At 64.0% G+C, this 55,342-nt stretch carries 53 protein-coding genes, 3 tRNA genes and 1 pseudogene (1 of these 57 cut by a window edge); 32 read left to right on the forward strand and 25 right to left on the reverse strand.

From position 1 onward, the window contains the following. Positions 1-214 precede the first annotated feature (214 nt). The 3 genes from ABD002_RS03450 to ABD002_RS03460 all read left to right on the forward strand — a co-directional run bounded on the left by ABD002_RS03450 (position 215) and on the right by ABD002_RS03460 (position 1,433). Positions 215-553, forward strand: a complete 339-nt coding sequence (locus tag ABD002_RS03450; RefSeq protein ID WP_343787193.1) for a DUF1801 domain-containing protein — start codon at positions 215-217, stop codon at positions 551-553. A gap of 30 nt (positions 554-583) precedes the next feature. Continuing rightward, complete coding sequence (locus ABD002_RS03455) at positions 584-940, forward strand: DUF1428 domain-containing protein (RefSeq protein WP_343787196.1); 357 nt, start codon at positions 584-586, stop codon at positions 938-940. 100 nt (positions 941-1,040) lie between these two features. Further along, complete coding sequence (locus ABD002_RS03460; RefSeq protein WP_343787198.1) at positions 1,041-1,433, forward strand: VOC family protein; 393 nt, start codon at positions 1,041-1,043, stop codon at positions 1,431-1,433. A gap of 70 nt (positions 1,434-1,503) precedes the next feature. Here the strand turns inward: ABD002_RS03460 and ABD002_RS03465 are convergent, their stop codons facing one another. The 3 genes from ABD002_RS03465 to xseA form a co-directional block, all read right to left on the reverse strand. Further along, positions 1,504-2,934 carry an aldehyde dehydrogenase family protein gene (locus tag ABD002_RS03465; RefSeq protein ID WP_343787200.1) on the reverse strand — a complete coding sequence of 477 codons (1,431 nt, stop codon included), beginning with the start codon at positions 2,932-2,934 and terminating at the stop codon, positions 1,504-1,506. 169 nt (positions 2,935-3,103) lie between these two features. Continuing rightward, positions 3,104-3,385: a GIY-YIG nuclease family protein gene (locus ABD002_RS03470; RefSeq protein WP_343787202.1), complete on the reverse strand. Its 282-nt coding sequence runs from the start codon at positions 3,383-3,385 to the stop codon at positions 3,104-3,106. Next, complete coding sequence (gene xseA / locus ABD002_RS03475; RefSeq protein ID WP_343787204.1) at positions 3,382-4,737, reverse strand: exodeoxyribonuclease VII large subunit; 1,356 nt, start codon at positions 4,735-4,737, stop codon at positions 3,382-3,384. The genes ABD002_RS03470 and xseA overlap by 4 nt, the downstream gene beginning before the upstream one ends. 246 nt (positions 4,738-4,983) lie before the next feature. Between xseA and ABD002_RS03480 the strand changes: the two genes are divergently transcribed. Then, positions 4,984-5,994 (forward strand): TolB family protein, encoded by a 1,011-nt coding sequence (locus ABD002_RS03480; protein WP_343787207.1) that lies wholly within the window; start codon positions 4,984-4,986, stop codon positions 5,992-5,994. Between the two features lie 66 nt (positions 5,995-6,060). On the opposite strand, the gene ABD002_RS03485 is transcribed toward ABD002_RS03480, so the two are convergent. Continuing rightward, a complete protein-coding gene (locus ABD002_RS03485) occupies positions 6,061-7,500 on the reverse strand; it encodes a phospholipase D-like domain-containing protein (protein WP_343787209.1) in 1,440 nt (479 codons plus the stop codon). Positions 7,501-7,652: 152 nt separating this feature from the next. Here ABD002_RS03485 and ABD002_RS03490 point away from each other — a divergent pair, with 152 nt between their 5' ends. Next, entirely contained in the window at positions 7,653-9,377 is a 1,725-nt protein-coding gene (locus tag ABD002_RS03490) for a hypothetical protein (protein ID WP_343787211.1), read from the forward strand. Positions 9,378-9,400: 23 nt separating this feature from the next. After that, positions 9,401-10,657, forward strand: coding sequence for a flavodoxin-dependent (E)-4-hydroxy-3-methylbut-2-enyl-diphosphate synthase (gene ispG / locus ABD002_RS03495; RefSeq protein WP_379988972.1), 1,257 nt, complete (start codon positions 9,401-9,403; stop codon positions 10,655-10,657). A gap of 140 nt (positions 10,658-10,797) precedes the next feature. On the opposite strand, the gene ABD002_RS03500 is transcribed toward ispG, so the two are convergent. Further along, on the reverse strand, positions 10,798-11,391 hold the full coding sequence (locus ABD002_RS03500; RefSeq protein ID WP_343787214.1) for a hypothetical protein: 594 nt from the start codon (positions 11,389-11,391) through the stop codon (positions 10,798-10,800). 7 nt (positions 11,392-11,398) lie between these two features. Continuing rightward, positions 11,399-12,286, reverse strand: a complete 888-nt coding sequence (locus ABD002_RS03505) for a DMT family transporter (protein WP_379988979.1) — start codon at positions 12,284-12,286, stop codon at positions 11,399-11,401. A gap of 215 nt (positions 12,287-12,501) precedes the next feature. Between ABD002_RS03505 and kdsB the strand changes: the two genes are divergently transcribed. From kdsB to ABD002_RS03545, 8 genes are all read left to right on the forward strand, one after another. Next, a complete protein-coding gene (kdsB, locus tag ABD002_RS03510; protein ID WP_343787216.1) occupies positions 12,502-13,281 on the forward strand; it encodes a 3-deoxy-manno-octulosonate cytidylyltransferase in 780 nt (259 codons plus the stop codon). Further along, positions 13,278-13,733: a low molecular weight protein-tyrosine-phosphatase gene (locus ABD002_RS03515; protein WP_343787218.1), complete on the forward strand. Its 456-nt coding sequence runs from the start codon at positions 13,278-13,280 to the stop codon at positions 13,731-13,733. Before kdsB ends, ABD002_RS03515 begins: the two co-directional genes overlap by 4 nt. Continuing rightward, on the forward strand, positions 13,733-15,169 hold the full coding sequence (locus tag ABD002_RS03520) for a thioredoxin-like domain-containing protein (RefSeq protein WP_343787220.1): 1,437 nt from the start codon (positions 13,733-13,735) through the stop codon (positions 15,167-15,169). Before ABD002_RS03515 ends, ABD002_RS03520 begins: the two co-directional genes overlap by 1 nt. A 79-nt stretch (positions 15,170-15,248) precedes the next feature. Further along, on the forward strand, positions 15,249-17,078 hold the full coding sequence (gene uvrC / locus ABD002_RS03525) for an excinuclease ABC subunit UvrC (protein WP_343787222.1): 1,830 nt from the start codon (positions 15,249-15,251) through the stop codon (positions 17,076-17,078). A gap of 25 nt (positions 17,079-17,103) precedes the next feature. After that, entirely contained in the window at positions 17,104-17,664 is a 561-nt protein-coding gene (gene pgsA, locus ABD002_RS03530) for a CDP-diacylglycerol--glycerol-3-phosphate 3-phosphatidyltransferase (RefSeq protein WP_343787808.1), read from the forward strand. A 129-nt stretch (positions 17,665-17,793) separates the two neighbouring features. Next, positions 17,794-17,869: transfer RNA gene (locus ABD002_RS03535), tRNA-Gly, on the forward strand. Positions 17,870-17,990: 121 nt separating this feature from the next. Continuing rightward, positions 17,991-18,064 (forward strand) — tRNA-Cys (locus ABD002_RS03540). Positions 18,065-18,140: 76 nt separating this feature from the next. Further along, positions 18,141-19,496, forward strand: coding sequence for a tyrosine-type recombinase/integrase (locus tag ABD002_RS03545; protein WP_343787224.1), 1,356 nt, complete (start codon positions 18,141-18,143; stop codon positions 19,494-19,496). A gap of 343 nt (positions 19,497-19,839) precedes the next feature. Here ABD002_RS03545 and ABD002_RS03550 read toward each other — a convergent pair whose 3' ends face one another. The 5 genes from ABD002_RS03550 to ABD002_RS03570 form a co-directional block, all read right to left on the reverse strand. After that, on the reverse strand, positions 19,840-20,247 hold the full coding sequence (locus tag ABD002_RS03550) for a hypothetical protein (RefSeq protein ID WP_343787226.1): 408 nt from the start codon (positions 20,245-20,247) through the stop codon (positions 19,840-19,842). A 129-nt stretch (positions 20,248-20,376) separates the two neighbouring features. Further along, positions 20,377-20,583 (reverse strand): hypothetical protein, encoded by a 207-nt coding sequence (locus ABD002_RS03555; protein WP_343787228.1) that lies wholly within the window; start codon positions 20,581-20,583, stop codon positions 20,377-20,379. Continuing rightward, positions 20,580-20,792, reverse strand: coding sequence for a helix-turn-helix transcriptional regulator (locus ABD002_RS03560; protein WP_343787230.1), 213 nt, complete (start codon positions 20,790-20,792; stop codon positions 20,580-20,582). Before ABD002_RS03560 ends, ABD002_RS03555 begins: the two co-directional genes overlap by 4 nt. A gap of 103 nt (positions 20,793-20,895) precedes the next feature. Next, on the reverse strand, positions 20,896-21,693 hold the full coding sequence (locus ABD002_RS03565; protein ID WP_343787232.1) for a hypothetical protein: 798 nt from the start codon (positions 21,691-21,693) through the stop codon (positions 20,896-20,898). Between the two features lie 154 nt (positions 21,694-21,847). Continuing rightward, complete coding sequence (locus ABD002_RS03570) at positions 21,848-22,102, reverse strand: hypothetical protein (protein WP_343787234.1); 255 nt, start codon at positions 22,100-22,102, stop codon at positions 21,848-21,850. Between ABD002_RS03570 and ABD002_RS19630 the strand changes: the two genes are divergently transcribed. Then, the gene (locus tag ABD002_RS19630; protein ID WP_379988970.1) at positions 22,101-22,598 is read left to right on the forward strand and encodes a hypothetical protein; all 498 of its coding nucleotides are present in this window, start codon (positions 22,101-22,103) and stop codon (positions 22,596-22,598) included. The genes ABD002_RS03570 and ABD002_RS19630 overlap by 2 nt on opposite strands. Before the next feature lie 206 nt (positions 22,599-22,804). Here ABD002_RS19630 and ABD002_RS03580 read toward each other — a convergent pair whose 3' ends face one another. From ABD002_RS03580 to ABD002_RS03590, 3 genes are all read right to left on the reverse strand, one after another. Then, on the reverse strand, positions 22,805-24,910 hold the full coding sequence (locus tag ABD002_RS03580; RefSeq protein WP_343787236.1) for an ATP-dependent nuclease: 2,106 nt from the start codon (positions 24,908-24,910) through the stop codon (positions 22,805-22,807). Then, entirely contained in the window at positions 24,900-26,675 is a 1,776-nt protein-coding gene (locus tag ABD002_RS03585; protein ID WP_343787238.1) for a reverse transcriptase family protein, read from the reverse strand. The genes ABD002_RS03580 and ABD002_RS03585 overlap by 11 nt, the downstream gene beginning before the upstream one ends. A gap of 548 nt (positions 26,676-27,223) precedes the next feature. Beyond that, positions 27,224-28,195 (reverse strand): tetratricopeptide repeat protein, encoded by a 972-nt coding sequence (locus ABD002_RS03590; RefSeq protein WP_343787240.1) that lies wholly within the window; start codon positions 28,193-28,195, stop codon positions 27,224-27,226. Between the two features lie 188 nt (positions 28,196-28,383). Here ABD002_RS03590 and ABD002_RS03595 point away from each other — a divergent pair, with 188 nt between their 5' ends. The 3 genes from ABD002_RS03595 to ABD002_RS03605 all read left to right on the forward strand — a co-directional run bounded on the left by ABD002_RS03595 (position 28,384) and on the right by ABD002_RS03605 (position 30,570). Continuing rightward, positions 28,384-28,674 (forward strand): helix-turn-helix domain-containing protein, encoded by a 291-nt coding sequence (locus tag ABD002_RS03595; protein WP_343787242.1) that lies wholly within the window; start codon positions 28,384-28,386, stop codon positions 28,672-28,674. A 623-nt stretch (positions 28,675-29,297) separates the two neighbouring features. Next, entirely contained in the window at positions 29,298-29,603 is a 306-nt protein-coding gene (locus tag ABD002_RS03600; protein WP_343787244.1) for a hypothetical protein, read from the forward strand. Positions 29,604-29,697: 94 nt separating this feature from the next. After that, a complete protein-coding gene (locus ABD002_RS03605; protein WP_343787246.1) occupies positions 29,698-30,570 on the forward strand; it encodes a hypothetical protein in 873 nt (290 codons plus the stop codon). Here ABD002_RS03605 and ABD002_RS03610 read toward each other — a convergent pair. From ABD002_RS03610 to ABD002_RS03625, 4 genes are all read right to left on the reverse strand, one after another. Continuing rightward, positions 30,546-30,995, reverse strand: a complete 450-nt coding sequence (locus ABD002_RS03610) for a hypothetical protein (protein ID WP_343787248.1) — start codon at positions 30,993-30,995, stop codon at positions 30,546-30,548. The two genes, ABD002_RS03605 and ABD002_RS03610, sit on opposite strands and share 25 nt — an antisense overlap. 47 nt (positions 30,996-31,042) lie before the next feature. Continuing rightward, positions 31,043-31,264 carry a hypothetical protein gene (locus ABD002_RS03615; protein ID WP_343787250.1) on the reverse strand — a complete coding sequence of 74 codons (222 nt, stop codon included), beginning with the start codon at positions 31,262-31,264 and terminating at the stop codon, positions 31,043-31,045. 140 nt (positions 31,265-31,404) lie between these two features. Then, the gene (locus ABD002_RS03620) at positions 31,405-33,258 is read right to left on the reverse strand and encodes a S8 family serine peptidase (RefSeq protein WP_343787252.1); all 1,854 of its coding nucleotides are present in this window, start codon (positions 33,256-33,258) and stop codon (positions 31,405-31,407) included. After that, positions 33,173-34,330 (reverse strand): hypothetical protein, encoded by a 1,158-nt coding sequence (locus ABD002_RS03625; protein ID WP_343787254.1) that lies wholly within the window; start codon positions 34,328-34,330, stop codon positions 33,173-33,175. The genes ABD002_RS03620 and ABD002_RS03625 overlap by 86 nt, the downstream gene beginning before the upstream one ends. A gap of 545 nt (positions 34,331-34,875) precedes the next feature. Between ABD002_RS03625 and ABD002_RS03630 the strand changes: the two are divergent. Then, positions 34,876-35,122, forward strand: a pseudogene (locus ABD002_RS03630) (IS1 family transposase); the annotation flags it as partial. 56 nt (positions 35,123-35,178) lie between these two features. Continuing rightward, positions 35,179-35,337, forward strand: coding sequence for a hypothetical protein (locus tag ABD002_RS03635; protein ID WP_343787256.1), 159 nt, complete (start codon positions 35,179-35,181; stop codon positions 35,335-35,337). Positions 35,338-35,738: 401 nt separating this feature from the next. Here ABD002_RS03635 and ABD002_RS03640 read toward each other — a convergent pair whose 3' ends face one another. Then, on the reverse strand, positions 35,739-36,356 hold the full coding sequence (locus ABD002_RS03640) for a phosphatase PAP2 family protein (protein WP_343787259.1): 618 nt from the start codon (positions 36,354-36,356) through the stop codon (positions 35,739-35,741). Between the two features lie 193 nt (positions 36,357-36,549). On the opposite strand from ABD002_RS03640, the gene ABD002_RS03645 reads away from it, so the two are divergent. Then, a tRNA-Leu gene (locus ABD002_RS03645) sits at positions 36,550-36,636 on the forward strand. A 65-nt stretch (positions 36,637-36,701) separates the two neighbouring features. Here ABD002_RS03645 and ABD002_RS03650 read toward each other — a convergent pair. Continuing rightward, positions 36,702-37,670, reverse strand: a complete 969-nt coding sequence (locus ABD002_RS03650) for a DUF2268 domain-containing putative Zn-dependent protease (RefSeq protein WP_343787261.1) — start codon at positions 37,668-37,670, stop codon at positions 36,702-36,704. A gap of 577 nt (positions 37,671-38,247) precedes the next feature. Between ABD002_RS03650 and ABD002_RS03655 the strand changes: the two genes are divergently transcribed. Together ABD002_RS03655 and ABD002_RS03660 are read left to right on the forward strand one after the other, a co-directional pair. After that, positions 38,248-39,339, forward strand: a complete 1,092-nt coding sequence (locus ABD002_RS03655; RefSeq protein WP_343787263.1) for a glycosyltransferase family 9 protein — start codon at positions 38,248-38,250, stop codon at positions 39,337-39,339. Between the two features lie 240 nt (positions 39,340-39,579). Next, entirely contained in the window at positions 39,580-39,861 is a 282-nt protein-coding gene (locus tag ABD002_RS03660) for a hypothetical protein (protein ID WP_343787265.1), read from the forward strand. 293 nt (positions 39,862-40,154) lie between these two features. On the opposite strand, the gene cysN is transcribed toward ABD002_RS03660, so the two are convergent. Together cysN and cysD are read right to left on the reverse strand one after the other, a co-directional pair. After that, positions 40,155-42,065 carry a sulfate adenylyltransferase subunit CysN gene (gene cysN, locus ABD002_RS03665; RefSeq protein ID WP_343787267.1) on the reverse strand — a complete coding sequence of 637 codons (1,911 nt, stop codon included), beginning with the start codon at positions 42,063-42,065 and terminating at the stop codon, positions 40,155-40,157. Continuing rightward, positions 42,065-42,967 carry a sulfate adenylyltransferase subunit CysD gene (gene cysD, locus ABD002_RS03670; RefSeq protein WP_379988964.1) on the reverse strand — a complete coding sequence of 301 codons (903 nt, stop codon included), beginning with the start codon at positions 42,965-42,967 and terminating at the stop codon, positions 42,065-42,067. Before cysD ends, cysN begins: the two co-directional genes overlap by 1 nt. A 158-nt stretch (positions 42,968-43,125) precedes the next feature. Here cysD and ABD002_RS03675 point away from each other — a divergent pair, with 158 nt between their 5' ends. Further along, complete coding sequence (locus ABD002_RS03675; protein ID WP_343787271.1) at positions 43,126-43,644, forward strand: YkvA family protein; 519 nt, start codon at positions 43,126-43,128, stop codon at positions 43,642-43,644. Positions 43,645-43,828: 184 nt separating this feature from the next. Here the strand turns inward: ABD002_RS03675 and ABD002_RS03680 are convergent, their stop codons facing one another. Beyond that, complete coding sequence (locus ABD002_RS03680) at positions 43,829-44,491, reverse strand: class I SAM-dependent methyltransferase (RefSeq protein ID WP_343787273.1); 663 nt, start codon at positions 44,489-44,491, stop codon at positions 43,829-43,831. Between the two features lie 176 nt (positions 44,492-44,667). Between ABD002_RS03680 and ABD002_RS03685 the strand changes: the two genes are divergently transcribed. Further along, positions 44,668-45,915 carry an MFS transporter gene (locus ABD002_RS03685; protein ID WP_343787275.1) on the forward strand — a complete coding sequence of 416 codons (1,248 nt, stop codon included), beginning with the start codon at positions 44,668-44,670 and terminating at the stop codon, positions 45,913-45,915. 54 nt (positions 45,916-45,969) lie between these two features. Next, positions 45,970-46,461, forward strand: a complete 492-nt coding sequence (locus ABD002_RS03690; protein ID WP_343787277.1) for an FKBP-type peptidyl-prolyl cis-trans isomerase — start codon at positions 45,970-45,972, stop codon at positions 46,459-46,461. Positions 46,462-46,488: 27 nt separating this feature from the next. Here ABD002_RS03690 and ABD002_RS03695 read toward each other — a convergent pair whose 3' ends face one another. Then, the gene (locus ABD002_RS03695; protein ID WP_343787279.1) at positions 46,489-46,980 is read right to left on the reverse strand and encodes a C40 family peptidase; all 492 of its coding nucleotides are present in this window, start codon (positions 46,978-46,980) and stop codon (positions 46,489-46,491) included. A 69-nt stretch (positions 46,981-47,049) separates the two neighbouring features. Beyond that, positions 47,050-47,361 (reverse strand): hypothetical protein, encoded by a 312-nt coding sequence (locus tag ABD002_RS03700; protein WP_343787281.1) that lies wholly within the window; start codon positions 47,359-47,361, stop codon positions 47,050-47,052. 111 nt (positions 47,362-47,472) lie between these two features. Between ABD002_RS03700 and ABD002_RS03705 the strand changes: the two genes are divergently transcribed. The 6 genes from ABD002_RS03705 to gorA all read left to right on the forward strand — a co-directional run. Further along, on the forward strand, positions 47,473-49,182 hold the full coding sequence (locus ABD002_RS03705; protein WP_343787283.1) for an N-acyl-D-amino-acid deacylase family protein: 1,710 nt from the start codon (positions 47,473-47,475) through the stop codon (positions 49,180-49,182). A 51-nt stretch (positions 49,183-49,233) separates the two neighbouring features. Continuing rightward, positions 49,234-51,231: a serine hydrolase domain-containing protein gene (locus ABD002_RS03710; protein WP_343787285.1), complete on the forward strand. Its 1,998-nt coding sequence runs from the start codon at positions 49,234-49,236 to the stop codon at positions 51,229-51,231. Positions 51,232-51,296: 65 nt separating this feature from the next. After that, entirely contained in the window at positions 51,297-51,641 is a 345-nt protein-coding gene (locus ABD002_RS03715; protein ID WP_343787810.1) for a carboxymuconolactone decarboxylase family protein, read from the forward strand. A 34-nt stretch (positions 51,642-51,675) separates the two neighbouring features. Continuing rightward, positions 51,676-52,929: an NAD(P)/FAD-dependent oxidoreductase gene (locus tag ABD002_RS03720; RefSeq protein ID WP_343787287.1), complete on the forward strand. Its 1,254-nt coding sequence runs from the start codon at positions 51,676-51,678 to the stop codon at positions 52,927-52,929. Between the two features lie 35 nt (positions 52,930-52,964). Beyond that, positions 52,965-54,761 (forward strand): CocE/NonD family hydrolase, encoded by a 1,797-nt coding sequence (locus ABD002_RS03725; protein WP_343787289.1) that lies wholly within the window; start codon positions 52,965-52,967, stop codon positions 54,759-54,761. Between the two features lie 4 nt (positions 54,762-54,765). Further along, a protein-coding gene (gorA, locus tag ABD002_RS03730) for a glutathione-disulfide reductase (RefSeq protein ID WP_343787291.1) crosses the window boundary here: on the forward strand, positions 54,766-55,342 show its 5' portion. 770 nt of this gene lie beyond the right edge of the window; 577 of the gene's 1,347 nt are visible here — the first part of the coding sequence; the start codon lies at positions 54,766-54,768; its stop codon lies off the right edge, out of view.

Consider the following 55,342-nt stretch of genomic DNA (forward strand, 5'->3'; position numbering starts at 1 on the left):
GCCGAGTTTGAAGCCCAGTGCGCCTAACCAACGAGTGTCCACTTTTTCGTAGGAACTCTCCCTGCACGAAAAGCCGCGCGGGCCGGTGAATTCAAACGTTATGAACGGACGTAGACATCGTCGCATTCCGCTGGACCTCCGCGGGTTGAGCGGTCGGGAGGACATCTTCCGGATCTCCGGAGCGGTGAAGCGAGATCCGGCTGTCGACACCTGGATGAGCGATGGCTCCGTCGAGCTGCGGTCTATTGCACAGAATTGGTTTGCGCGGATGCGGCAGTGCGGTGACGACGTGCGAGAGCTATTGCATGACGGCCATCCGACGGCGTGTGTCGCGGATGCGGCATTCGGTTACGTCGATGCGTTCAAGGATCATGTGAACGTTGGGTTCTTTCGTGGCGCCGAACTCCCCGATGCAAACGGCTTGCTGGAAGGCACGGGCAAGACCATGCGGCACGTGAAACTCAGGCCCGGCCAGAAGATTGACGATGCGGCTTTGAACAAGCTCATCCATGCCGCCTACACTGACATGCAACGGCGCCTCAAGGCCAACTAATCTGTGGGGACCGCACAAGGAGTCCCGGTCATGTATATCGCAGTTCTCGTGATTCCCGTGCCCGAGGAAAATAGGGATGCCTATCGCGAGTGGTCGGAGAAAAGTGCGGCAATCTTCAAGAAATATGGGTGCATGGAGATCGTCGACTGTTGGGACGACTATGTCCCTGCTGGAAAGCAGACCGACTTCTACCGTGCCGTCGCTGCGAAGGATGGTGAGAAGATCGTCGTCTCCTGGCAGATCTGGCCCGACAAGGAGAGTTTCTATTCTTCCGAAGCCAGGATGCATGAGGACAAAGTCTTGGAGGTTTCCGGGGAAATTCCGTTCGATCCCAAGCGCCTTATCTACGGCTGTTTTCAACCGATCCACACCATGGGCCGAAAATAGGTTTTTTGAAGGTTACTGGCGCGGCGTAAGAATTCATTCAAACCGACGCCGCTTCGCCGCGCGGCTTAATTCAGGTGTTAGGCGGAAGGAGAATCCCCAAATGAAGCGCACATGGACGATCATTGGGGTAGGCGATGTGCCGGGCAGCTTCAAGTGGTACCAGTCGCTCTTTGGCCAGCCGGAGGCGCCTCCTGCCCATGACTACTTCGGGCAAATCCTCGACTCGGATGGCACAGTCTTGCTCTGCCTTCACGAGTGGGGTGCCCACGAGCATCCCACCTTGATGAGTCCCGATCACGGGAAGCCTGGCAACGGCCTCCTCCTGTTTTTCCGCGTTGACGATTTCGACATTGCCCTACCCAGGGCACGGGCTCTTGTCACTCGGCTCGAAGAGGAGCCCCACGTGAACCCGAACACAGGAACTTTGGAGTTCTCGCTCCGAGATCCGGACGGGTATTACGTCACGATCAGTGCGCTCTCTGCGGCCGAATAGATAGTTGAGCGGCGCGCTCAGCAGACTATGAACATCGAACGCATCTTCGTCTCCCCGACCTGCGAGTGCTTCATGCGCCGCACAGCACCATCAGCCGCCGTTCGGTCATGTCCTCGATCGCATAGCGGATGCCCTCGCGGCCCAGACCCGAAAGCTTCACGCCACCATAGGGCATGTTGTCGACGCGGAAGCTCGGGATGTCGTTGACGATGACGCCGCCGACGTCGAGTTCATTCCAGGCGCTCATTGCATGGCCCAGGTCATTCGTGAATACGCCGGCCTGCAGGCCATAGTCGGATGCGTTGACCTGTGCGAGCGCGTCATCGAAATCGTCGAACTTCGCGAGCAAGGTCACTGGGCCGAATGCTTCGAGTGCGTTGACCTTCGCATTGCGCGGCACGTCTTCGAGCACCGTCGCTTCGAGCATGTTGCCTTCGCGTCCACCGCCGCAGAGCACCTTTGCGCCGGCCTGCGCGACCTCGGCGATCCAGCTTTCAAGGCGTTTCGCCGATGCTTCGTCGATCAGCGGGCCGAGAAAGGTGTCGCGCGCCTTCGGGTCGCCCGCCTTCAGCGCTTTCGTTGCACCGACGAAGCGCTCGCGTAACTCGGCGTAGAGTGATGCATGCGCGAACACGCGCTGCACCTTGATGCAGCTCTGACCGGACTGGTAATACGCGCCGAAGATCAGTCGGTCGATCACGCGGTCGAGATGATCCTTCTGGTCCGCATCGACAATGCAGGCCGCGTTGCCGCCGAGTTCCAGCACGACTTTCTTGCGTCCGGCCTTGGCTTTCAGTTGCCAGCCGATCTGGCCGCCGGTGAACGACAGCAGCTTCAGGCGCTCGTCGCTGACGAACGGATCGGCGTCCTCGATGCGGCAGGGCAGGACCGAGAACGCGCCCTTCGGCAGGTCGGTCTCGGCGAGAATCTCGCCGATGATCAGCGCGCCGACCGGCGTCTTCTCCGACGGCTTCAGCACGAACGGGCAGCCGGCCGCGATCGCCGGCGCGACTTTGTGCGCGACCAGGTTCAACGGGAAATTGAAGGGCGTGATGAACGAGCACGCACCGATCGGAACGCGCTGCACGAAGCCGCGATAGCCTTCGGTGCGTTTTGAGATTTCGAGGTTCAGCACTTCGCCGTTGGCGCGCATGGCTTCCTCGGCGGCGACCTTGAACGTATCGATCAGCCGCGTGACTTCGCCTTCGGCGTCCTTGATCGGCTTGCCAGCCTCGATGCACAGCGCCATGGCCAGTTCATCGTGGCGTCCGCGAAAGCGTGCCACGCAGTGTTCGAGCACGGCTTGGCGCGCGTACGGCGGAAGTTTGCGCATCGGCGCTTCGGCTTTCACCGCAGCGGCGATCGCCTTGTCGATCGCCGCTGCGTCCGCCAGCGCGACGCGCGTCGCGACCTTGCCGGAATACTTGTCGAGGACGTCCAGCGAGGTGTTTGGCTGCAGCGCTTCGTTTGCCAGATAGTACGGATAGGTTTTGGCGAGCATGGAAGGTCTCCGGCTGTGTCTAGCAGTTCGCCCTTCGATACCTCAGGGCGAACGGTGGAGCGTTTGCTCGTCTCCGAGGAGCAGGTGGCTTGGTGACCACCTGCTGCTGTCTCTTCGTGCGCGTCCACGAAAGCCCGTTCGCCCTGAGGTATCGAAGGGTGAACGCAATCTAGCGTAGGCGCTCCGGAAGCGGGTTCTTCTTGCCCCACGCTTCGCGTTGGATCTGCTTCCAGTCGCCCAGGATCAACGCCTCCTTTTTCGCACGACTCCAACCCTTGATCTGTTGCTCAGCCGCCAGCGCTTCCTCGCATGTCGTGAACTCTTGCGACCATACCAACGCGACCGGCCGACGAGTCGACGTATAGCCGCCGAGCGTACCTGCATGGTGGGTGCCGATTCGATGTTCTAGATTGTCCGTAGCATGTACGCCCAGAACGCCATTGCCGCTCAATCGGGCTCGATCCGCACTGCGATCTCACCGTCTGACAGCCGCGCACGCAACGCCGAGCCCGGTGATGCTTGCGCCACCGAACGCACGACGCGCCCCGACTCGCGCTCGAACAGGATCGCGTAGCCGCGGTCGAGCGTGGCCAGCGGACTGACCGCGTGCAGCGTGCGGGCGAGTTCCGCCAGACGCGATGCGCGGCGTTCGAAGCTGCGCTGCGTGGTTGCGCGCAGGCGTTCACCGAGGCTTCCCGCGCGTTCAGCGCCGCGCGCGAGCAAGGCGGTCGGATGTTGCGCGAGCAAGCGTGTGCGCATTTGCGCAACGCGCGCTTCACGACGCTCGATACCGCCCTGCACGCGGTCGCCGAGACGTCGTTGCAGCATGTGCAGGCGCTCGTCGGCACGCGCGAGCCGCGCCTGTGGGCGCTGTGCGTTGATGCGTGCGAGCAGATGGTCGAGACGTTGCGCCCGCGAGTCGAGGCCGCGCTGCAGCAGCTGTTCGATACGCTGCCGCTGTCGCGCCATGCCGCGTGCGATCTCGCCGGCGTCCGGCGCCAGCAATTCCGCGGCGGCGGACGGCGTCGGCGCGCGCAGGTCGGCGGCGAAGTCGGCGATCGTGAAGTCGATCTCGTGGCCGATCGCCGACACGATCGGAATCGTGCTGGCGCGGATCGCCCGCGCGACCGCTTCGTCGTTGAACGCCCACAGATCCTCGAGCGAGCCGCCGCCGCGGGTCAGCAGCAGCACATCGTGGCGGCGCGCACTCGATGCGGCGTTCAGCATCGCAACGATCGCCGGCGGCGCTTCCTTGCCTTGCACCGGCACCGGCAGGATCTCGACCTCGGCGAGCGGGAAGCGTCGTGCAAGCACGCTGAGCACATCGCGAATCGCCGCCCCGGTCGGCGAGGTGATCACGCCAATCCGGCGCGGCAACGGTGGAATCGGTCGCTTCCGATCCGCGTCGAACAGTCCTTCCGCGGCAAGCTTCGCCTTGAGTTGCTCGAACGCGCGCTGCAGGGCGCCTTCCCCCGCTTCCTCGAGCGATTCGATGATCAGCTGGAACTCGCCGCGCGCCTCGTACAGGCTGACCCGCGCCCGCGCGAGCACGCGCATGCCGTCGCCCGGCTTGAAGCGCAGCCAGGTACTGCGCGGCTTGAACATCGCGCAGCGCACCTGCGCGCCGGCGTCCTTCAGCGTGAAATACAGATGGCCGGATGCCGGGCGCGAGAAATTCGAGATCTCTCCCTCGATCCAGATCAGCGGCAGCACATCCTCGAGCAGGTCGCGCACGAAGCGCGTCAGCGCGGATGGCGTGTAGACCTCGCGCGTGGCGATCGGGTTGTCGGTCGAATCGTGCATCGGGGATGGCGGAGACGTGCTCGGCGAGGTCGCAGCGGCGTTCGGCAGACGACGCAGCAGCGCCCGGAGTCTGCGCCATCGATGCAGGGCGCGGCAACTTCGCGATCGCATCGGTGCCGGACAGCGCGTGACTCATGGCACGTCTCGCCGTGTCGAGGAGTCGACTACAAAGCACGCTGACACTCGCCTCGAACGTTGCGTCGGAGTCCATCGGCGCGGCAAGGCGACCACACGGAGTACGCAGGAATGACACGACAGGCGGCTGCACACATCGTCGTTGCGATCACGCTGGCCTTGCACGGCCCTCTGGCCGTGGCGGCGGCCAGTCCCGAGCCCGAGATCTTCGCGCCCGGCGTCATTTCCGGACCGGCCAAGGAGGATTCGGCCGCGTTCACGCCGGATGGCAACGCCGTGTACTTCGACCGCAGCCAGTGGCCGAACGCGTTCATCATGGTGTCGCACCGCGAGCACGGCACCTGGTCCACGCCGCGGATCGCTCCTTTCTCCGGCCAATGGCTCGACCACGATCCGGCGATGGCGCCGGACGGTTCGTTCCTGGTATTTGCTTCGAGTCGACCTTCCACCGAAGGCGGCGCACCGGTGAAGGGGGCCGGCAATCTCTGGCGCGTGAACCGGCAAGGCGATGGCTGGAGCGCACCCGTGCGGCTGCCGGACACGATCAACAGCAGCCCGAAGACCTACGCGCCGAGTGTGGCGGGCGACGGCAGCCTGTATTTCCAGCAAACAGACGAGGCCACCGGCGAGTTCCACATCTTCCGTTCGCAATACCGCGAAGGTGGCTACGCGCCGCCGGTGCGCGTGGCGCTCGGCGATGCGGGAACACACGAACTCGATCCCGCGATCGCGCCGGACGAATCATTCATCGTGTTCGACTCCAACGACCCCGCCAAGCCGGGTCGCGATCGCCTGTTCATCGCGTTCCGGGAAGGTGATCACTGGGGCAAGCCAACCGACCTCGGCAACGCGGTGAATGCCGCAGGCAGCGGTCCGTGGGGCGCGCATCTGGGGGCGGATCACCGCACACTGTACTTCAGCAGCGACCGCACGCTGCCGATCGCGTTTCCGCGCAGTCGCGAACAGGCCGAGAAGGACCTTGCGCGCATGCAGGCCTGGGACAATGGCAACGAGAACCTCTGGTCCGTGTCGCTGGCGCCGTGGCTGGATGCGCATCACGGCGCTTGGGAACCTCTGAACAAATCAAGTCTCGTCGTTCCGGCGAAGGCCGGAACCCAGTGACTTCAACACGCTGCGAAGGCGCTGGGTCCCGGCGTCCGCCGGGACGACGAATAGTTGAACAGCTGATCAGCGGCGACGCTTGCGGGAAGCGAGATAACCTGCGACCAGGCCCGCGCCGATCCAGATAGCGAGCACAGCAAGTGGCCACGCGATCACGCGTGGCCAGACCAGCGCGAGCACCGCGGCGACGAGCAGCACGACGCCGGCGACCAGCAGCGGTCCTGATTCCGCCGGGCCGAGCACTCTTCGATTGGTGATCGCGGCACCGATCGAATTGGCAAGGCGCAGCGCGCCGGCCGCGGCGCGGCTCGAGCTGCCGCCTTGCGCGCGTGGCAACTTGCCCGTTTCCGCAGTCACCGCACCGCGCCTGCGCGGCGACATCTTCAGCACGATCTCGGTCGCGTTGTCGAGGTCCGTGCGGTACTGCGCCTCCATGCACCGCGCGAACGCTTCGTCCTCGATGGCGACGTCGATCTCGCAGTTGCCGATCCAGCTCGCGAGATTCAGGTTGGTCGAACCCACGCGCGCCCAGCGGCTGTCGGCGACCGCGGTCTTCGCATGCAGCATCGAGCCGTTCCATTCGAACACGCGCACACCGGCTTCGAGCAGCGGTCGGTAGCCGGCGCGCGACAGCGAGCCGATAGCGGGAATATCGCTGGTGCCGGGTACCAGCAGGCGTACGTCGACGCCGTCGCGCGCAGCCGCGGCCAATGCCTGCACATAGGGCGCGACGCCGACGAAGTACGCGTCGGTCAGCCACAAATTGGTGCGCGCCATGCCGGCGATCAACTGGTCGAGGCGATACAGGCCGGCGGTGTTCGGTACGGTCGCCACGACGCGCAGATCGGTGCGTCCACCGGGCATACAGTGTGTGCAGGTTTCGAGCAGGTCCGGCGGCAACGCCTCGCCGAGCTGCGCCCAGCTGTCCGCGAACGCGCGCACGAGGTCCGCCATCGCCGGGCCGCGCACCGCGACCGCGGTATCGCGCCACGGCGCGATACCGCGGGCCGGATCGCCGAGCCACTTGCCGCTGACGCAGAGGCCGCCGATGAAGCCGACCGCGTTGTCGACAACGAGCAGCTTGCGGTGATCGCGCGACAGCCAGCCGAACGGACTCGCGAAGCGTGGCGGGTTGTAGACGCGCACCTCGCCGCCGGCATCGAGCAGCGGAACCCAGAAGGCGGTGGAGGACTGGCCGAGGCAGCCGAGCCAGTCGCGCAGCACGCAGACGCGCACGCCGGCGCGTGCGCGCTTGGCCAGCGCGTCGCGGAATTCGCGACCCAGTGCGTCGTCGCGGAAGATGTAGTTCTCGAACAGGATCGCGCGCTGCGCGCCGCGGATCGAGGCCAGCCACGCATCGAAATTCGCGCGGGCATCGATCAGCAGGTCGACCGCATTGTCTTCGACCAACGGCGCGCCTGCTGCGCGGCTGAACGCCTGTTCGGCGAGCAGGCGCAAGGGCGCGGTATTGCCGGTGGGCGAGCGCAGCGGGGCGATGGCGGCCATCGGGCCAGTGTAGCGGCGGCGTGGAAGCTGTCGATGAGGGGCGCGGTCGCATGGCGCGTTTGGCTGTTCGCGCCTGTATCGGCATGGCAAGGCCTATAATTTGCGCCGAGAACCGTGCGACGGAATCGCACCGACCCCTTGGCTTCTTCCCGATGAGCGACGCCTACCGCCGATTGAACGAAACCTTGCTGGAGCGCCGCGCTCCGGCAGCGGGCGCGTTCGCCAGCGATGCGCGCGCCTTGCGCAGCTGGATCGACGCGCTGCCGATGGCCAACTATGCGGTCGCCGCGAAGCGCCTGCTGGACGGCTTGCGCGATCTCAACCGGCAGCGTCTGCAAGGCGCCCAGCGCCTGGAGGCGCTCGAGAGTCTGCGCGCACCGGTCATCCAGCTCGCGGCGGCGACCGACAAGCAGATCGTCGGTGCGAGTTTCCCGCTGCCGCCGTCGAAAGCGGAACTCGGCGAGCTCGCGCTCGGTTTCCAGGATGAACTCGCCGCCGGCTATCGCGCCGCACTGGCGGAATTGTGTTCACCGAACGGCACGGTGCCGTTCCTGCGTAGCAAGCAGGTCATTCTCGCGGCGGTACGGGCTTTGCAGCATGGCGACGAGCATCTCGCCAAGGCATACCTGCTGTATCGAACCCCGCCTGCGGGCGCGTGGAAGGCGCTGCATGCGGTGCATGCCTTCATCGCCTCGCTGCGTCTGGACGACCGTGCCGCTGCCGATCCGCTGAACGGCAGCGATGCGAATGCGCGGGTTGCCTATGTGCATGCGTTGCTGCTCGCGCTTGCCAATCCGTACCGCTACACGCAACGCGAGCAGGGCGAGGTGATCACACTCACGCGCAGGTTGGCACCGTACTGCGAGCTGCGCGATGGCAGCGGCAGCGAGCAGGACGTACTCATCGACCAGGAGGCCGATCGCGGACCCGGCTACTTGCCGGAAGAGCGCGCCAATGGCCAGCGCGACGTGCGGGTGTTGCGACTGGATGCGATGCACGCCTTCGTCGACGAACAGCTCGCAGGGGCTGCCCCTAGCGCGCGCACCGCGACGTTCCGCATGCGCGGCGGATCGGCGCTCCACGTCGATATCGATCTTGCGCGCCGTCTTGCGGCCGGCTGGAGCGCGCGCAGCGAGCGTGGCCATGCGCGACTCGGTGGCGGCTACGTGCTCGACAGCGTGCTCGGCCTGCATGACCTGCATTTCGTGCTCGCTGGCGGCGATAGTTTCGAAACCTTCATGCAGCGCGTGAGCGGGCAGGCGATCAGCCTCAGCGGTGCCGATCATGGGGCTTCCTGGCGCATCGGCGCGAGCGATCCGGGGCGCGCTGCACGCCTGCCGGCACGCGTGCTCGACCAAAGCCTGGGTGGGTATCGCGTACTCTGGGAACGCGGTCCCAGCGGCGAGAGCGTGCATGCGCGCGTTGCCGAACTGGTCGGCCTTGCGCTTCCCGAGCGAAGCGCCGACGTGACAGCGGACTGGATGATCGGCGTGATCCGTTGGATACGCATCGACGAGCAGGGCCGTGTCGACGCCGGTGTGGAACTGCTCGCGCGGCGTGCGCTGCCGGTTGGCGTGCGCGCGCTCGACGGCGCGTCTGGCCATGGTTCGCTGCGCGGCCTGCTGCTGGCACCATTGGCCGGTACTGGAATCGACTACGATGCGCTGCTTGCGCCGACCGAGATCGACCGCCACGCGAACGAGATCGAGTTGACCCTGCCGGCCGACCTTCACGGGCCGCCGGCGCTGGCGCGCACCGAGCGCGCGACGGACCTGCGCATGCGCGAGGCGACCGGCATCTACCAGCATTTCGCACTCGCGCCGCGTGCCTCGGCGCCAACGGATCTCGTCGAGCCGGCGCTGGTGCTCGATCCATAGAATTCTTGGAGTCTGAAGTCCCGATGATGTCTTCCGCAGCCCCGCACGCCGCATCCGCGCGTCGCCCCAGCGTGTCCGTCCATGTCGGCTCGATCGCGGTCGGCGGCGCTGCGCCCCATCAAGCGCCCGTGGTGGTGCAGTCGATGACGAACACGGACACCGCCGACGTGCCCGGCACGGCGAAACAGGTCGCCGAGCTCGCGCGCGCCGGTTCCGAACTGGTGCGCATCACGGTCAACACGCCGGAAGCGGCCGCCGCGGTGCCGCGCATCCGCGAGCGCCTCGACATGATGGGCGTCGGCGTGCCGTTGATCGGCGACTTCCACTACAACGGCCACCAGCTGCTCGAACGCGAGCCGGCCTGCGCGGAGGCGCTGGCGAAGTACCGGATCAACCCCGGCAACGTCGGCTTCGGCAGGAAGAAGGACACGCAGTTCGCCGCGATCATCGAGTTCGCGCTGAAGTACGCCAAGCCCGTGCGCATCGGCGCGAACTGGGGCTCGCTCGATCAGTCCATGGTCGCGACCTTGATGGACGAGAACCATGCGCGCGCCGAACCCTGGGATGCCGCGCGCGTCGGCCGCGAGGCGTTGATCCGTTCGGCGCTGGATTCGGCCGCACGCGCCGAGGAACTCGGCCTCACGCGCGATCGCATCATCCTCTCCTGCAAGGTCTCCGGCGTGCAGGAGCTGATCGCGGTGTACCGCGATCTCGCCGCACGTTGCGACTACGCGCTGCACCTCGGCCTGACCGAGGCCGGCATGGGCTCGAAGGGCATCGTCGCCTCGACCGCCGCGCTCGGTGTGTTGCTGCAGGAAGGCATCGGCGACACGATCCGCATCTCGCTGACGCCAGAACCCGGCGAATCGCGCACGCGCGAGGTGATCGTCGCGCAGGAACTCTTGCAGACGATGGGCTTGCGCGCGTTCACGCCGCTGGTCACCGCCTGTCCCGGTTGCGGACGCACCACCAGCACGCTGTTCCAGGAACTGGCCAAGACCGTGCAGGACCACGTGCGCGCGAAGATGCCGGAATGGCGCCTCAAGTACGACGGCGTCGAGAACCTGACCCTTGCGGTCATGGGCTGCGTCGTCAACGGCCCCGGCGAATCCAAGCACGCCGACATCGGCATTTCGCTGCCCGGCACCGGCGAGGCGCCGGCCGCGCCGGTGTTCATCGATGGGCAGAAGGCGATGACCTTGCGCGGCGACAACATCGCCAGCGAATTCGTCGGCGTCGTCGAGGACTATGTCGCGCGCAAGTACGCGGCGCGCGCCTAAGTCCTATGGGGAGCGCCTTCCTGTAGGAGCGGCTTCAGCCGCGATGCTTTGAAGCCCTCCCCTTCAAGGGGAGGGTTGGGTGGGGATGGTGTTCGGTTTCGCGCAGCGCACAAGCATCGCGGCTGAAGCCGCTCCTACATTTATTGTTCGAACTGGACGGTGCCGGTCGTGTCGCATTGTCCGACCGGATCGACCCTGGCCTTTTGCCAGTGCGCGATCCAGCATTCGTCATAGACCGAGCAGTAGCAAATGTCCATCCTGAATCGCGCTTCGGCCTGCTTGAACAGCGAAGCGGCTTCGCGCGAGTTGATCTTGATCGCGGGAATCGTCGTCTCGCGGTTCGTGTCGGGCGGAATCACTTCGCCGCTGATACTCGACATCGCGGAGTTCGAGTCCTGCGGCGCGCCGAGCGCGGCAAGTACGTCGTCCCATCGCTTCATCGGCTTGCCGTCCAGACTGAGAGTGACCGACTCGACCTTGGCGGGTCCGACGCCGTTGTTGACGATCGTCCAGATGAATCCATTGGCGTCGGTATTGGAGCTGTAGGTGTAGCCGATCGAGAGGAAGGGCCAGACGCTGGCGCGCGCCTGGCCCTGCATCAGGCGCGTCTGGTACGCGCCGATCGCGAGTGCGAACACGCTCACGGCCAGCGCCAGCGCACTGCCGACGTTCGATGCCGACACGCGGTCGATGCGATGCGAGGAAATGGGTGTTTCCTGTCCGGGTTGATTCATGCGGACCTCAGACCGGCGGCTCGGCGACGGCAGTGACGGGTTCGGCGTGGCGCTGGCGCGCGAGCTTCGCCTCGCGCCGCGCGATGTACAGGCTGGCGCCGATCACGATCGCGGCACCCAGCGCGGTGTAGCGGTCCAGCGTCTCGCCAAACGTCAGCCAGGCCAGCACGGCGACGATGATGAGCTGCAGGTAGCTGAACGGTGCGAGCGTCGATGCGTCCGCGAGGCGCAACGCGTGCGTCCAGAAGTATTGGCCGCCGGTGCCGAGCACGCCGGTCGCGATCAGCCAGGGCCAGACACTGGCCGGCGGCCACTGCCAGACCCACAAGGCCGCCGGCAGCGACAGCGGCACCCACAGCCATGTCGTCAGCAGCACGATCGTGTCGGCGGGATCGCTGCGCGAGAGGAACTTGATGCTGATCGTCACGATGCCGGTCATCGCGGCTGCGAACACCGCGACCAGGCTCGCTGCGGTGAAGCCGTCGGTGCCCGGCCGCACGATCACCAGCACGCCGATGAAGCCGGCGACGACCGCGCTCCAGCGGCGCAGGCGCACGACCTCGCCGAGAAACAGCACGGCGCCGATCGTCACGAACAGCGGCGACGAATACGAGAGTGCGATCGCCTGCGCCAGCGGCAGGTGCGCGATCGCCCAGAAACCGGCCAGCATGCCGAGGGTGCCGATCGCGCAGCGCAGCACGTAGAAGATGAGGCGGTCCGTATGCAGCATGCTCCGGCCGTTGCGCCACAGCAGCGGCGCTGCGGCCAGCGCACCGAAGAAGCTGCGAAAGAATGCGATCTCGAACGGATGCAGCGACTTCGAGGCGATGCGGATGATGATCGCCATCAGCCCGAAGCAGCAGGTGCTGGCGACCATCAGCAGCACCGCACGCAGCGGCAGCTGCGCGGACGGGACCGCGGTCGCGGGGACGGAAATGCTCAAGGGAAGTCGGGGCAGGGCACGCGCAAGGCGACGCGCATCTTAGCATTGCCGGTATTCCGGCTATGCGTGCCCGGTCACGCGGTTCGCGAAGGCGGGCGGTAAACGCGATGTTGGCGCGGCGGCTGGGCGTCCGCTACGCTGCCGCGATCCCGGCCAGCCCGTATCCGATGAGCGCCACTGTACCCACCTTCATCGTCGCGATCCCGGCGCGCCATGGTTCGACGCGGTTGCCCGGCAAGCCGCTGCTGCCGATCGCCGGCGTGCCGATGATCGTGCACGTCGCGCGGCGTGCGCGCGCGGCCGGAGCGACCGACGTCGTCGTTGCGACCGACGATGCGCGGATCGCCGAATCCCTCGTCGACAGCGGTGTGCGAGTCGCGCTCACGCGGACCGAGCATGCCTCCGGCAGCGACCGCCTGGCCGAATGCGCGCGGACGCTCGGCTGGTCGGACGATGCCATCATCGTGAACCTGCAGGGCGACGAGCCGCTGGCGCCGGCGAGCGGCATCCGCGCGGTCGCCGCCGCGCTGGCGGAGAGCGATGCGCCGATGGCGACGTTGGCAACGCCGGTCGGGTCCGTCGAGGAACTGTTCGATCCGAATTGCGTGAAGCTGGTCCGTGATGCCGCGGGTCGCGCGTTGTACTTCAGCCGCGCTCCGCTGCCGTGGCCGCGCGACGCGTTCGCGCGCGATCGCGGGCATCTGCCGCCCGATGTGCCGTTCCTGCGTCACATCGGGATCTACGCCTACCGCGCGGGCTTCCTGCGCCGCTTCGCCGAGTTGCCGCGCACGCCGCTGGAGCAGATCGAATCGCTGGAACAGCTGCGCGCACTCGAACACGGCTTCGCGATCGCGGTGCGCATCGCGCCGGAGCCGTTTCCGCCCGGCGTCGATACCGCCGAGGATCTCTCGCGCGTCGAGCGTTTGCTGGCCGGAACCGCGCAATGACGCGCATTCTCTTTATCTGCATGGGCAATATCTGCAGATCGCCGATCGTGGAGGCGGTCGCGCGCGTCGAGTTCGATCGCGCCGGCGTCATTGCCGAAGTCGCCTCGGCGGGCACCGAGAACTATCACGTCGGCGCACCGGCCGATCATCGCGCGATCGCGGTGGCGGAGGCGCATGGCTATCCGCTTGCCGCGCATCGCGCACGGCAGGTGCGAACCGAGGATTTCGCATCGTTCGACCAGATACTGGCGATGGATCGCGTCAACCTGCGTGCGCTGCAGCGGTTCAGGTCCGAACCCGGCGGCACGGAACCGGCGCTGTTCCTGGGCGATGCGGAGGTTCCCGATCCCTACTATGGAACGAAGAAGGACTTCGAGCGGGTCGTCGCGCTCGCGCAGCGTGGCGTCGCCGCGCTGATCATGAGCCTGCGCGCACCGGCCGGGAGCTTCTGATGCACGCGCGCGCGCCAGCGCCTGAATTTCCCGCCGATCTCGGCTGGGTCAACGCCAGCAACGCGCCGCACGTCGCGGATCTGCGTGGAAGAGTCGGATTGCTGTGGTTCTGGAGCTACGACTCGGTCAACTGCTGGAACCTGGTTCCGGATCTGCGCTACTTCGAGGACAAGTACCACGACGGGCTGACCGTGATCGGCGTGCATTGCCCGAAGTATCCGCGCCAGTGCGGCGACGAGCCGCTGCTGCGCGCGGTGAACCGGCACCGGTTGCGCCATGCGGTGGCGAACGACGCCGGCTTCCGGGTGTGGCGCCAGTACGGCGTCGAAGCATGGCCGAGCGTCGCGCTGATCGACGCCGAGGGCCGCTTCGCCGCACTGTTCGCCGGCGAAGGCAGGCGCGCGGAGATCGATGCGCGCATCGCGCAGCTGCTCGACGAGGCGGCGCTGCACGATCTGCGTGTCTATGAACCGACGCCACCGGCGCAGCGCCCGGAGCCGCGCCGCGCGCTCTCGTTTCCAGGCAAGCTGCTCGCCGACGGGAAACTGCTGTATGTCTCCGACAGCGGCCATCATCGCGTGCTCGAGTGCCGCCACGATGGTCGCGTAGTGCGCAGCTTCGGCAGCGGCGACGCGGGGTTCGGCGATGGCGACGCAGCGCACGCCTGTTTCGACGATCCGCAGGGCCTCGCACGCCTCGACAACGCGCTGTACGTGGCCGATCGTGGCAATCATGCGGTGCGGCGCATCGATCTCGCCGATGGCCGTGTCGAAACGGTGCTCGGTACCGGCCGCGCTGGACGCTCGCGGCCCGATCGCGCCGATCGCGCCGATCCGCGCCGGACCGCGCTGAACACGCCGCTGGACCTGTGCGCGTTCGGTGGCGAGTTGTTCATCGCCGTGGCCGGGCAGAACCAGATCTGGCGGTTCGATCCCGGCGCCGCACAGGTTTCCGTGTTCGCCGGCAGCGGTGAGCTCGGACTTGTCGATGGCAGCGCGGTTGACGCCTGCCTCGCGCAGCCGAGCGGGCTTGGCGTGATCGCGCGCCACCTCGTCGTTGCGGACGCGGCGGCGTCCGCGGTGCGCTGGGTGAATGTCGATGAGGGTCGTGTCGACACGGCGGTCGGCTTCGGACTCTACGAATCGGGCGATGCAACGGGCGCGCATGGCGACGTGCGTCTGCAGAATCCGCTGGCGGTCGCGGTCGATCCGCGCGGCACGGTGTACGTCGCCGACAGTTACAACAATTCGATCAAGCTGCTCAATCGCAAGAGCGGCGACGCGCGGCCGCTGCGTCTGCGATACCGCCTGCACGAGCCCGGCGGCCTTTCGCTGGCCGGCAATCTGCTCTGGATCGCGAACACGAACCTGCACGAGATCGCCTGCGTCGATCTCGCGACCGGCATGGTCAGGCGCGTGCCGGTCGGCGAGGACTGACACGCTTTCCGGGTCTGCATGAACGCGTAGCGCCCTGGCGGCTGTCCGGTTCCGTGACCGAACCCCTTACTATTCGCGCATGCAGGAATCTTCCACGTCTCCCACGGCTTTCGAAGGCAAGGTCTTCGTCAGCACGCTGACCGGTTCACCCGGCGTCTACCGCATGTTCAACGCGGGCGACGAACTGCTCTACGTCGGCAAGGCCGGCAACCTGAAGAAGCGAGTCGGCAGCTACTTCCTGAAGCCGAAGATGGACCCGCGCATTGCCGCGATGGTCGCGCAGATTGCGCGCATGGAGACCACGGTCACGCGCACCGAGGCTGAGGCGCTGCTGCTCGAGGCGCAACTGATCAAGTCGCTGAAGCCGCGCTACAACATCGTGCTGCGCGACGACAAGAGCTATCCGTACATCCACCTGACAGCCGGCGACTTTCCGCGGCTCGCGTTCCATCGCGGCACGCGCTCCGGCGGCGGCAGGTATTTCGGGCCGTTCCCGAGCGCGGGTGCGGTGCGCGAGAGCCTCGACCTGATCCAGAAGCTGTTCAAGATCCGCAACTGCGAGGACAGCTATTTCCGCAACCGATCGCGGCCGTGCCTGCAGTACCAGATCAACCGCTGCACCGCGCCGTGCGTCGGTCTCGTGTCGATTCCCGACTATGCCGAGAACGTGCGCCACGCCGAGATGTTCCTCGACGGCCGCGGCGGCGCGGTGATGGACGAACTCGTCGCATCGATGGAGCGCGCCAGCGCCACGCTCGCGTTCGAGCGCGCCGCGCAGATCCGCGACCAGATAGCCGCGGTCAAGCGCGTGCAGGCGCATCACTACGTGCAGGGCGCCAGCGCCGACATGGATGTGATCGCCTGTACGATCCGCGGCGGCATCGCTTGCGTCAGCGTGCTGTTCTTCCGCAACGGCGTGAGTCTCGGTTCGCGCGACTTCTTTCCGCGCCTGGCCGGGGCGGCCGACGAGGTTGCAGTGGTCGGTTCGTTCATCGCGCAGTACTACCTAGAGCGCCCGGTGCCGGCCGAGCTGATCGTCAGCCACGCACCGGAAGATGCTGCGCCGCTGGCCGAGGCGCTGTCCGACCGCTCCGGGCACGGCGTCGAGATCAAGGCCAGCGTGCGCAGCGAGCGCGCGCGTTTCCTCGACCTTGCGCACCGCAACGCCGACGCCGCCCTGGCCGCGCGACTGGCCAGCCGGCAGACCCTGCTTGCGCGCTTCGAGGCGCTGCGCGACCTGCTCGAACTCGATGAAACACCGCAGCGCATCGAATGCTTCGACATCAGCCACACGATGGGTGAGGCGACCGTCGCGTCCTGCGTGGTATTTGGCCCGGAAGGGCCCGAGAAATCCCAATACCGCCGCTTCAACATCACCGGCATCACTCCGGGCGACGACTACGCAGCGATGCGCCAGGCGCTGGAAAGACGCTACAAGCGTGTCCAGGGCGGGGAAGGGAGGCTCCCGGACCTGCTGCTGATCGATGGCGGCAAGGGTCAGGTGCAGCAGGCGGTCGATGTGCTGAATGAACTGGGTGTCGAGGGCGTGCCGATCGTCGGCGTCGCCAAGGGCGAGGCGAGGAAAGCCGGCGATGAGACCTTGATCCTGGGCCGTTCCGGCCGCACCCTCTGGCCGGGGCCGGAATCGCTGGCGTCGCACCTGATCCAGGCGGTGCGTGACGAAGCGCACCGTTTCGCGATCACCGGCCACCGCGGCCGCCGCGAGAAGGCGCGTGAGGCCAGCAGTCTCGAGGAGATCGCCGGCGTCGGCGCACGCAGGCGTTCGGCTCTGCTCAGGCATTTCGGCGGCCTCAGCGGACTTTCAAAGGCCGGTATCGAGGAACTCATGCAAGTGAAAGGAATCAGTCGAGAGTTGGCCGAGCGCATTTATGCGACCTTCCATGGATGATGAGGCACCCGAGAACGGCAAACCGATGCACATCACGATACCGACCGCGCTGACCCTGTTCCGCATCCTGCTGCTGCCGGTGATGGTGCTGGTGTTCTATGCGCCGTTCCGCGGCGCGAACATCGCGGCGGCGGCGATCTTCATCGCGGCCGCAGTCACCGACTGGCTGGACGGCTGGGTCGCGCGCCGCTACGACATGGGTTCGGCGTTCGGCGCATTCCTGGACCCCGTCGCGGACAAGCTGATGGTCGCGGTCACGCTGTTCCTGCTCGTGCAGGACAATCACACACCGCTGATGGCGGTCACCAGCGCGGTCATCGTTGGACGCGAGATCAGCATCTCCGCGCTGCGCGAGTGGATGGCCGGGATCGGCGCGCACGCCACCGTGCGCGTGGCGACGATCGGCAAGGTGAAGACGGTCATGCAGATCGTCGCGATCGTCGTGTTGCTTTACCAGCACGATCTGGAGAGCCTGCGGCCGTTCTACCTCGGTGAAACGCTGCTGGTCATAGCGGCGGTATTGACGATCTGGTCCGGGCTGCAATACGTGCGCGCGGCGTGGCCGGTGTTGCGGCGACAGCGCTGACACTTGCATAGGCGGCTTTGCAGGCCGCTGCACCATCACTTCTCCACCCGATTGCCGCATATCTTTTTGCACGAAAAGTGCCGACCGGGGTTGACACCCGCGGAGCAAACCGTAATATGCGCGTCCCACGCGGGAATAGCTCAGTTGGTAGAGCACGACCTTGCCAAGGTCGGGGTCGCGAGTTCGAGTCTCGTTTCCCGCTCCAGATTGCAGACGAAGCCCCGGTTCGCCGGGGCTTTGTTTTTTTCTGCATCATCGTTGATGATTCGCCAAGATTGCACACAGCGGGCACGCCACGGATTGGGCGCGGCACGCAACAAGTCACCGGCCTGGTGGCAGAGTGGTCATGCAGCGGCCTGCAAAGCCGTGTACGCCGGTTCGATTCCGACCCAGGCCTCCAAACAGTAGTCCGGCACCGTCCGCAGAAGTCCATCAACCCCGCATAGCAGCGGGGTTTTTTGTGCCTGTCGTGTCCGGTGCCGTCCGACGTCGTCCGCTTGAATCCGGGGGCACATGGGGGCACATTAGGGGGCACATGCCCCCAGCGGTGGGGGCACAAAGTGGGGGCACAAATGGCTGCTACGCCCAAGACCCTGACCGCCGTTGCTGCGAGCAAGGCCAAGCCGCGTGAAAGAACCTACCGGCTGGCTGCTGGCGAGGGCCTTTATCTCGAAGTAGTACCGTCGGGGGCAAAGTACTGGCGCTGGAAGTACCGCCATGCCGGCAAGGAGAAGCGGATCGCGCTCGGCGTGTTTCCCGAGGTCGCGCTCGCCGATGCGCGGCAGCGACGCGACGAAGAACGAGCGAAGTTGCGCGAAGGCGTGGATCCGCTGGCGCAACGCAAGGCAAGGAAACTTGCCGCGCACCTTGCTGCCGAGAACAGCTTCGAGGCGATCGCGAACGAATGGCTGGAGACGAAGGTCGGCGAGTGGGTGCCGGCCACGGGCGCGAGGGTTCGCGCTTGGCTCGATCAGCACGTGAATCCATGGATCGGTGCAAAGCCGATTGCCGAACTCGAAGCCCCCGAACTGCTCGCCATGCTGCGGAAGGTCGTCAAGCGCGGCACGCTGGACACGGCGGGACGTATCCGGGAAACCCTCAGCACGATTTTCCGCTATGCCATCGCCACGGGCCGAGCGAAGCGAGATCCTGCTGCTGATCTTCGCGACGCACTGCCGAAGCCCGATTCCAGGAACTTCGCCGCCATCACCGAACCTGCCGCCGTTGCCGAGTTGCTGCGCGCGATTGAGGGCTTCCAGGGGCAGCCGGTCACGCTCGCGGCGCTGCGACTTGCACCGCTCCTGTTCCAGCGCCCAGGCGAGTTGCGTGCGGCGGAATGGTCCGAGATCGACCTTGATGCGGGCGAGTGGCGCATCCCGGCTAGCCGTCGCAAATTGAGCAAGGCCGCGAAAGAGAATCCGCGCACGCCCCCGCATATCGTGCCGCTGTCGAAACAGGCAGTGGCGATCCTGCGCGAGCTGCATCGCCTGACCGGCACCAGCCGTCTGGTGTTTCCCGGAGTGCGAGATTCGCGCCGCCCCATGTCCGAGAACACCGTGAACGCTGGACTGCGCCGGCTTGGCTACACGACCGAGCAGATGACAGGCCACGGATTCCGGCACATGGCATCAACGCGCCTGAACGAGCTCGGCTGGAATCCTGACGCGATCGAGCGCCAGCTCTCGCACCGCGACCGGGATTCGATCCGCGGCACGTACAACCTTGCGCAGTACATGGCCGAGCGCCGGAAGATGATGCAGGCGTGGGCCGATTACCTAGACGCGCTGCGAACGGGCGCGATCGTAGTCCCGATCAAAAGGAAGGCTCGATAGTCGATAAGCCCAGCAACGGGCCGGCACAACGTACAGCACGCACGGCCCAAGCTCGAAGCGTCGAATGGCGCCGCTGCGGCTGTTCCAACCGGGGGCGCGCTTAGCAGCAGCGAGAGCGGTCCGCACGTCATCGGGTAGCGGTAGGGGCATCGTGTCCATTCCTGCAGTGCCTTGGTAGATTCTTAGAAGGAGCCCGATAGTCGGGGCACAAAACAGGTCGAAACGTGCGATTTAAGACCGATGGTCGGGGCACAACACCCCGATGATCGGGGCGATAATTCGAACTCTCGCCCCGATGATCGGGACAGTGCGCCCCAATGGTGGGGGTGGCGTTTTGTTTCGATCATGCCGCCAGCACCCGCGCGCGTTGCTTCCATGTGTTCGATGGAACCAAGTTTGCGCGCACGTCCAGTTTGCCGCCGCATTCGTCTATCGGCAGCCACGTAACCGCGTACAGGGTCGGGGCGTGCAAGCCGCCTTGCCGGGTTTGTTCGATCATACCGGCCGCGAGCAATTCGCGTAGAGCGCGCTGCAGCGTGTCCTTCGATTTCCAGCCGCGCCCTTTCATCCGCGACCATGGCGCGGCAAGGTCGCCGTTGTTGTGCCCGCGATACTGCGCGCCCATATCCAGCAGCAGGGCGCGCGCCTTGAACGAGAGCCCGCAATATCGGGGGCTGTCCAGTACCTCGACGGGAAACCGGAAAAACCATCCGTCGGTGCGTCGTCCCTTGAAACGCTCTCTCGTGCGCATCCTTGTTCAACCTCCGTTATATCCCATTCGCACGCTCCGCAGCCGGCGTTGCTCGATACCGACCAATGCACCGGGAAGCCGGTGCGTCTGCGCTGCCTGCATGGGCGGTGCATTGGCGCCGGGAACCGGTCATGGCGTCATCCTCTGGCGCGCGGTGTCGATCAGATCCGCGGCCTCGACGATGCCGGGCAAAGGGTCATCGGTCAGGAGTGCATAGCGGTCCAATTGTTCGCGCGCCGCATCAATGGCAACGCGGACCAGGAACAGCGCTGCTGTTTCCGCAGCACTACACGCGCGCACGTGCGCGCGACGGGGTGGGAAAAGTAGGTGATTCATGCCGCAGCCTTTGCATCACGTTCGGCGATTCTGTCGGCGATCCAATCATCCACCTCATGCTCAAGCCATGCGGACGCACGCTCACTGAGTTTGATGTGCGCGGGGAACCGACCTTCGGATTCCAGTTTGTACAACTGGCTCCGACTCAGGCCAGTTCGTGTTCGGACTTCGGGGAGTCGGATGACCCTGAGTTCTGGTGACGACGGCATCGCTTCACCTCGGACTTCCTTCGACCGCGCCGGCTGGCAACGGCGGCTACCGGATGAGTAGCGACGCCATGATTCCCGCTGAGCCGTCCCTAGTCGGCCCCCATTAAATCGGCGACTTCTTGTTCAGCAGTTTCTCAACTTGCCTCCATGCCCAATTAGCTTGCGCTTCATACTTCATCTCGGTCCAAGCGCGCTCCACAGTCTTCTTTGACACGTTCTTGGCGCGCGCGACCTTTGAAATGGCCCCCTCACGCGTGCGGTTGTCCTTAAGGGGTAGGCTTTCGTTTTCCCTGCAGGTGTGCACGCTGATCGCAAGCTCTAGAGCCTTCTTGCCATCGCTCCGGGGCCGCGCCCTGCGAGGTGTCAGCCCCAGAGCTGACCCAGCATGCCGAGGATTCTCCATACATCGTCTGAGCGCATCGGCAAGGAAGTGGGCCAGGTTCGCTGGGAGGTATTGACCGGATTGAAGCGCGTGGCTCGAAAACGTCAGCACCGCACGCGCTGCAAACATGTCGCGCTTCTCCGCGCGATCGATGAGGAACCCAAAGAAACGGGTGAGGGTTTCAGGCCAAGCGACATTTTTCGACATCAGGTCAGCCGCGAGCCTGAGTAACCTAGACACCGCGCGCTCATTCCACCGATTAGCAGAAAAAATCACGCGCTTGGACCAAGTTGCCATAGCATCGATTGCCCACTGCTGGTCGCGAACGGACGACAGGTCAAAGTCCTCAGGCAGGATGAGGCATTGGGCCGCCGTGGTTAGTGCTTCGATCGCTTGCTGCTCGTCCGGATTGAGGACGCGCTTCGCTGGCTTGTCTTGCCGATGATCGAGCACGCGAGGCTTCTTGCGGGACATCGCTCGCTCCCGAACTTCAGGGGAATATTTGACGGGTTTGCTCATCGCTCCATCCTCTCAAGAGTTGGAGCCTCCGAGAAAGCCGGGGCGGTTCACTTGTTTGGGGTTTCCGTGCCATGAAACCCAAGTAAAAAACCCCATTGTGCTGCATATCAAAGCATGCACGAATCCGCGATCCAGAAATGTTCGGATCTGACGGTTAAAATGGAGTGGTTTGGGGCGGGACCGGACAGCATGGCGGCGGCGCCGGTGCGGTGTCGCGGCCTACTTGATTCGGCGCCTTGCCTGCGGCCAGCGCCTTGTTCTCTTCCGCCACCTTGTTCATGTACTCCAGCAACCCCGTGAACCGAAGGTCCCCGTCCTTCTTGAACGCCTCCGGCGTCGACCAGCGCGCCTTCGCCTTGGCGAAGTTGCGCTCCCGGATCGCCTTCAACAACCGGGGGGCGTGAATCATGGGTTGCCTCCTCAGTCCCGATGCCGACACGCTTCCTAAGCCGCCGTGGGGTGCGCGCAAGGAAGCCTACCTGCACCACCTTCGCGAGGTTGATGAGGCGACCTTGCTCGTGTCGGCCTGCGACAAGCTCCACAACGCCCGCGCGATCGTGGCCGACGTCCGCGCGCTCGGGCCGGCGGTGTTTCAGCGCTTCAAAGCCGGTCGGGACGGCACGCTCTGGTACTACCGCGAACTCGTCCGCACCTTCGCCGCGCGGGGTGCAGCGCCCGCACGTGAACTTGCGCTCGCGTTGGAGGATATGGGACGACTGGCCGGCGCACCGGACGCCTCGCCGTTGCTGGCCTCTCTCGACACACGACAGAAGGCACTGTTGGCAACCTACCTCCGTACACGAGGCGGGATTGCAGGGGGCGCTGGGCGACGCTGGGCGCGTTTTGGCAACCCTTTCCGGGATGCACCAGCCGGTGCTGGCGACTGTTGGTTCGTTAACGGATGATGTGGCCACCGCCGTGCTTCGCCCGATCGGAAGCAGAAGGGAAGATGTGCGCGTACGATCTTTGCGACCGTTGTGCCAAAACGCTGCGTGATTGCATATGCTGGTGCCGGCTAGGACGTAACCCAGGCCACTGCCGCCATGGAGGCGAGTAGCGGCCTAATTCCGGCGGATGCGCGAGCGGCGGGTGCGACTGCGTATGCGTTCGCTCAGGCGTCCCGAAAAAGCTCTTCGAATACTTCTTCGAGCTCGGATCGCCGTCCCTGCGACAAGCCCGGGCATAAAGCCAGAGCAGCGGCCCGGTCGACGACGAGAGCAGCAGCGCGCAGTGCACAGTCGGGTTTAGGTCCGGATCGATTGGCCAGAGCCGGGTAATAGTCCTCAATCGCCCCGCGTGAAAGAACGCAGACTCCGCGGCGCCGCAGCTCATCCAGAAGGTCGACTAGGGCATTGTGCGCGTCCTCGTCTACGAGGCACGCCTTTAGGCGGCCGGTATCGGCTCCCCAGACGAAAAGCTCATCGAGCAGACGAAGTTGTTCGGCAGTGGCCGCGCCAGCAGTGGCCTGAATGTCGCGCAGTGTCGTTCGTGCGAGCTCCCATTTTTGCTTCCACGTCTCCTTGCGAACGTGGTCCTTGATTTGTTCGCCGTTCGGCTCCGGACGAATAGCGAGAGCATCGACTCGCACATCGATGGCTTGAATGGCGGTCGCTCTTAAGGCAGCGGCGGCGGCTCCGCCGTTCAAGTGTTGGAAGCCCTCAAACAAAGTATCGAGGTCGGCAACTATCTTGACTTCGATGCCGAAAGCCTCAAAAAACGCACGGTACTTGGCAAAGTTGCCCTTGCCAGAGACGCGAACCATGGCGATGTTCTTCGCACGGAAATCCCATTGCTCGTCGAGCTTCTTCGCGACATGGGCGCAGAAAAAATCGTCCGACTCGCCTTCGAACAGGACGACACGTCGGCTGAAGAATGCCGCATCCGCGTTTTCAAACCGTGCCAACCTGAAGGTCTCGGCTTGCGGCTCATTCAAATCGATGGCAACGGGAAACAGCTCGCCCACGGGCTTGGGGTTGGCGTTCCTCTTGGCGACCCGCACGAAGCTCGCCGTCACCCCCGGGGCAAAGAACAATGGGGAGTGCGTGGAGACCGCGACCTGATGTGTTTCTGAAATGCGCGCCAGGGTGTTGAAAAGAATGCGTTGAGACCTGGGATGTAGGTACAGCTCCGGCTCTTCAAAGAGGAATAGCAAGGGTCGCTCCGCCGCAGCATCGGCTTCGTCCCTGGGCTCTTGAGAAGAATGCTGGACGTATGCCTGGAGAAGACAGAACGTCAAAGTGCGCTTGATGCCGTCACCTTTGTTGTCGACCAAATCCTTCGAACCGTCGTCGATGAAAATCTGTGCTGAGTTGAGTATCGTTTTCAACTCTGGTGGCGGCACGTGAAGCTGGACTTTCACCTGCGGGAAGTTTTCGCGGAGCAGCGACTCCACCAGCGACTCCAACGACCTGACCTTGGCATGGCGTCTGTCCTCCTGCGCGCCGCCCCCGTCCGTACGGTTGAAGAGTGTGTTGAGAGACGCTAGCGCTGCGTTAATCTGATGGAGGTCCAGCTCCATATCGTCCATCAGAAGTCCGAGCAGACGACCGAACGACGTCGACTGGGTCGTCTTCATGTCGTCTGCGAGGTTCTTGACCGCCGGAATGTAGATGGGCTCGGGAAGCAGCGTGGTTATCGACGGGCCGATCCCTGACCGCAGCGGGGCCTCTCGCGTTTCCATCTCCTCGGCGGGCAACGTTTTGATGTGCATGGCTAGGCATTCTTTTGCGGCGCCCATGGCCCAGTTCTGAGGCGGATTTGCGACCTCGGGATAGGCGGTAACGAAAGCCTCCCGGAGGGCGGCCCCTCTGCGGTTACCGATTGCAGCCGTGATGCCATCCGGAAGAAACCGAGGGTCGCGGGGAACCCTTTGAATCTCCCGCACCTCGACGTGCTCATTTGGCGGGTAGCGCACAACAAGGCTCAGACGCCCATCCTCTACGAGGTCCGTGATTTTGGCTCGGTGCTCTTCCACCAGCCTGCGCAGATGCGATTCCGTGACGCCGCTGAAGTTCAGTCGGAAAACAATGGGAAGGGCGGCGTCGTAGTGGAGGCCCAGCGGCAGCTTCGCGGGTCTATTGAGAGCGTGAACGATGGCCTGAAGAACCGTCGACTTACCGGCATTGTTCTCACCGATGAGGCACGCAAACTTTTTGGGTTCGAACGACGCGCTCTGTAGCCCCTTGAAGTTCGAAATGTCGATGCGCTCAAGTTTCACGGTTCGACCTCAGCGCCGAAGGGACCCGTTTCGAACGATCATCCAGGCTATCCGCATGAAAGGGTGTTCTGCGTGAGTAATAGCGCCCCGTATCGACGTCGTGAATAAGCGTGAAGCGGTCGCGCAGGCGTTCGAACTGGACCAGAGCGACCGAAGCGGCGCCCGACTCCGTTTGGTTGCCACCGTATTCCTTCACGTACGTGCCGAGAACTCCGAGCATGAAGTCAGGCAAAGAAATCGCGGCGCACTCCTTGCCGACAAAGACCACGTCGGGCAACACAGCGGGGCGTGGAATATTTGCGACTTTCCTCAACTCGTAGACCTGGACCACGGCCTTTTCGACATCAGCTTTTACGATGAAGGGTGCGTCTTCGACGCGGAGCGCGAGTTTCCCGCGGTCAGCGCGGCCGCAGATGTTGGCAAAGCCCCATCGGAAAGCGCGAAGGTAGGTCGCAGCCTTCTCCTCGCCGGACTCGCTCGCCAGTTCAGCAATACCAACCAGCACGCGCATAGGTATTGTCGGCAACCGTTCGATAAACTTTGCCTTGAGCAGAGGATGGGTGTCGGCGTAATGAAGACCTCGCTTGACAATGTCGCCCTTTTTCCCTGGCGCAAAGGCGTCGGCCAGGTATGCGTCCCGTGTTTCGTTTACTGCGGCATCGACAGGCTTTTCATCTTCATACAGCGCAAATGCCACCGCGATGAAACGCTTCCCCCTCGCTTCGAAAATAGTTTCGTCCACTGCGGCAAAGTAGGCGCGCCGTTCCTTGCCGTAGTCGCTACCGACGCTGGGCACCACATCGTCGCGAGCCTGGAGCCGCTCCCACGTCAGCCGGAAATCGAACCTCGTGCCCCTTTCGATGTGGGACACGTAGCGCACCATGCCGTCGAGGCGGTTGACGCCCTCGCCTAGCTTTTTCCCGCATCGGAGGAGATGGTCCTCGATTGAATATTTGGCGCTGTAGTACAGCTCCTGCCGGAGCCTCCGCTTCATTTTCTTCGGTACGTGCGGTCGCAAAATGTCCTGGATGCTCAGTCCGGTAACGAAATGTGCTTGGCCGCGCTTGGTCAGACGGTACTTCTTTTCAGCGACGGAGAAGCCTTCCGCCTCCAGGGCGCGCGCCACTTGAGCAAGCGTGGGCACAGCATCGCCGGAAAACGTCATGTCGTCGGCATATCGGGTGTAAGTAGCACCGGTTTCAGCAGCCAAACTCAAAAGGCGGGCATCGAGACTTCGGCATGCCAGATTGGCGACCAGCGGACTGGCGCTGAGGCCGGGAACGAGCGCGCCGTTGAAACACAAGACGCGGCTCAGCACGTGAGCGCATTCGAGCTTAAGGCCGATGGACATCAACACGTCCGCAACGCGTGGTTGCGGGATGGACGGAAAGAAATCGGCTATATCAACCCGCAAGAGGAGTGGGTTGCCCTTGTGCTGGTCCGCATTCTCTAGCGTGGACCGCTTCCGAACGAAACCGTAGCAACACTCTGGGGGAAACGAAGGGTCTCGGTGGGACGCGTAGGCCGACAGGCGGCGGTTGATGGTTTTATGGACCTGGCGCAGCTCTTCCGTGGCAGGCTCGAACACGACGCGCGCCTGGCCTTTTCGGTGGCTACTGCGTTTTGGGATGGCGTGGCGGCGGTAGTAGGGAGCTATGTCCGATGACGCCAACGCGGCGAGAAGGTCAGCGTGAATGCCCAGAGCCGCGGCGAGGTGCTCTGCCGTCTGGCAAGCGCTCAAGTCGACGATGAAGGACTTTTCCATGAGAGAGGGCGGCCGGGACCAGGACGAGCAACCAGTACCTTGCGGGCGGGTGCGACTCGCACCCCAAACCATGGCGGCGGCCGCCCTGCGCAATGGTAGCGCGTTCCCGTCCGCCAGCGGGCTTCTTGCTGAAGCCGCCACAACAGTATCTGCCTCAGTGCCTCCACTCCCTGCGCTTGAGACAGGTTCTTGGCTTCTCGGCGACGCTTGCCCCACACTTTTTTTCAGGAGTGCAACTGCGGCCCCTAAGCGGAAGTAGCCTCTAGCATTTAATGAGAGGCTGCGTAGCCGTCTTGGGCAAGGCGACGTGCGAGCCCCCGAATCCGCCGGAGCATAACGCGAACGAACGAGAAAGGAGGCGGCGTCACAGCTACAGAACGACTGCTCGCGGAGTTCTGCGAAAGATCGTTTCTAAAGCTCTGGAGCTATCCGAACCCATACAAGGACGACGGGCATGAGCTTTTCTCCAACGTGCATCTGCCCGCAGACACGAAGAGGCGGCACATTTTGACCTGACCACGGGTGGCACTTTGGATGGCTGTCAGGGACTAATGGCAAGAGACCTCGTTGCCAACTGCCTCGCAAGTCTTTGTGGTCCCGTCTGAGTAGTTTATTTGGGTCGTATTTCCGATACGGGTGCTGGTCCATTCGCGCCCATCGGAATTGCGTCCATGACCTACATCTCCAACGTACTGGATTGTCCACGTCTTACCGTTCGAGTCCCAACCTGATACGGTGTCGCCGATTCGCTGCTGCTGCCATGTCGTACCATCCGGGCGACTCCCATAGGTGGTATTGCCGACGTTTCGGAACGTTGTATTTGGCGTCGGCACGGGTTGGTTTGGCGCCACTCCCGTAAAAGCTCCTGATGATCCGGTTGGTGCGGGAGAAGTTGCTTTCGGCGCCGAGAACCCTCCAACGGGGCCGGAGTACGTATTGGCCGTGGACGAAGGGGCATTGCGACTGGCGGAATAGCCTATTGCAGCTCCCAGAAATGCCGTCGTGACGTCTCTAGCGATCTCGGCAGAATGCCGAGCTTTCGCTTGCTGCTCGGCGACCGCTTGGTTGTATAGATCGGGAGGAGGGGCAACCATCCCTAGGCCCCTGAGGTTTTGTCGCGCGAGTTCGTTGCCCCAACGGGCAGCCGTCTCATACCAATATTGCGCGAGCTTGAGATTCTGGGGTGTTCCTAGGCCGTGCTGGTGATACCAGCCTAGGTTCCGCATGCCTGTCGGATTTCCACTCTTAGCTGCCAACTCATACCAGTAGAAGGCCACATTTATATTTTTTGGCTTCCCAGCGCTAGGGCAGCCTTTCTCAAAGAAGTACCCCATATTATTTTGTGCAGCCGCGATACCTTTCAATGCGAGCGGCATCCATTTATCGAATGCGGCTTTGCAATCACCCGCTTGGAAGTTCGCAAGCCCCTCATTGATTCTAGTCGTGGCAGTTGAGCAGCCAACAAGTGCTGCCATCACACTCGTGATGCCAATGGCACAAGGGCTTGAATGGATCTTCATATCCCCCTCCTTACAGATAATTGCGGGTTACGTCAGCGCTGGTGCGCAAGCGCGGTCGTCACGCTGGCCACTACACATGAGTCGATCTGTGACGAGATGGAACACGCGTGAGGTGTGTTACATGATACCGCTTTTTCCGGTAAAGCGGAAATGTGAATAGCTTCGACAGCCGCCTCCGTGGAGCGGCCATGCCGAAGACCATCTACCGGGAAGAACACCGCCTTCTCTCCGAGCTTTTGAGGGAACTGCGCGAACAGGCGGGACTTACGCAGGCCGACCTGTCTCCGTTGCTGGGTCGGCCGCAGAACCGCATTAGCGACTTCGAGCGAGGCGGGCGACGGGTCGACGTAATCGAGTTTCTCGACTTCTGCGAGGCGGTTGGTGCAGACCCGCTTGAGGTATTGCGACGGTTGCGCCAAAGGCTTCGCCAGCGAGGTGAGACGCCGCACCAAAGTAAGCGAGGTTCGAAGCGCTCATAGTATGCCTTGGGATCTATACTCCGACGCTAGGCCCTTGCCGGAAGGTCGAAACATCTGCCTATGCGACACAGGTACGCACGCTGTGACGTCTAAACAATGGCGTGGCCTCGTGGCCGATCGGGGCCTGCTGGGCGCAGCCGGATACGTCGTCTTTGAGTTGCTGTTCAGCCTTCGCCCCTTGATGGCGGCGGCCGGGTCGTCGATTCCTTCGAAAGCTTTGAGCTTGCTCTCTGCGGTCTCGGCACGTTCCCGGTGCTGCTTTGCTTCGGCGTTACGTGCCTGGATCGTCGCGACGGTGCCGGCTGCGTTGAAAGGCGACTCCTTGCCATCCTCATGGATGTAAACCGGGTGCCCGTCTTGCAGGACCGCGTGACCTTGCTCGTCGAGCTTGAGCCTCATGGAATCCTCTCGGCCGTTGTGCGATGGCCGTCTGGCCGGAACGCCGCGCACGCGTCCGCGCCCGCAGCTATGGCAAGAGAATTGGAGGGGACGGGGTCCCGCCTTAAAAAGGGGCAGGCAACAGCGTGACCGGTCAACGGCTTGATGGGATCGACGACGAAGCGTGTATAAAGAGCATCAAATGCCCACTGTTATCTTGTGAACCCAACACTTTGGATGCCGACATGAATGACGAAGCACGTGGCGCTTTGCTCGTACAGCAAGAGAAACTCGAAGCATCGATCGTAAAAATGAAGGCCAACTTGGCGAGGCTAGGTAGTAACCTAAAGGTCATGGGCAACGCACTCATCGATAGCCCGGAGCAGGTAGGTTTTTCCAACGCTCCACAGCCTCACGGAAGTAATCCGTTACGCGTCGTGCTATTTGACTGGAATGAATTTCCAGACAAGGTTTCAATTTCGGACAAGGTCCATGAGCTACGTGATGAGGTGCAGCAGCTCGAAAACGTTCGACGCCAGCTTGGGCGATAGCGCACACCACCAAGGATGCCGTCAAAGGTTGTTGGGCTGTTGAGCCGGACGGTGTGGTGTCGTCATGAGCCAGTGACTGCGCGGAAGGGGGCAAATGGATCAGGAGGCCGCGGGTAAAAATGAGTTTTTGCACTACGACGACTGGAAATGTTGGGCCGCGAATTTCGATCCGTGGCTAGATGAGCATTTTCACTCAAGTGTGCTACGCCATTTCAATGAAAATGTGCAACCCGATTGGCTACGCTGGCTCGATAGCGAACAATCGAAACTCACAGGCGATGCCTCCTCGGGAGCCGAACTTTTTCGCGAAGCACTAATAAGGCGCTATCAAGGTATTCGCCTCTACCACGCGACCAGGCTCACGGACCTAAATGTGCTTCGGGATCACGGCTTAAGTGCTTGGTCGTCTCAGCAGTTGCGAGAACGTGCCGAACAGGTCTTCTCGCATGAAGAGCCAGAGAGGTCTCGACTCCAAGAGGCGATCAGACGTGCTCTTCCCGATGATCGAGGGGGTCTCGTCTACACATTCCGAATGCTAAAGGATGCATTTCCTGGGAAATGTGTTTGCTTCTCCAGAAACGGATCCGAATGGATGGAAGCGGTGGCAAATGAGCTAGGACTTGCTGGATATGTGGAGCGCGTGCGAAAGGAGATGCGAGGCTACTTGATAGCGTGCGATGTGCCTTGGCAGCTACTCGATTCCGACAAGCTGCGATTGCTAGCCAAGGAAGCGTTGGAGACAGTGATTACACGTCGGTTCTTCGATGTGGAACAGTACGCGATTCCGTCCTGCGACAGCGAATGCGTTGCGCTTAGTCAGTCGATTCCAAGTGAGAACATCACAGCGGTAGCGGATGTTGAACCGCTGATGGGCATGGAGGAGTTGACCGCTGATTCGCTCGAATGGATCAGCTTCACGCACTGGGGGCGGCAATATGAGAATCAAATAATTGGTGTTGCCCGATAGCCGGCGCATTTGAGCCTCAGCGTTGCCCGACGGCCTTTACCCGTCGTAAGTCGTATTTTTAATACAAGCGGCTTCTCGTCAAATATCACGTGCTTGTCGTAGTTGTCGAGATCAAACGTGATTCTCACTTCGTCATGTTCGGAAAAATTGTTAGGAGTTATTGCGGTAAAAATTCCTTTTGTTGAGACCAATTCCGCATATCGACACTGACCGCCAGTGCATTTGAAGAAGAATGTTCCCTCCGCTCTAACGAAACTTCTGACTTTCTCAGAGTACTCTCTTGCCCATCTCGGAGTTCCGGCATCAATTCCATTTGGCTCTTGTACAAGCGTTGGAACATCATCTCTCGGAGCCGAGAGCAGTTCGAACACTTTCACGGCAGGGGAAAGTATAGCTTTCGCGATGGTTGCGAATTGATCGTACATGTCCGTTCCCGTTTTCGAACTCCGAGACATCGTAAGCGGCGACAGGCTTAGTGATTCGCCGCCCTGAGTTCAGCAAGCGTGAGAGTCTGCTCCCTCTGGCCGATCAGGTCGGCGAATGTGATCGTGCCTATGCGGTACAGCTCAGCGCGCCCCTTGCCGAGCATTGCATCCTGTTGTGTAGTCGTGTGCCGCGCGAGGAATTGCGCGAAGCTGTCTCGCTGCGGGCCGCCATCTGCCGGCGATCCAGTCAACGAACTGAGATAGTTCACTGGGCACTCGACGCGTAAGGGCCGCGCGTACGCGCGCAGACGTGCTAAGGCTCTGGCTTCTAAGGATAGCGTCTGGACCACGTAGAATCTCTAAAGAGACAGGGCGATCACGGACCAGCTTGAGGGCTTTCTCTTCGCTTCTATGGAAGCTCAAACCCGTTCCTGAAAAGAACGTCGGCGCCGCATCGGGAGGCGCCATACGGTCCTCCGACACACGGATCGCTGGTTTCCAGGCCCACCATCGGAATCTTGACCGCATCAGATGTGCCGTCGCCATTGGAGCTCGCGTGGAACGGATCGGTGCCGACCACATACTCAAAGCCATCCGGCAATCCGTCGCCGTCTGTGTCAGTGGCGGGATACGCGTACCCAAGCACCTTGTTGCTGCCGGCCGGGTAGGTCGTCGTGTAGCCCGCGGCCTCGAACGTACTGCGTTCGCTTTCGAGGAACGTCGCACAATCATTGATCGCCGTATTGCACTCTCGATAGAACTTCTGTGCCGCAGGTGGAATGCACTGCGGCTCGGGCGTGCAGGTCTGGTAGATGTAGCCCTGGATCGTTCGCAGGTTGTAGCCATCAGCATGTGCCTGCTGGATGTCCGCCACCGTCGTGACCAGCATGAAGTCGTCGTGAGCCGCCGTGAATTGCTTGTCCATCAGGTAGAGCGGCACCAGCGCTGGCCATTCATTGCGTGGCTTGAATTCGGTGGTCATGACGTAGACCGAAGCGAGAGGCGCCGCAATGATGCCCAGGGAGGAATCGTATGGGAAGGTCGTGTAGTTGGGCACTGGGCTGCCCTGCGGCGCATACGCTTGCGGGGAAGTGATGATCAACCCGGCCGCGAACTGGGGCGACGTGGTATCGGCGTAGTCCTGGGAGCCTGCGCTGTATAGACGAAACAACGGTGTCACGCGGTTGCGAACCGTGACGCCGTCCACCGTACCAAGCACCTTGCGTGCCGCTGCCGCAGCGTCAGGGTGGCCATATCCGAATTTGGGATCCCAACCAAGACCTGCCTGCGCCTCGGCGGTCGTTGATGTGAGCACGGAACGAATGGTGCCAGAAGCGGTAGGCGTCGCTCCCATAGCGACGAGAGGGTTGATCGATCGCAAGATGCCGACGACACCCGAAACTTGCGGGGCTGACATCGATGTGCCTGTGCACCAGCCGACGCCATTGCCGAATCCAGGGCCCGGAAATTGATCACCGCATTTGAGGAGGGGACTCCAGTTGTAACCAGGATACGTTGTTGACCACACGGATTGCGCCGACCCCATCAGCTCCTGCCTGCCGATATAGCTGCTGAGGTCCGAGAAGTTCGATCCACATTGTGAAAGACCAAAGGGAGACGGCGGGCAGGTCGGATACAGATCCCAAAAAGCGATGGTGGCGTCGTGCTGGAAACCTCCTGCCGAGATCACGCGAGGATCCTCTGCCGGGAAGTCAAGGTGTTGTCGACCGTTGCCAGATGAAGCGACGATGGCCACATCACGATTGGTGGCGTTGGCGATTGCTTGGCACATGGGATTCGTCGGGTAGCTGAAGCAATAGTCGTAGTACGACACGGAGACGCCGAAGCTCAGATTGGCGACCTGAGAGCCGTGGTCACCTGCGTGCGTCAGGGCGGTGGTTTGGGCGTTACCGTTAGGCTGGAGTACGACTGTGTGCGTACGCGCGGCGCAAAATGCGTAGGCAACTTTCCACATCGCAATGCCGCAGTGTTTGCAGGTCCCTTGGACGCCAAGGCCCGCGCTACCATTTGCGGCTATAAGGCCTGCCACATGGGTTCCGTGTCCCGCAATAGTGGGCGGGAGGTTCGGGTTGTTCACAGGATCAGGATTGCAGGCAGTATCGGAAACGGGCATCGGCCGAAGCTCATCAACGTTGGGACTGGTATTTGGCGACGACTCAAGCCCGTCGATACTGATGTCCGAGGAGTCGATGGGTATGAAGTTGCCGCCGACGTATTGGCCCGTGCTCGAAAACTGCTGCAATGCAGGATGGTTGACGTAGAGCCCGGTGTTGATGTCCGCGATCAGTGAGTACCCCCCCCCCCGCGAGTTGCCAAGCAGCGTCGATATTGAGGTCGGTTCTCCCGTACTGGTTGAGATTCAACGGGTCATTGCCGACGACGCTGAAGCTCGTGAGGGAAGCAGACGAAAAATCCATCGACAGCGGTACATACGCCGAGAGAACGTACGGATCCGACTGCAACGCCGACAAGGCAGAGGCGAGATTGGTGCCCGCCGGATAGAGAACAACGACGTAGCGTTCCAGCTGCGCACGAACAGAGTTTGGGTGCGCCTGCAAGCGCGCCAGAAAATCGCCGGTTGCGCGTGGGGTCAGTAGGTAGGTGACCTGCTGAGGATTTCCGACCGTCAGCCCTTGCAGGGGTGGCGGCCCTGCCTGTTGCAGTTGCTTTGAGCTGTAGTAGGCCACCAGCTGGTCGGCCGTCGGTGCACCGGATGCCGTGCTCACCAGAAGCTGGATGGTTTGACTGGGTTGCGGATCCTGAGCGCGTGCTCCGAGAGATAGGAGCGCCAGCGCGACAAGCGGCAGCCCCAGCCGCTGCGAGCGCAAAGCCCAAGCTGCAAAGCCAATCAAGGCAAACAGGAGGATCGATAGCGCTGCACCTCCTAACGTGGGCAGGGCAACAGGAGTGGGCGGAGGAGCGGTGACTGTGAAGGGCAAGACACCTAAGGTCTGCTGAACGTTGTTTCCGATGAAATCGGTGTAGCGCCAAATCACTGTTACGGTGTAAGAGCCGATCGCATAGCTCCCTATCGGGATCGTTTCAGTACCAACGCCGAAGACGCAAAACAATGGATCATCGCTGTGCGCACCCGTAGACACGAGGGTGATCGCATTGCCCAGTTGAGTGACGACGGGCAAAACCGGGCTCCCGGTGAAGGCATCGCACTGACCACCGTAGACGTTGACGGAGACCGTATCGCTCGGTGTTGGATGCGCTGGCGTGAGGTACGGGGGATTGAGAAACGCGTGCGCGGATTGCGCGGAGAAGGCAAAAAAAAGCGCCAACATGGGCGCAACGCAACGCTTGAACATGTCCGCTCCTGGTCAGTTCGCGAAGGTAATTCTGTGATCTTTATAACTATACACCTGCCGCGTTGCCAGCCCACGATAGTACATGCCCACCGCCGGTGTTTCTGCCGCGCCTCGCTCCCTGGTCCGCCTGATCTACACGGGCACCCTCCCTCGGCGTTAACTACGCGCGCGAGGTGCTGTGTGAAACGCGACCGCAATCTCTTGTGTGCTAGCTCCGCTGCAGTCGTCGAAGCAAGCGCGAGATCACTCAGGCGTCAGATATAGCTCTTTCGCTCGGCTGGGGGTGAGACTCACAACAACGCTGCCCGTCCATCGATCAACACGAAAGACGCGCGCAGGTTCTTCCTGGGCTGCTGTGCTGACGATCACTTCGTATCGGGTGATCCATGCGAGCCACACCAGCGTCGCGCAACAAAGGACAAGCCAAGCGTATTTCATGGGCGCCCCTTCACTGAGATCGGCCACGTTGAGCCTACACGATCAAGTCGGCATCTGTGCCTCGACCATTGTCGCGGCATCCGACGCAAGATGTCGCCGGCGACGTGACTATGCGTCGGTTCACCCGGCTAACGAATGGCTTCTCGAAAAAGATCCAGAACCACATTCACGCGATCTCGCTGCACTTCATGTACTACAATTTTGCGCGTATCCATAAGTCGCTGCGTGTGACGCCAGCGATGGCCGCCGGGGTGTCCGACCATGTCTGGTCGCTGGAGGAAATCGCGGCGCTGGTGCCGGAGCCGGCGAGCACCGCCCGGTCCCTACAAGAAGCGAGTGGCGGACGCTCCTTGATTGGGCATACGCTTTCTGGGTCGATGCCTAGGGCGCCTCGCGAGGGAGAGGAACGAATGCGTGCATATCAGAACAATCAGAACCTGGACGATCTGTGCCAGCAACGTGATCACGCAAAGCAAGAAGTTGAGAGGTTGAAAGCCGAGCTAAAGCTCGCGGAAGCCGAGGTGACACGGCTGGATGAGGAAGTCAGTCAGCTAGAACAACGCGTCTAGCACCGGTTCGATCGGCCGATTTCAAACTGACGCGCTGCCGCCAAACTTTGCTAGTAGTACGGAAGGTCGCGATCGTCGAGTATCGCGTATTGCGCGGCAAGGTTTGACGATCCGGGTTTAACCAAGCATCAACGTGCTCGGGCTTGATCGCTGTGAGACCGGTATGAGTACAAACGCTCGGAAAATTTGTCAGGCTGGGGGCACAACTGGGGGCATCTATCGGATTATAGTTAATAAATCTATAAAGTAATCATATATTTATATAGACTATTCGATTCCGACCCAGGTACGAAACCCGCCGCGGCGGGTTTTTTGTTGACTCTATTTCAGCGCGCCAAGCGGCCCCCGTTCTGCACGCCCCGACATGCATACGAATTGATTCGACACGCCGTGCGTGCGGCTCAAAAACTCTTGCGAATGCCGACGTAGAACCCGCCAGGCAGCACGCTGAGGATCAACGGATGCTCGCGACGCTCGGCGTACCAGCCGAAGCCGACACCGATTGCGGCGCCGACGAGCACATCGCTCTGCCAGTGCCCGCGCACTTTGACTCGCGCTATCGCGTCGTAGAGCGGCAGCAGCGCGAGTGCGTAGACCGCCGGATGCTCGTCGCCGTAGGCCAGGATGTAGGGTGTGACCGCGGCCGAGATGAACGCGACCTCTCCGCTCGGGAAGCTCTGGTTTCCGCCGCCCTGGAAGAACTTTCCGGGGTCGGCGGTCTTCGATGGCCGCTCGCGCGAGAAGCTCCATTTCATGACCTGAGTCGTGCCGGCCGCGAACACGCTGGCGTCGAGCGCGCGCCACGAGGTGTCGCCGTAGGTATCTTCGCCGCCGAACCACAGAGCGCTGCCGATCACGGTGATCGCGGTTGCAGCCTCGAGATCCTGCTGCACGCTGCGCTTCCAGATGCCGCTGTTGTCGTATGCGACGCGGTGGTCGATGCCGAATGGGCCGCCGGCTGGGGCGAGGCCTGGAGCCAGACCGAGTACGGACGCCAGCAGGATGGATTGAATCTTCATGGCGGGACCCCTCGCATGGCGTGCCTGCACATAGGGCACAACGGGACCGCGCGAGCAGCCTAGCAGATGCCGACGGGCGAATCCTTAAGGTCGCGGGTTCGCCGGTCGTCCTGTGGCGAACCCGCCTGCGATGGTCCGATCGCGTCCAAGCCGTTACCATCCCGGCGCGGTTCGACAACCGTTCCGACGCGCCGCCCGGGTGGCGAAATCGGTAGACGCAAGAGACTTAAAATCTCTCGGGGGCAACCCCATCCCGGTTCGATTCCGGGTCCGGGCACCAAACGTCGCAAACCGATGTGCCGCTCGGCACGTTTCGGCTTCGCTACGCGTGAACAGGATGATGGGCTAACCACCCGATGCGTCTGTCTGATGCAACACGATGCCTGGATACCAGCCGCTCTTGGCGAGGAATTCCTTGGGATCCTTCATATCCAGGATCTCGCGAATGGCACGGCGCTTGTCACTTGCGTGTTCGTAATAGGATTTGGCGATGCGATAGCCGACCCAATAGCCGAGGTCGCCCGGCTTGGTCAGCGTGCCGTTGTAGAGCCATTTGGAAAGATCGGTCTCGTTCTCGTCGGCGACGAACGCCGTCTCAATCGCTTTTTCGCGGCCTTTCGTGATCGCCTTGAGGTCGGTGGAGGAAACGCTGCCGGATGTCAGTTCGGCCGTGAATTCGGCTGCGCCTTCGATCAGCGACTCCTCGATGACCGTTGGCTTCTCATCGTCATAGAGTGCCGGAGACGCGATGGCTTGTTGGACATGCGCATATTCATGCGCGACCACGTGCACGAAGCGATCCTCGAGATTGGGCTCCATCCACGTCACGGCGCAAAGGGCTTCAAGACCGATCATGACGCCCGTGGCATCGGTCACGCCCACAGGCTTGCCCCGTCCGATAGCGATGGTCACCGGCGGGAATTGCGCCTCGGGGTAGAGGTGCCCCAGATTGTGCAGGGCCGTCGCCACACGCTTGCGCCCCGTTGGCAGCACGGCCATGCAGCGCTTGGCATCGGCATAGATGTCCGGATACTTGGTCATGGCCGCTGCGATCGAGGCGCCGGTGACGTTGCGCAATTGGGCCATGCGATGAAGCCCTGCCGAGCCAGGATCGAGATATTCGTGCTGCAACTGCTCGGCGGTGGGATGTCCGTTCGTCGCATCGTAGAGCTTGTAGAAGGCGGCCACATCTTCGATATGAATGACCGGACCGTCTGGCAGATCGGACGCGATAGAAGCTGCGCTACCCGCCCACCCCGAGATCACCGGAAGAATCAGGGCGTTCACTACGACCATCACGTGAGCGTGTTTCATATTTCCTTCCCTAGCGGATTGTTTGGTTGGGCCACGGCTCGAGGACGTTGGACGCACTTGATAAAAACGCTGGCTGCGTCGTCGGCACCGTCAGTCTGACAGCGATTGCGAGGCCGTTGGTTTACGGGACAGGCGATATCATGATGGCAGGGGTTCCGGCAAATGCTGCTTCCTCGGCCTGGCGGGGAGCGTTCCATGTGCGAAAAGCTATCCGCGTCTACCTGGCCTGCGCGTGTTGGTTCGACGCGATGAGTCAGTCCTGTCCGGCGCGCGCGTTGGCTATCCGGCGCGGGCCGTTGTTCGCGCAATCCATGAATGTAACAAGACCTGACATGCGGCAGCACCAGTGCAGAATGTTGCGCCGAGACCATGCGCTGGGGCGATGCGGATGGCGTGCCATGCTTCCGCCCGGTCCGCACGACGTGTACGGTATGCGATTGTTCATCGCACGGCACCCGTGCTGGATTAACCTTCGCCGCTCCTCCTGTCGCGTGCGTAGGCAACGTTTCGTGCGACGCGGCCTCTGGAACGACCTTGGTTGCCGGATACTCCCTTGACGCAAAGAGAAATCAGCGCCGTGGTTGTCCGTTTCGGACGTCTCGGCGACACCGTGCTGCTGCAGCCGTTGCTGCACCACCTGCATCGACGCTACGGGCTGCCGTGCACGCTGCTGGCGCGCGGCACATGGCCGGTGCCGCTGTATGCAGGGCATGCGGACGTCGCGCGCGTCATCCAGTTGCGGGACGGACACCGCCCCCTCGCACTCAGTCCGGAACGCTGGCGCGCGATCGTCAGCCTGCGCCGCCTGCGTGATGCACCGGTATACGTCTGCGAGCCGGAACCGCGCGCCTTGCTCAAGATCAGGCGAATGCTGGCGCTTGCCGGCATCAGGCGCGAAAACTGCGTGTTCCTGTCCGAGATGGAGACCCGGGAGGGTGAACATTGGGTCGACAGGTTGCTGCGCTTCGGAGCGCGTACCCCGGACGCCTTCCGCGACAGCCGCGATCATGCCGGAACGGAGGTCGTATCGGCAGCGCCTGTCTTGCAGGTGGACGATGCGGACCGCGCCGATTGCGCTGCATGGCTGCACGCGAGTGGACTGGCTGGCGCCCCGTTGGTATTGCTGCAGCCGGCGAACAAAGGGACCGTGCGCTGGAACGGTGTGCGCGGAGCCGAGGACGACCGATGGTGGCCGGTGGATCGCTGGGCGCAACTCGCGCGTGCAATCCGCACCGCCCTACCCGCATCGCGGGTGCTGCTGTGCGGGGCGCCGCATGAAGCGGCCTGGCTGCACGATATCCGCAAGGCGGCGGCAGAAGCGGGGATCGAGGTGGTCGCCGATGCGCTGCCGCTGCGGCGGCTGATGGCCTTGCTGGAGATTGCGCACAGCATGATTTCGGTCGACACGGGTCCGGCCCACGTGGCGGCGGCGCTGGGTTGTCCGCTGGTGGTGCTGTTCGGCAGCGCGTCGCCGGAGCAGTGGAGGCCGCGTAGTGCCACCGGCAGCGACGTGCATGAAGTGGGTGGCCCTGCGCGCGGCGGGCGCGTCGATGCACTCGATGTCGACGACGTGCTTGCCGCGTGGCGAACGCTTCATGCACGCAGTGTTCCCGTTTACCGCCAGGCGGGATCTGTCCGCGTGCCGGCGGAAGCGGTGCCGCGCATCTGATCGTGCCACCGCAGTGGTGGTACCGCCGTTCCTGACCGTCGTGTCGGCGCCGTCGGCGGTGCCGACGGCTCTCGGTGCGAAGACAAATCGCCGCGTACGAGAATTCCTACGCGTGCGGGTGGCGGCTTCGCACGGGAAATCGTTCCAAACCCGGCGACAACACCAGGGCAGGAGCGTAGGCTCGCCGTGGTCGACTCCGTAGTGTGATTGGCAGCCGCACGGACTTGCGATACCGGAAGGATGCCGGGCGATGGGCGAGTCGACAGAGAGGGCAAGATGATTGTCAAGCGCATCCCGGATACGCTGTCCGCAGGCAGCATCCTGGAGCAAGCAAAAGCGGCCTGCGCGCAGTTGTGCCAACCTGGCCAGATGCGTCGACGCGACGACCTGCTCGCGCGCGCCCAGTTGATCCACGCGGCGATCTCGACGCGAAAACGGTTCAAGGCGCTGTACGAGCGCAGCCAGGAACTTCAAAGCGCGCTGGATCGATTCAAGGCCCACCGTGAGGCGAGGCGCGCGTGAGCGCCCGGATGCGCGAAGGCCTTTCGCAGGGCTTGGCGTTGGGCGTCGTGCTCGTCTGCATCGCGATGATGGCGACCTTGCTGTACCTCGCCCCGTATTGATCGAGCGGCGTGCGCGGGTTGCTGATTCAGACACTGCCGAAGATCAGCGGGCACGTCGAGGATGCCGGAACAGCAGGGGATTCCCCCGGGCTTTGCGAGGGAGGCAGTAGAAGTCTTGCCGAAGCCGTTTGCTCTGAGGTTTCGAAGGGCGAGCCGCTCGGCGCCGCGCCGCTCGTGCTTCGATACGGATGCTTACCCAGCGTTCCGGACGACGCCACGTCCGGTGAGATATTCCACGATGGTGGCTGCCGCGCTCTCCGGTGTGCCCTTCAGCGTCTCGATGTGCAACTCGGGTGTTTCCGGAGTCTCATAGGGCGAATCGACACCGGTGAAGTTCCTGAGTTCGCCCCTGCGCGCCTTCTTGTACAGGCCCTTCGGATCGCGTTGCTCGACGACGCTGAGCGGTGTGTCGACGAAAATCTCTATGAACTCGCCGGCCTCGACCATGCTGCGCGCGAGCCGGCGCTCGGAGCGGAACGGCGAGATGAACGCGGTGATCACGATCAGGCCCGCGTCGACCATGAGCTTGGCGACCTCGCCGATGCGCCGGATGTTCTCGACCCGGTCGGCGTCGGTGAAGCCGAGGTCCTTGCTGAGGCCGTGGCGCACGTTGTCGCCGTCGAGCAGATAGGTGCGCGCGCCGAGTGCATGCAGCTGTCGCTCGACGATGTTTGCGATCGTGGACTTGCCGCTGCCGGACAGTCCGGTCAGCCACAGCACGCACGGCTTGTGCCCGTTCTGGCGCGCGCGCGCCTGCTTGTCGACATCGACCGCCTGCCAGTGGATGTTCTGCGAGCGGCGCAGCGCGAAGTGCAGCATGCCGCCGCCGACCGTGCGATTCGTGAAGCGGTCGATCACGATGAAGCTGCCCATGTCGCGATTCTCGCCGTACGGATCGAACGCGACCGCGTGATCCAGCGTGAGATTGCACACGCCGATGTCGTTGAGATGCAGCGTCTTCGCGGCGAGGTGGTCGAGGCTGTTCACGTCCACGACGTATTTCGGCTGTCCAAACGACGCACCGACCGTGCTCGCGCCGAGCTTGATCAGGTAGGGACGTCCGGGCAGCATCGGCTCGTCGGCCATCCAGACCAACGTGATCTCGAACTGGTCGGCCAAACCGGCCGGATCGTCCGCCGCGCAGATCACGTCGCCGCGGCTGACGTCGATCTCGTCGGCGAGCGTGACCGTCACCGATTGCCCGGCCTGCGCCTCGGCGAGATCGCCGTCGAACGTGACGATGCGCGTGACCGTCGACTGCCGGCCTCCCGGCAGCACGCGGACCGCATCGCCGGGTTGCAGGCGGCCGCCGAGGATGCGCCCGGAAAACCCGCGAAAATCGAGGTTCGGACGGTTCACCCACTGCACCGGCATGCGCAACGGCCCGGTTTCGCGGGTCGTGTCGACCTTGACGTTCTCCAGGTAGTGCAGCAGGTTCGGACCGAGGTACCACGGCGTGTTCGCGCTCGGCGCGGTGATGTTGTCGCCGCGCAGTGCGGACAGTGGAATGCCGACGATGTGGCTGATGCCGAGTTTCGCCGCGAATTCACGGTATTCGCGCTCGATCGCGTCGAAGACTTCTCGCGACCAGCCGACCATGTCGAGCTTGTTGACCGCGAGCACGACATGGCGGATGCCGAGCAACGAAACCAGGTAACTGTGCCGGCGCGTCTGCGTGAGCACGCCCTTGCGCGCGTCGATCAGGATCACCGCGAGATCGGCGGTCGAGGCGCCGGTGACCATGTTGCGCGTGTACTGCTCGTGCCCCGGGGTGTCGGCAACGATGAACTTGCGCCGCTCGGTCGCGAAGAAGCGGTAGGCGACGTCGATCGTGATGCCTTGTTCGCGCTCGGCGCTGAGGCCGTCGACGAGCAAGGCGAAATCGAGGTCGTCGCCCTGTGTCCCGAATTTGCGCGAATCGCCCTCGAGCGCGCTCAGCTGATCTTCGAGCAGCGCCTTCGTCTCGTAGAGCAGACGTCCGATCAGCGTGCTCTTGCCGTCATCGACGCTGCCGCAGGTGATGAAGCGCAGCAGGCTCTTGCGCTGGTGCGCGGAGAGATAGGTCTCGATGTCGCCCTCGATCGGCGCAGTCGTCGCACTCATCAGAAATAACCCTCGGCCTTCTTCTTCTCCATCGCTGCGTTGCCGTCACGATCGATCACGCGGCCCTGGCGTTCGCTGGTCCGCGCCAGCAGCATCTCGCGGATGATCGCCGGCAGGGTGTCGGCCTGCGATTCGATCGCGCCGGTCAGCGGGTAGCAACCGAGTGTGCGGAAGCGCACGTTGCGCAGTTGAGGACTCTCGCCGTCGTGCAGCGGGAAGCGTTCGTCATCGACCATCACGAGCTGGCCGTCGCGCTCGACGACCGGCCGCTCCGCGGCGAAGTAGAGCGGCACGATCGGGATGTTCTCGAGATGGATGTACTGCCAGACGTCGAGTTCGGTCCAGTTCGACAACGGAAACACGCGGATGCTTTCGCCACGGTTCTTGCGCGCGTTGTACAGGCGCCAGAGCTCGGGCCTCTGGTTCTTCGGGTCCCAGCGATGCTGCGCGGAGCGGAACGAGAACACGCGCTCCTTCGCGCGCGATTTTTCCTCGTCGCGTCGCGCGCCGCCGAACGCGACGTCGAAACCGTGTTCGTCCAGCGCCTGCTTCAGCCCCTGTGTCTTCCACAGGTCGGTGTGCACCGACGAGCCGTGCTCGAACGGATTGATGCCCAGCCGTTCGGCCTCCGGGTTGCGATGGATCAGCAGCGGCATGCCTGATTCCGCGGCCATGCGCGTGCGGAATTCGTACATCGCGCGGAACTTCCAGGTCGTGTCGACGTGCAGCAGCGGGAACGGCGGGCGCGACGGAAAGAACGCCTTGCGTGCGAGGTGCAGCATCACCGAGCTGTCCTTGCCGATCGAATACAGCATGACCGGGTGCTCGGCCTCGGCGACCGCCTCGCGCAGGATGTCGATGCTCTCGGCTTCGAGGCGTTGCAGGTGGGTCAGGGCGGGCATGCGCGGCGTGTCGCTCGTGCGATCATTCGAATGGGCCAGTTTACGATGCCGCGCCGCACCGCGCTCGACCTCAATGGTTATCACGTTATTCGTTCGTCGCATGCCCCGGCTTTGACCGTGTGCCCTGTCTGCGCGTACCCTCCGCGCCGGATTCCCGCATGCGCATAACCCTCGATCTCGAGCCCGACGACGTCGACCGCTTCCAGGCGGCGCTCGCACGTGCGCGGCACACCATGCGTGGCGCCGACGAGGTCGACGTGATCGACGCGGCCAAGTACGCACTCGACCACCTCGACACGAGCGGCGCGCCCGCTTATGTGCGCAAGCGTCTGGTCGAGGTGCAGCGGCTGATCATGATGCTCGAGGACGAGGTCTGGGCGCTGACCGATCCCGAGCGCGCCGACGTCATCCAGAGTCTTGCGTATTTCAGCGATCCGGACGATTTGATTCCCGACCATATCGCGGTGATCGGCTTGCTCGATGACGCGATCATGATCGAACTCCTGCTGCGCCGGTTGCGCCGCGTGCGCAAGGCGTATGCGGAGTTCTGCGCGTTCCGGAGCTCCCTGCCTGCCGCGGCGGATGACGGCGAATCCCGTCAGCGCCGCGCGCGTGAACTCGCCGACCGCCGTGCCGCACTGCATCTGCGCATGCGGCGACGGCGTCGCGGCGCATGAGCCTCGCGATTACCGACGCTATCTTCCGTAGGAGCGGCTTCAGCCGCGATGCTTGAAGCCCTCCCCTTCAAGGGGAGGGTTGGGTGGGGAGGGTGTTCGCCGCGCCAAAGCATCGCGGCTGAAGCCGCTCCTACCAACGAATGGCGGGGTCATACGATGGCGAGGCGCGGAACCCTTCCTCGGTTCAGGCTTCCCGGCGCGCGATGACCACGAAGCTGTTGAACGGCGTGCGCCCCCACAGCGGGCGTATGTCGACAGCCAGCCCCGCAGCATGCAGTGGCGCTTCGATTTCCGCGCGTACCGGGAAATGCCTTGCCGGGCTGCGCATCCAGCGCAGCGCGTAGATGAAGCGCTCCTCGAGCACGGTCGCGTAGAAACGCCAGCTGCGATCGCGCAGCACGTTGCGCACGATCAGCAGCGCACCGGGCGCGACACGTGCGGCGGCCTGGAGCAGCAGCCGTTGCTGGTCCGCCGCGTCGAGATAGTGCAGTACGTCGAGCAGCACGACGTGGCCGCAGAAGTCCGGCAGCGCATTCGCATCGCCGTCGTCGAACACCAGGCCATCGTCGTATTCGCGCGCGATGCGACGTGCCTCGGCGATTTTCTGCATGTCGAAATCGACACCATGGCAGCGCCCATGGAATCCGCGTTCGCGCAGGTAGAAGCCGAGCAGGCCGAGGCCGCAGCCGATGTCGAGCACGTCCTCGCGGCCACCGGTGACCAACGCGGCGACTGCTGCATAGGCTGGATCGAAACGCAGCTTGTTGCGCGCGTAGTCGCGATGCCAGGGACGGCGGAAGCGTGCGGCTATGCGGTTGGCGATCGCACGATGCGCTGAATTGGCCATGCAGGGAGCGGCTTCACACGGGAGCGCGGGGGCTCATTGCGGTGCAGGATAGCCAGTTCCGCATCAAGCAGCGCAGGACGCCGCATCAAGGCGCGTTCGTTGGCGAACAGCTGTGCTAGGGTCCGCAGGCAAAATTCAACGAAGCGGCACACGAACCGCCCGAAGGAGTGCGATCCATGACGTTCCTCGCCACGCTGCGTGAACTCGATACGCGGCAGCGCAAGGTGGTGTTCGCAAGTTTTCTCGGCTGGACGCTCGATGCGTTCGACTACTTCCTGCTGGTCTTCGTGATCCCGGAGATCGCGCACGAATTCCAGGTCGGGATCAAGGAAGTCGCGTTCTCGCTGACCTTGACCCTGGCGATGCGTCCGCTCGGCGCGTATCTCTTCGGGCGGCTCGCCGATCGCTACGGGCGACGGCCGGTGCTGATGGTCGACATCGTCCTGTTCGCGGTGCTCGAGGCCGCCTCGGCGCTGGCGCCCTCATTGGCCGTGCTGCTGGTCGTGCGTGCGCTGTTCGGCATCGCGATGGGCGGCGAGTGGGGCATCGGCGCCTCGCTCGCGATGGAGTCGATCCCGCCGAAAGCGCGTGGCGTCGTGTCCGGCCTGCTGCAGGAAGGCTATGCGGCCGGTTATCTGCTGGGTGGCTTGTGCTACCTGTTGCTGTTCGACCATATCGGCTGGCGCGGCATGTTCGCGATCGGTGTGCTGCCGGCGCTGCTCGTGTTGTACATCCGGCGGCACGTGCCGGAATCGCCGGTATGGGTGTCCGCGCGCGGCGATGTCGCGCAGCCGCGCCCGGGCCTGCTCGCTACCATGCGCGGGCGTTGGGGCCTGTTCGCGTATCTGGTCGTGCTGATGATGGCGTTCAATCTGTTCAGCCATGGCTCGCAGGATCTGTATCCGACGTTCCTGAAAGAGCAGCTGCACTTCGATACACGCACCGTTGCCTGGCTGACGATCACGCTGAACCTCGGCGCGATCGTCGGCGGACTCTTCTTTGGTGCATGGTCGGACCAGATCGGCCGCCGTCGCGCGATCATCACCGCGGCGCTGCTGGCGTTGCCGATGATCCCGCTCTGGGCCTATGGCGGATCGGTCGTCCTGCTCGCACTCGGTGTGTTCCTGCTGCAGGTGATGGTGCAGGGCGCCTGGGGCGTCGTGCCGGTGCATCTGAACGAGCTGTCGCCGGACGCGGTGCGCGCGACCCTGCCCGGGTTTGCCTATCAAGGCGGCAATCTACTGGCGTCGTTCAGCGCACCGTTCCTGACCTGGTTTGCCGCACAGCGCGGCGGCGACTACGCGTTCGCGATGGCGACCTTCATCGCCGCGGTCGCCGTGCTGCTCGCAGTCGTGACCGCGCTCGGGCCCGAGGCGCGGGGCGCGCGCTTCGGCGCGGCTTCGCCGGCGCCGGCCATGGAATGACGAGGCATCGATAACCTGCTAGGCTCGCGCGCTTTTTCCGCGGTGGAGTGCAAGGTGAACGTCGAAGCGAACAAGGTCGTCTCGTTCCATTACAGCGTCAGCGACGGCGGCGACGTGCCGGTCGACTCTTCGCGCGAGCGCGGCGAGCCGCTGACCGTGCTGATCGGTCATGGCAACATCATTCCCGGTCTCGAGAAGGCGCTGCACGGCCACGCGGTCGGCGACCGCTTCGCGGTCAGCGTCGCGCCCGGCGAGGCCTACGGCGAGCGTCGCGCGGATTTCTTCCAGCGCGTGCCGAAGAAGTATTTCGAGGACGCCGAACACCTGCAGCCGGGCATGAGCACCGTGCTGCAGACCAAGGAAGGCGGCCCGCGCATGGTCGTCGTGCAGAAGGTCGGATCCAGCGTGATCGACGTCGACCTCAACCATCCGCTCGCCGGCAAGACGCTCGCGTTCGACATCGAGATCACCGACATCCGTGACGCGACGGCCGAGGAAATCTCGCATCGCCACGCGCACGGCGCGGGTGGGCACGAGCACCACTGACCGGTCCGCCCTTCGGGAACGTGTGCATCAATCCAGCACGCGCTTCCCGTAGACGAAATGCTCGCGCCACCAGGCGCTGTCGAGGCTGTCGAGCCGCACCGTGCCGCCGCTGTTCGGCGCATGCACGAAGCGGCGCTCGCCGACATAGATGCCGACATGGCTGATGCGTCGGCCGTCCTCGAAGAACACCAGATCGCCCGATTGCAGCGAATCACCCGCCAGCTTGCGCGCGGGCAGGTCGCTCATTTCCGCTGAGGTACGCGGCAGGCCGACACCGGCTGCGTCGCGGAACACGTAGCCGACCAGGCCGCTGCAATCGAAACCGCCCTGTGGCGTGTTGCCGCCAAATTGATAGGGCGTGCCGACCAGCGCGATCGCGCGGAACAGCACCGCATTGGCCGCGTCGGCGCGCGGCGTGCCGGCCAGCAGGGGCGGTTGCGGACGATGCGGGGCGCTGCTGCAGGCGGCGAGCAGGACGGCAAGGGTGGCAAGGAGGGAGAGGCGTCCGGCGAGTGTCACGCGCGTACGCTCGCCGAGCGAGGCCGGGGTGTCAATACGTGAACAACGGGCCGTGCGACTGCGTATGGCTCAGGCAGCGCTGCCGCAAAGTGTCAATTTCGGACGCATTGTGACGTCGGTCACAGGTTCGGTCGTAGGCGCGACCAGCAGCGAATGCAGATCCTTCACGGTCTCCTCGAAGCGGACCAGGCGCTCGTTCGCGGCGGCCGCGACCGCATACGGCACGTCGCCGGCGTCGAGCAGGTCGCGTACCAGCCGGCGCTGCGGCTCGCCGAAATCCGGATCCTGGAGCGCCTCGTCGAGCGCACAGACCAGTGCAGCCAGCCAACCTGAATTCGGTGCGCGCAATGCGAGCAGGAGTTCGTTCGTCGATACCTTCATGGGCGTATCCGGCGGTCGCGGTATGCACGGCGTCTCTGCAGGTTTGATGCCAGCGTTTGTGGAGCGCGTGTCTGCGGTACGCTCGCGTTTTTCGGGAAGGAGGGCCCGATCATGCACATGCGTTCACACCGGCTGGCCGGCGCACTGCTCGCAGTGTTGCTCGGCGGCTGTTTCGCCTCGGGTCCGGCGCAGCGTGCCGACCGCTATGACCTGATCGTGCGCAATGGCATGGTCTATGACGGCTCCGGCGGCGCGGCACGACAGGCCGATGTCGGCATCCGCGGCGACCGCATCGCGGCGATCGGAGATCTGGCGAACGCGCGTGGGCGGCGCGAGATCGATGCGAAGGGCCATGCGGTCGCGCCGGGTTTCATCAACGTGCTGTCGTGGGCGCCGGATGCGCTGATTGCCGATGGCCGCTCGATGTCGGACATCCTGCAAGGCGTCACCCTCGAAGTCTTCGGCGAAGGCTGGTCGTACGGACCGCTGACCGCGGCGATGAAGAAGGAAGCGCGCGACGAGCAGGGCGATATCCGGTACGCGATCACCTGGACTTCGCTCGGTGAGTTCATGACCTGGCTAGAGAAGCGAGGCATCTCGCCGAACATCGCCTCGTTCGTCGGCGCCAGCACGGTGCGCCAGAACGTGCTCGGCAACGCGAACCGCGCGCCGGCGCCGGCCGAACTCGAACGCATGCAGGCGCTGGTGCGCGAGGCGATGGAGCAAGGCGCGCTCGGCGTCGCCTCGGCGCTGATCTATTTTCCCGGCAGCTACGCGAAGACCGACGAATTGACCGCACTGGCCACGGCCGCGGCGCCATATGGCGGTGCCTACATCTCGCATCTGCGCAGCGAGGGCGACCGCCTGCTTCAGGGCATCGACGAACTCGTCGGCATCGCCAGGGCCGCCGGCGTGCACGCCGAGATCTACCACCTCAAAGCCGCCGGCCGCGACAACTGGCCGAAGATGCGCGAGGCGATCGCGCGCATCGACGCGGCACGCGCGCGGGGCCTGTCGATCAGCGCGAACATGTACGCCTATACCGCAGGCGCGACCGGCCTCAATGCCTGCATGCCGCCGGCGGTGCAGGAGGGCGAGCTGGATGCCTGGATCGGGCGCCTCAAGGACCCGGTTGTCCGCGCACAACTGGTCACCGAGATGAGGCAGCCCGGCAAGGATTGGGAAAACCTCTGCTACATGGCCGGCGATCCCGGCAACGTCGTGCTGATCGGCTTCAAGAACGCGAAGCTGAAGCCGATGACCGGCAAGACGCTCGCCGATGTGGCGCGGCTGCGAGGCACCTCGCCCGAGGACGCGGCGATCGACCTCGTGATCGAGGATCACGCACACGTCGACACGGCGTTCTTCCTGATGAGCGAGGACAACGTGAAGCTTGGCCTGTCGCAAACGTGGACTGCGCTGGGTTCCGACGAGGGTTCGTTCGTGCCCGCCGGCGTGTTCCTGAAATCGCAGCCGCACCCGCGTGCGTACGGCAACTTCGCGCGCTTTCTCGGCCGCTACGTGCGCGACGAGCAGGTGGATACGTTGCCAGATGCGGTACGCCGCCTGTCCGGGCTGCCGGCCGACAATTTCAAACTGCGCGATCGCGGCTACTTGAAGGACGGCTACCATGCCGACCTCGTCGTGTTCGATCCGGCCACGATCGCCGACCACGCCCGCTACGACGACCCGCGCAAGTTCGCGACCGGTGTGAGCGAAGTCGTCGTCAATGGTGTCGAGGTCGTGCGCGACGGCAGGCACACCGGAGCGAAGCCGGGGCGCTTCGTGCCGGGGCCGGGTTATCGGATCAAGGGGAACTGAGCGATGCAACCACTCCCGAGGCGGCCCACCGGGCGCGCTCGTCATCGCAGGGTGCGCACCCTGCTTCTGCTGGTCGCGTCGGCAGTCGCGATGCTGCCTGCAGCCGTGATCGCACAGCTCGAGCAGGCCCCGCGACCCGACGAATTGCCGGCGCCGCGGGCCGCCCCGGCGTCCATCGCGGAAGTATCCGCCACGGCCGGTACGGCGAGCGGGATCGAATCGCCGATCGCGGATTTCGTCGATGGCGTCGTGCGCGCCACCATGACGAAGCAAGGCATCGCCGGCGTGACCGTCGCAGTCGTCGATCGCAATCACGACCTGCTCGTGCGCGGATACGGTGACGCGGCGCTCGCGCCGCAGCGCGCAGTCGATGGCGCGGCCACGCTGTTCCGCATCGGCTCGATCTCGAAGACGTTCACCTATGTTGCCGCGATGCAGCTCATCGAGGCCGGCAAGCTCGATCCCGACGCGGAAGCGAACCGCTACCTGCCCGAATCGCTGCGGCTCGCCGATGCGGGCTATCCGCCCGTGCTGCTGCGTCACCTGATGACGCACACGGCCGGGTTCGAGGACAGCGCGCTCGGCCATCTGTTCGCACGCGCGCCCGACCACGTGCTGGCGCTCGACGACTACCTGGCGAAATACCGGCCCAGGCGCGTGCGCCCTCCGGGCCTGCATGCGGTGTATTCGAACTACGGGGTCGGTCTGCTCGGCGCGATCGTCGCGCAGGTCTCCCGCGAACCGTTCGAGGCCTATGTCGAACACCACCTGCTGGCGCCGCTCGGCATGCAGCATGCGACGTTCCGCGAACCGCTCGCCAAGAGCGACGCACGCCGCGTCGACCCCACGCTGCAAGCGGCGTACTCGACGGCGTTCCAGCGCGAGCAGGGCGGCTATACCGCGAAGCCGTTCGAGTTCATAGGGCAGATCGCTCCGGCCGGTGCAGGGTCGGCGAGTGCGGTGGACATGGCGCGCTGGATGCGCATGTTGCTGAATCGGGGCACGCTCGATGGTGCGACGATCCTGCAGCCGGCGACGTTCGCAACGCTCGCGGCCGTCGATTTCCGCAACGCACCCGCGGTGGGCGGCATCGCGCACGGTTTCTTCCGCGAGCGCTACGGTCGCTACGAAAGCCTCGAGCATGCCGGTGACACCGAGTACTTCCACTCCAACATGGTGACCTTGCCCGAGGCAGGCATCGGTGTGTTCGTATCGACCAACACCGATACCGGTCGCGCGCTCGTCGCCGACTTGCCGCGGCTGGTGATCGAGCGCCTGCTGCCCGATGCACGTCCGGGGCCGGCGCCGGCGCCGCCCGCGGACTTCACGGAAACCGGCAAGCGCTACGCCGGGGCCTACCTCAGCGAACGCCGTGCGTATTCGACGCTGGAGGCGCCGCTGTCGGCTTCGACCGCCGAGGTGAGCGTGACGCGCGACGGTTATCTCGTCATCGACGCCGGTGGCGAATCGCGTCGCTATGTCGCCGATGGCACGGACAGCTTCCGCGCGATCGAGGATGGCAGCCATATCGCGTTCCTGACAGGCGTCGGCGGTGCGGTGACCGGGCTTGCCAGCGCCTACGGGCATTCGGTCGCCGACCGCGTCGGAGCAGCGGGCAATCCGCGGACTCTGCTCATCGCGCTGGGCCTCGTGGCCGTGCTCTCGGCCCTGGCGCTCGCCGCTGCCTGGCATCGGTCGAGCGCGCGCGTGCGGGTGCGCGGCGGCCAGGGAGCGACGCTGGCCGCGGTCACCGCGGCGCTGCTGTGGCTCGCGTTCCTTGGCCTCGCCGCGGTGGTCGCGGCCACGACCAGCGACGACGCGGCGCTGTTCGACTATCCGACGACATGGATGCGTGTCGTCGTCGTCGCAGCCTATTTCGCCGCCGCGGCGAGCGTCGTCGCGCTGTTCGCGCTGGGTTCGGCGCTGCGCGCGCGCGACTGGTCGGCCTGGCGCAAACTGCGGCACGGACTGGTCGTCGCGCTGATGCTGGCGACGGTGATCCTGATGATCCGCTGGAAGGTGCTGTTCGCGCCGCTCGGACTCGGCTGATCGCGGTTGGCGCGCGCTGGCCGATCGGTGCAGGATGGGCGCCCCACAGAGGAGGTCTCGCCATGATGTACGACTGGAATGCGTATCGGGACCAGCTGAAGCAGCGCATTGGCGAGATCGGTGGCCTGAGTCCGGACACGGTCAAGGGGTATGCGACCTTGAGCGGTGCCGGCGCGAAGACCGGCCATCTCGACGAGAAGACGCGTCAGTTGATCGCGCTCGCCGTTGCGGTGACGACACGCTGCGACGGCTGCATCACCGTACATACCGACGCGGCCGTCAAGGCCGGCGCCAGCAAGGATGAGATCGCCGAGGCGCTCGGTGTCGCGGTCGCGTTGAATGCCGGCGCCGCGCTGGTGTATTCGGCGCGCGTGCTCGACGCCTACGCGGCGAGGACCGGCACGAGTTGAGCGGAGCCGGGCCGGCGCCCCGTACAATCGCCGGATGACGACGCGGACATCGGATGTGCTGATTCTCGGCGGCGGGGTGATCGGCCTCGCCTGCGCGTACTACCTGCTCGAAGCGGGGCGCGGCGTGACCGTGCTCGAACAGGGCACGGTCGGCTGCGGCAGTTCGCACGGCAACTGCGGCACGCTGACGCCGAGCCACGCGGCGCCGCTGGCGATGCCGGGCATGATCGGTACCGCGTTGCGCTGGTTGTTCAAGGCGGACGCGCCATTGCGAATCCGGCCACGCCCCGATGCGGCGCTGCTGCGCTGGCTGTTCGATTTCGCCGGGCGCTGCAACTGGAAGGATTTCGACCGCGCGACGCGGGCCAAGGCGCCGCTGCTGCTGCGCTCGCGCGCGTTGATCGAGGAGATCGTGCGCCGCGAACGCCTCGACTGCGAGTTCGAGGCGCTCGGTACCCTGAACGTGTTTCGCGATGAGGCGAATTTCGAACAGGCACGGGCGCTGCATGAAAGGCTGGCCGAAGTCGGCGTTCACGTCGATGCGCTCGATGCGCAGGCCACGCTCGCGCGCGAGCCGGCGTTGAAGTCGGGTGTGGCCGGCGCGCTGTTCAATCCCGGCGATGCGCAGCTGCGGCCCGATCGTTACGTTGCCGAACTCGCGCGCGTGGTGCGTGCGAAGGGCGGCATCATCGAGGAACAGACGCGCGTCGATGCGATCGTGCGCGAAGGAACGCGTATCGCGAAGGTCGCGACCTCGGCCGGCGACTTCGCTGGCCGTGATGTCGTGCTCGCGCTCGGCGCGTGGTCGCCTCGCCTCGCGAGCCAGCTCGATCTGCGCATCCCGATCCAGCCTGGCAAGGGTTACTCGATCACCTACACACGGCCGGCGCTGTGTCCGCGCATTCCGATGACACTGAAGGAGCCGAGCGTCTGCGTGACCGCCTGGGGCTCGGGCTATCGCCTCGGCAGCACGATGGAATTCGCCGGCTACGACACCACGCTGAACCGCACCCGCCTCGATGCGCTCCGGCGCGGCGCTGCAGCGTTCCTGCGCGAGCCGGAAGGCCCGGCGGTCGTCGAAGAGTGGTACGGCTGGCGGCCGATGACCCCTGACGATCTGCCCATGCTGGGACGGGCGCCATGCGTCGACAATCTGGTCCTGGCGACCGGGCACGGCATGCTCGGTGTCACCATGTCGGCGGGAACCGGGCAGCTGGTCAGCGAGATCGTCACCGGCAGCAAGCCATCGCTCGATCTGGCGGCGTTCGCGGTCGATCGTTTTGCCTGACCCATGCGGGTCAAACAGAAATCAAGGGGGAATCCATGTTTCATAGCGCTCGCGCTCTCGCCATCCTCCTCGCGCTTGGCACATGCTTCGCTTGCAGCGCCTATGCCGCGGAGGCGACACCTGCTCCGGTCGAGTTCCAGTGGGGCGTCAAGATTCCGTTGCGCGACGGCGTGAAGCTCAATGCGACCTTGTACAAACCGCGCGACCACAAGCAGGCGCTGCCCTGTGCATTCACGCTGACACCCTATATCGCGCAGACTTACCACGAGCGCGGCATGTATTTCGCCGCGCACGGCTATGTGTTCCTGACCGTCGACGTGCGCGGCCGCGGCAATTCGGAAGGGCAGTTCACACCGCTGCTGCAGGAGGCGAAGGATGCGCACGACGTCGTCGAATGGCTGGCCGCGCAGCCGTATTGCGATGGCAAGGTCACGATGTGGGGCGGCTCCTACGCCGGCTACGATCAATGGGCGGCGGCGAAGGAATTCCCGCCGCATCTGGCGACCATCGTGCCGGTCGCCTCGCCGAAACCCGGCGTCGACTATCCGATGCAGCACAACATGTTCTATTCCTACGACACGCAATGGCTGACCCTGGTCAGCGGGCGCGCCGCGCAGGAGAGCATCTTCGGCGACATGGACTTCTGGGGCGCCCAGTTCCGGCGCTGGTACGAAGCGCATGCACCGTTCAAGGAACTCGACCGCTACATCGGCAATCCGTCACCGATTTTCCAGACCTGGGTTTCGCACCCGATGCAGGATGCGTACTGGGACAGCTTCAGCCCGACGCCGGAACAATACGCGAAGCTCGCGTTGCCGATCCTCAGCATCTGCGGTCAGTACGATGGCGACCAGCCCGGCGCATTGGCGTACTACGGCGGGCACATGAAGTACGGATCGGCCGAGGCGAAGGCGAAGCACTACCTGATCATCGGGCCATGGGATCACCCCGGCACGCGCACGCCGAAGGCCGACGTCGGCGGCCTGAAGTTCGGCAAGGCTTCACTGCTCGACATGAACGCGCTGCACAAGGCGTGGTACGACTGGACGCTGAAGGATGGCGCGAAACCCGAGTTCCTGAAGGACAAGGTCGCGTTCTACCTGACCGGCGAGGAAGCCTGGCGCTACGCGCCGACGCTCGAGGCCGTGACGGCGCGCAACGAGGCCTGGCATCTCGCTTCGGTCGGCGCGCGCGCGAACGACGTGTTCGCGGCCGGCGATCTGCGCCGCGACAAGGCCGATGGCGGCAAGCCGGATCGCTATGTCTACGACTCGCTCGACACCAGTTCGGCGGCGTGGGAGCAGGAGGACTCGCAGAACGGCCTGACCGACCAGCGCGGCGTGATGATGGCGTCCGGCAAGGCGCTGTTCTACCACTCGCCCGCGTTCGCCGCGGACACCGACATCGCCGGATTCCCGAAGCTTTCTGCATCGATCGCGCTCGACCAGCCCGATACCGATCTCGCGGTCTACCTGTTCGAGGTCAAGCCCGATGGCAGCAGCGTGTTCCTGAGCAGCGATGCATTGCGTGCGCGCTATCGCCACGGTCCGCGTGAGGCGCAGCTCGTGAAGCCAGGTGCCGTGGAACGTTACGATTTCGAGCACTTCACCTTCGTCGCGCGGCGCCTCGGCAAGGGCAGCCGCCTGCGCCTGACGATCGGACCGGTGAACTCGATGTATGCGGAGAAGAACTACAACACCGGTGGCACGGTCGCCGATGAATCCGGCAAGGACGCGCGCAAGGTCACGGTCACGCTCTACCACGACACGGCACACCCGAGCACGCTGTCATTGCCGATTGCGGCTGCATCGTCAGTCGCGTCGGACAAATGACCGCATGAGTGCGAGCGACTTCGACCTCGTCGTCCTCGGTGCCGGCTCCGGCGGCATCGCGATGGCGATCCGCGCCGCAAGGCATGGCGCGAGGGTGGCGATCCTGGAGCCGGGCGCGCTCGGCGGCACCTGCGTCAACGTCGGCTGCGTGCCGAAGAAGGCGATGTGGCTGGCCGCGGAGCTGGCCGAGATGCAGCAGATCGCGCGTGAAGTGGGTTTCTCGCTCACGCCCGGCGTGCTCGACTGGAATACATTCATCGCACGCCGGCAGGGCTACATCGCGAACATCCACGTGAGCTATCGTCGGCGCTTTGCCGATCTCGGCATCACGTTGCTCCACGAACGTGGAGTCTTCCTGGCACCGAACCGTATCGGCATCGGCGATCGCGAACTCAACGCGGCGCATGTGCTGATCGCGACCGGCGCGAGGCCGCAGCGACCGGCGATTCCCGGCGGCGAGCTCGGCATCGATTCCGATGGTTTCTTCGCGCTGCGTGCATGTCCGAAACGTGTCGCGGTCGTCGGCAGCGGCTATATCGCGATCGAACTCGCCGGTGTACTGCGTGCGCTCGGTGCCGAGG

Source organism: Dokdonella soli (assembly GCF_039523175.1).
Classification (GTDB): Bacteria; Pseudomonadota; Gammaproteobacteria; order Xanthomonadales; family Rhodanobacteraceae; genus Dokdonella_A; species Dokdonella_A soli.

Excerpts from the sequence above, each read along its gene's own strand:
- ABD002_RS03450 (WP_343787193.1), top strand. The coding sequence starts at position 215 with ATGAGCGATGGCTCCGTCGAGCTGCGGTCTATTGCACAGAATTGGTTT.
- ABD002_RS03455 (WP_343787196.1), top strand. The coding sequence starts at position 584 with ATGTATATCGCAGTTCTCGTGATTCCCGTGCCCGAGGAAAATAGGGAT.
- ABD002_RS03460 (WP_343787198.1), top strand. The coding sequence starts at position 1,041 with ATGAAGCGCACATGGACGATCATTGGGGTAGGCGATGTGCCGGGCAGC.
- ABD002_RS03465 (WP_343787200.1), bottom strand. The coding sequence starts at position 2,934 with ATGCTCGCCAAAACCTATCCGTACTATCTGGCAAACGAAGCGCTGCAG.
- xseA (WP_343787204.1), bottom strand. The coding sequence starts at position 4,737 with ATGCACGATTCGACCGACAACCCGATCGCCACGCGCGAGGTCTACACG.
- ABD002_RS03480 (WP_343787207.1), top strand. The coding sequence starts at position 4,984 with ATGACACGACAGGCGGCTGCACACATCGTCGTTGCGATCACGCTGGCC.
- ABD002_RS03485 (WP_343787209.1), bottom strand. The coding sequence starts at position 7,500 with ATGGCCGCCATCGCCCCGCTGCGCTCGCCCACCGGCAATACCGCGCCC.
- ABD002_RS03490 (WP_343787211.1), top strand. The coding sequence starts at position 7,653 with ATGAGCGACGCCTACCGCCGATTGAACGAAACCTTGCTGGAGCGCCGC.
- ispG (WP_379988972.1), top strand. The coding sequence starts at position 9,401 with ATGATGTCTTCCGCAGCCCCGCACGCCGCATCCGCGCGTCGCCCCAGC.
- ABD002_RS03500 (WP_343787214.1), bottom strand. The coding sequence starts at position 11,391 with ATGAATCAACCCGGACAGGAAACACCCATTTCCTCGCATCGCATCGAC.
- kdsB (WP_343787216.1), top strand. The coding sequence starts at position 12,502 with ATGAGCGCCACTGTACCCACCTTCATCGTCGCGATCCCGGCGCGCCAT.
- ABD002_RS03515 (WP_343787218.1), top strand. The coding sequence starts at position 13,278 with ATGACGCGCATTCTCTTTATCTGCATGGGCAATATCTGCAGATCGCCG.
- ABD002_RS03520 (WP_343787220.1), top strand. The coding sequence starts at position 13,733 with ATGCACGCGCGCGCGCCAGCGCCTGAATTTCCCGCCGATCTCGGCTGG.
- uvrC (WP_343787222.1), top strand. The coding sequence starts at position 15,249 with ATGCAGGAATCTTCCACGTCTCCCACGGCTTTCGAAGGCAAGGTCTTC.
- pgsA (WP_343787808.1), top strand. The coding sequence starts at position 17,104 with ATGCACATCACGATACCGACCGCGCTGACCCTGTTCCGCATCCTGCTG.
- ABD002_RS03550 (WP_343787226.1), bottom strand. The coding sequence starts at position 20,247 with ATGCGCACGAGAGAGCGTTTCAAGGGACGACGCACCGACGGATGGTTT.
- ABD002_RS03555 (WP_343787228.1), bottom strand. The coding sequence starts at position 20,583 with ATGAATCACCTACTTTTCCCACCCCGTCGCGCGCACGTGCGCGCGTGT.
- ABD002_RS03560 (WP_343787230.1), bottom strand. The coding sequence starts at position 20,792 with ATGCCGTCGTCACCAGAACTCAGGGTCATCCGACTCCCCGAAGTCCGA.
- ABD002_RS03565 (WP_343787232.1), bottom strand. The coding sequence starts at position 21,693 with ATGAGCAAACCCGTCAAATATTCCCCTGAAGTTCGGGAGCGAGCGATG.
- ABD002_RS19630 (WP_379988970.1), top strand. The coding sequence starts at position 22,101 with ATGGGTTGCCTCCTCAGTCCCGATGCCGACACGCTTCCTAAGCCGCCG.
- ABD002_RS03570 (WP_343787234.1), bottom strand. The coding sequence starts at position 22,102 with ATGATTCACGCCCCCCGGTTGTTGAAGGCGATCCGGGAGCGCAACTTC.
- ABD002_RS03585 (WP_343787238.1), bottom strand. The coding sequence starts at position 26,675 with ATGGAAAAGTCCTTCATCGTCGACTTGAGCGCTTGCCAGACGGCAGAG.
- ABD002_RS03590 (WP_343787240.1), bottom strand. The coding sequence starts at position 28,195 with ATGAAGATCCATTCAAGCCCTTGTGCCATTGGCATCACGAGTGTGATG.
- ABD002_RS03595 (WP_343787242.1), top strand. The coding sequence starts at position 28,384 with ATGCCGAAGACCATCTACCGGGAAGAACACCGCCTTCTCTCCGAGCTT.
- ABD002_RS03600 (WP_343787244.1), top strand. The coding sequence starts at position 29,298 with ATGAATGACGAAGCACGTGGCGCTTTGCTCGTACAGCAAGAGAAACTC.
- ABD002_RS03605 (WP_343787246.1), top strand. The coding sequence starts at position 29,698 with ATGGATCAGGAGGCCGCGGGTAAAAATGAGTTTTTGCACTACGACGAC.
- ABD002_RS03610 (WP_343787248.1), bottom strand. The coding sequence starts at position 30,995 with ATGTACGATCAATTCGCAACCATCGCGAAAGCTATACTTTCCCCTGCC.
- ABD002_RS03625 (WP_343787254.1), bottom strand. The coding sequence starts at position 34,330 with ATGTTCAAGCGTTGCGTTGCGCCCATGTTGGCGCTTTTTTTTGCCTTC.
- ABD002_RS03635 (WP_343787256.1), top strand. The coding sequence starts at position 35,179 with ATGCGTGCATATCAGAACAATCAGAACCTGGACGATCTGTGCCAGCAA.
- ABD002_RS03640 (WP_343787259.1), bottom strand. The coding sequence starts at position 36,356 with ATGAAGATTCAATCCATCCTGCTGGCGTCCGTACTCGGTCTGGCTCCA.
- ABD002_RS03650 (WP_343787261.1), bottom strand. The coding sequence starts at position 37,670 with ATGAAACACGCTCACGTGATGGTCGTAGTGAACGCCCTGATTCTTCCG.
- ABD002_RS03660 (WP_343787265.1), top strand. The coding sequence starts at position 39,580 with ATGCCGGGCGATGGGCGAGTCGACAGAGAGGGCAAGATGATTGTCAAG.
- cysN (WP_343787267.1), bottom strand. The coding sequence starts at position 42,065 with ATGAGTGCGACGACTGCGCCGATCGAGGGCGACATCGAGACCTATCTC.
- cysD (WP_379988964.1), bottom strand. The coding sequence starts at position 42,967 with ATGCCCGCCCTGACCCACCTGCAACGCCTCGAAGCCGAGAGCATCGAC.
- ABD002_RS03675 (WP_343787271.1), top strand. The coding sequence starts at position 43,126 with ATGCGCATAACCCTCGATCTCGAGCCCGACGACGTCGACCGCTTCCAG.
- ABD002_RS03680 (WP_343787273.1), bottom strand. The coding sequence starts at position 44,491 with ATGGCCAATTCAGCGCATCGTGCGATCGCCAACCGCATAGCCGCACGC.
- ABD002_RS03685 (WP_343787275.1), top strand. The coding sequence starts at position 44,668 with ATGACGTTCCTCGCCACGCTGCGTGAACTCGATACGCGGCAGCGCAAG.
- ABD002_RS03700 (WP_343787281.1), bottom strand. The coding sequence starts at position 47,361 with ATGAAGGTATCGACGAACGAACTCCTGCTCGCATTGCGCGCACCGAAT.
- ABD002_RS03705 (WP_343787283.1), top strand. The coding sequence starts at position 47,473 with ATGCACATGCGTTCACACCGGCTGGCCGGCGCACTGCTCGCAGTGTTG.
- ABD002_RS03715 (WP_343787810.1), top strand. The coding sequence starts at position 51,297 with ATGTACGACTGGAATGCGTATCGGGACCAGCTGAAGCAGCGCATTGGC.
- ABD002_RS03720 (WP_343787287.1), top strand. The coding sequence starts at position 51,676 with ATGACGACGCGGACATCGGATGTGCTGATTCTCGGCGGCGGGGTGATC.
- ABD002_RS03725 (WP_343787289.1), top strand. The coding sequence starts at position 52,965 with ATGTTTCATAGCGCTCGCGCTCTCGCCATCCTCCTCGCGCTTGGCACA.